Raw genomic sequence first — 57,671 nt, 5'->3', positions numbered from 1 at the left:
GTCGATGGTGAGGCCGAAAAGCTTGTCCCGGTGAGTTTTCAAAGCGGTCGGTAGTTGCAGGCGCTCCATGTCGTCTTCGGTCAGCGGGTAGTTGGCTGCCCGGATGCCGTACTGCATTGCCATATACAGGCAGGTCGGGGTTTTGCCACACCGGGAGACGCCGACCAGAATCAGGTCCGCTTTGTCGTAGTAATGGGTGCGGGCGCCGTCATCGTTATCCAGAGCGAAATTGACCGCGTCGATTCGCTCCATGTAGTTGGCGTTATGGCTGATCGAATGGGATTTGCCGACCGAATAGGAGGAACGTGACATCAGTTCATGTTCCAGCGGAGCAAGGAAAGACGAAAAGATGTCGATCATGAAGCCATTGGACTCGGCCAGGATGTCGCGAATTTCCTGGTTCACCAGCGTATCGAATATGATCGGGCGCGCGCCGTCGCTTTCCGCCGCTTTATTGATTTGCTGTACCATCAGCCGCGCTTTGTCGGCGGTATCTATGTACGGCCGAGTCAGCTTGGTGAAGCTGATGTTCTCGAACTGTGCCAGCAGGCTCTGGCCAAGTGTTTCGGCCGTAATGCCGGTACCGTCGGATATGAAGAATGCAGTTCGTTTCATTGCACCTGGGGCCTTAAGTCAAGAACGGTTCTCAGCTATAGTAGCCCCCTTCGCCGAGCCACAAGTGGCGGGCATTGTCACCCATTTTGCAGGGGCAGGCCACCGGATCGCGGATGGAGCCGACCGAGTTTCCAACACAATGTGGAGAGAGCACCTTGGTAGAGTACGTAGTTTCCCTCGATAAGCTCGGCAATCATGACGTTGAGCGTGTAGGGGGCAAGAACGCCTCCCTAGGCGAGATGATCAGCAACCTTGCTGGCGCGGGCGTTTCGGTACCTGGTGGTTTCGCCACTACGGCACAGGCCTATCGTGACTTCATGGAACTCAGCGGCCTGAACGAGCAGATCCATGCGCTCCTCGATGCGCTGGACGTAGACGACGTGAATGCACTGGCCAAGGCCGGTGCTCAGATTCGCGGCTGGGTCATGGAGGCTGAATTCCCTCAGCAGCTGGATGCCGATATCCGCGCAGCCTTCGCCGAGATGTCCGCGGGTAACGACAATCTGGCGGTAGCGGTGCGCTCTTCGGCAACTGCGGAAGACTTGCCCGATGCATCTTTCGCCGGTCAGCAGGAAACTTTCCTCAATATTCGTGGCGTGGATAACGTGATCCGCGCTGCCAAGGAAGTGTTCGCCTCCCTGTTCAATGACCGTGCCATTGCCTATCGCGTGCACCAGGGCTTCGACCACAAGCTGGTCGCCCTGTCCGCCGGCGTGCAGCGCATGGTGCGCTCCGAAACCGGTACTGCTGGCGTGATGTTCACGCTGGACACCGAGTCCGGCTTCCGCGATGTGGTGTTCATCACTGGCGCCTATGGCCTGGGCGAGACCGTCGTACAGGGCGCGGTAAACCCCGACGAATTCTACGTGCACAAGCACACCCTCGAAGCGGGCCGTCCGGCAATCTTGCGCCGTAATCTCGGTAGCAAGGCGATCAAGATGATCTACGGCGAAGAAGCCAGCGCCGGCAAGTCGGTCAAGACCGTCGATGTCGATCAGGCCGAACGCATGCGTTTCTGTCTCACAGACGAAGAAGTCAGCAACCTGGCCCGCCAGGCGATGATCATCGAGAAACACTACGGTCGCCCGATGGATATCGAGTGGGCCAAGGATGGTGATGATGGCCAGCTTTACATCGTCCAAGCGCGCCCCGAGACCGTGAAAAGCCGCACCAGCGCCAACGTCATGGAGCGTTACCTGCTCAAGGAAAAAGGCACTGTGCTGGTCGAAGGCCGCGCCATCGGCCAGCGCATCGGCGCAGGTCCGGTGAAGATCATTCGCGACGTCTCGGAAATGGACAAGGTTCAGCCGGGCGATGTTCTTGTATCGGACATGACCGATCCCGATTGGGAACCGGTGATGAAGCGCGCCAGTGCTATCGTCACTAACCGCGGCGGTCGTACCTGCCACGCGGCGATCATCGCGCGTGAGTTGGGCATCCCGGCTGTCGTGGGTTGCGGCAATGCCACCGAGCTGCTGAAGGACGGTCAGCGCGTCACCGTCACCTGCGCCGAAGGCGACACCGGCCTGATCTTCGAAGGCGAATTGGGCTTCGATATCCGTCAGAACTCCATCGACGCCATGCCGGAACTGCCGTTCAAGATCATGATGAACGTCGGCAACCCGGATCGCGCATTCGACTTCGCTCAGTTGCCGAACGAGGGCGTGGGCCTGGCCCGCCTGGAATTCATCATTAACCGCATGATCGGTGTGCACCCCAAAGCGCTGCTGAATTTCGACGGCCTGCCGAGCGATGTGAAAAACAGCGTCGAGAAGCGCATCGCCGGTTATGGCGACCCGGTCGACTTCTATGTCGAGAAGCTGGTCGAGGGCGTGAGTACGCTGGCTGCAGCGTTCTGGCCGAAGAAGGTCATCGTGCGGCTGTCAGACTTCAAGTCCAACGAATACGCCAACCTGATCGGCGGGAAACTGTACGAGCCGGAAGAAGAGAACCCAATGCTCGGCTTCCGTGGCGCCTCGCGTTATATCAGCGAATCCTTCCGCGACTGCTTCGAGCTCGAATGCCGGGCGATGAAGAAGGTCCGCGACGTCATGGGGCTGACCAACGTCGAGCTGATGGTGCCTTTCGTACGTACGCTTGGCGAGGCCTCGCAGGTCATCGACATTCTCGGCCAGTTCGGCCTCAAGCGCGGTGAGAATGGTCTGCGCATCATCATGATGTGCGAACTGCCTTCCAACGCGCTGTTGGCCGACGAGTTCCTGGAGTTCTTCGATGGTTTCTCCATCGGCTCCAATGACATGACCCAGCTCGCGCTCGGCCTTGATCGTGACTCCGGCATCATTGCTCATCTGTTCGACGAGCGTAATCCTGCCGTGAAGAAGTTGCTGGCCAGCGCCATCCAGGCGTGCAACAAGGCGGGCAAATACATCGGAATCTGCGGGCAGGGTCCATCGGATCATCCAGATCTAGCCAAGTGGCTGATGGAACAGGGCATCGAAAGCGTATCCCTGAATCCGGACTCCGTGCTAGACACCTGGTTCTTCCTGGCCGATGCCGAAATCGGCTGATAAGGGGCTGGAACGAAAGGGCGGATATTCCGCCCTTTTCTATGCGCAATATCTTATTTGGCGGCTTGTTGAATCGCGGTTTTGCTTGGTCCGCTTCGCTAGGTTCACGATGAGCGGAACGCCGACTAAACCAAGATGGTTTCAAAGGTGAGAGGAGATTCCCATGCAATATGTCACGCCTGATCTATGCGATGCCTACCCTGACTTGATTCAGGTGGTAGAGCCGATCTTCAGCAACTTTGGCGGTCGCGACTCCTTTGGTGGCCAGATCGTCACGGTCAAGTGCTTCGAGGACAACTCCGTGGTCAAGGAGCAGGTCGAGCTCGATGGCACCGGCAAGGTGATGGTGGTCGATGGTGGTGGCTCGCTGCGCTGCGCCTTGCTGGGCGACATGCTCGCCGAGAAGGCTGCACGTAACGGCTGGCACGGCTTGGTCATCTACGGGTGCATTCGCGACGTGGATATCGTTGCGCAAACCGATCTCGGCGTGCAGGCACTGGCCAGCCATCCGTTGAAGAGCAACAAGCGTGGTGTCGGTGAATTGAATATCCCGGTGACCTTCTGCGGCGTGACCTTTCGTCCTGGTGAATACCTCTATGCCGACAACAACGGCATTGTCGTCTCGCCTGAAGAGTTGAAGATGCCCGAGTGAACCGAACATCCGGTTATGCCGTAATGCTGTTTACGTTAATGGAGCGGCTTTACGGTTACCGGTTAACGTTACCGAGTCTTTGAAACGCGGCCGTCCAGGCTTTGCAGGCCTGGGCGGTTTTTGTACATCTCTCCGCAGCAACTCCTTTGCCGCAGTGATCGCTTCCCCGCTGACAAGGTTTTTTGAACAGATAGCAATTACTGCCGTTCTGGCTTGTACGAGTCAGGCTCAGCAGTCAATCCGCGTTCAGAAAATCACAGTCCTGTCAGGTGCGCCTCTATGTTCCCAAACTCACCACTCTTTGCAGATACCGTTTAACCGGGTCGGGGGTCTGCAATGCTCTGACTAAAGTACCCAGATCGGCGCGAATAGATTACCCAGGCCGGACCATCGCTGTTGGTAAGGCAAAAAAAATCCGATGCCAAAGCTTGGCATCGGATTTCGAGGAGACCCGGCATTGGCTAATGCGTAAGTGAGGCAGCATTTAGCCAGCGCGGGCTTTTTCCATCTTTACAGCGTCAGACAGCGACTACGTCGATCCTTGCCTTGGCCGCAGATTCGCGGAACTCGGCGATCTGATCGAAGCTCAGGTAGCGGTAGACGTCCGCTGCCATGGTGTCGATCTGAGCGGCGTAGACCAAGTATTCCTCAACAGTCGGCAGGCGGCCGAGAATCGAAGCGACCGCCGCCAGTTCGGCGGAAGCCAGGTATACGTTGGTCGCATCGCCCAGGCGGTTCGGGAAGTTACGGGTCGAAGTGGAGACCACGGTCGAGCCGGTTTCTACCCGTGCCTGGTTGCCCATGCATAGCGAGCAGCCCGGCATTTCCAGACGCGCACCGGCGCGACCGTAGATGCCGTAATAGCCTTCCTCGGTCAACTGATGCTGGTCCATCTTGGTCGGCGGCGACAGCCACAGACGAGTCGGCAGCGAGCCTTCGACCTTGTCCAGCAGTTTGCCGGCGGCACGGAAGTGACCGATGTTGGTCATGCAGGAGCCGATGAAGACTTCGTCGATCTTCTCGCCCTGTACGCTGGAAAGCAGACGGGCATCGTCCGGGTCGTTCGGAGCGCAGAGAACCGGCTCGGTGACTTCGGACAGATCGATTTCGATAACTTCAGCGTATTCGGCGTCGGCATCGGCAGCAAGCAGCTCCGGCTTGGCCAGCCAGGCTTCCATCGCCTGAGCGCGGCGCTCGAGGGTACGCGCATCTCCGTAACCTTCGCTGATCATCCAGCGCAGCAGGGTGATGTTCGACTGCAGGTACTCGGCAATTGCGCCTTCCGGCAGCTTGATGGTGCAGCCTGCAGCGGAGCGTTCGGCGGAGGCGTCAGATAGCTCGAACGCTTGCTCGACGGTCAGGTCGTTCAGACCTTCGATTTCGAGGATGCGGCCAGAGAAAATGTTCTTCTTGCCCTTCTTCTCGACGGTCAGCAGACCTTTCTGAATCGCGTAGTAGGGGATGGCATGAACCAGGTCACGCAGCGTGATGCCAGGCTGCATCTTGCCCTTGAAGCGAACCAGTACCGACTCCGGCATGTCCAGCGGCATGACACCAGTGGCGGCGGCGAACGCGACCAGACCGGAACCGGCCGGGAAGGAGATGCCCATCGGGAAGCGGGTGTGCGAGTCACCGCCGGTACCTACGGTGTCCGGCAGCAGCATGCGGTTCAGCCAGCTGTGGATGATGCCGTCACCCGGACGCAGGGAAACACCGCCGCGGGTCATGATGAAGTCCGGCAGGGTGTGATGCGTGGTAACGTCGATCGGCTTCGGATAAGCGGCAGTGTGGCAGAAGGACTGCATCACCAGGTCGGCCGAGAAGCCCAGGCAAGCCAGGTCCTTCAGCTCGTCGCGAGTCATCGGGCCGGTGGTGTCCTGAGAGCCGACGGTAGTCATCTTCGGTTCGCAGTAGGTGCCCGGACGGACGCCTTTGCCTTCCGGCAGACCGCAGGCGCGGCCAACCATCTTCTGCGCGAGGGTGAAACCCTTGCTGCTCTCGGCGGGGGCCTCCGGCTTCTTGAACAGATCCGATGGACCCATGCTCAGTTCGGCGCGGGCTTTTTCGGTCAGGCCGCGGCCGATGATCAGCGGAATACGGCCGCCGGCGCGCACTTCGTCGAGCAGAACGTCGGTCTTCAGTTCGAAGGTGGTAACCAGCTCATCGCTATCGTGGCGGCGAACTTCACCCTTGTACGGGTAAACGTCGATCACGTCGCCCATGGCCAGATCGGAGCAGTCGAACTCGATCGGCAGTGCACCGGCGTCTTCCATGGTGTTGTAGAAGATCGGGGCGATCTTGGTGCCGAAGCAGAAGCCACCTGCACGCTTGTTCGGTACGTTCGGGATGTCGTCGCCGAAGAACCACAGCACCGAGTTGGTAGCCGATTTACGCGAAGAACCAGTACCCACCACGTCGCCGACATAGGCGACCGGGAAGCCTTTGGTCTTCAGCTCTTCCATCTGCTTGAGCGGACCAACCGAGCCGGGAACGTCGGGGTTGATACCGTCGCGGGCCATTTTCAGCATGGCCAGGGCATGCAATGGGATGTCCGGACGCGACCAGGCGTCAGGCGCTGGCGACAAGTCATCGGTGTTGGTTTCGCCGGTCACCTTGAACACGGTCAGGGTGATTTTTTCGGCAACCGGGGCGCGGTTCTTGAACCACTCGCCCTCGGCCCAGGACTGCATTACGGCCTTGGCGTTGGCATTGCCGGCCTTGGCTTTCTCGGCCACGTCATGGAAGGCATCGAACATCAGCAGGGTGTGCTTCAGTTGCGCTGCGGTGGTATCGGACAGTTCAGGATCGTCCAGAAGGTCGACCAGCGTGACGATGTTGTAACCGCCTTGCATGGTTCCCAGCAGCTCGACGGCATGCTGCTTGCTGATCAGTGGTGAAGCGGCTTCGCCCTTGGCGATAGCGGCCAGGAAGCCAGCCTTGACGTAGGCTGCTTCGTCCACGCCCGCAGGGACGCGGTTGGTGATCAGATCGAGGAGAAATTGTTCTTCGCCGGCTGGCGGGTTTTTCAGAAGTTCGACCAGGCCTGCGGTCTGCTCGGCGTTCAGCGGCTGGGGCACGACGCCCTGGGCGGCACGCTCTTCTACGTGTTTGCGATAGGCTTCAAGCACAGTTATATACCCTCATCATTGGTCCCTTGGGTGTCTCGGGACGCGCATCCGGAAGCTGTTTTCAAAGTTTTACGCCGGCGGCGTGACAGGTGCGCAGGAGAGAGGGATCTGCGCACCCGACGGATGACCGGTTCAACTGTGCTCGTGACGCTTTGAAAACAGCTTCGTACGGATTGTGGCGCCGAAAACGGCGGAGCGATTCTACTGGAATGGGTCCGTAAAGTTAAGTGAAACGCCATGGCGCCCGAATATTGAGGGTTCTGTCGAGCGTTCGCGAAAGCCTGCTGGAGCGCCGGGCGGCGCGGGGTACACGGCCAGAAAAGAGGCGCTGCAGTGGATTCATTCGTGACCTGGCTTGGACAAAAGTCTAAGATGCGGCGCTGTTCATCGACTCACCCTCGCTATGTCCAACCAGCGCATCAAAACCCCTTGTGTGGGTCTCTGTTCCACTGTTTATGGTGATCTCGTCTGCCGTGGCTGCAAGCGCTTCCACCATGAGGTGGTGAGTTGGAATGCCTATGACGAGGAGAGCAAGCGCTCCGTCTGGCGGCGTTTGGAGCTGCTCCTGGCGCAAGTGATGGCCGCCAAGCTTGAGATCTTCGATGCCGATTTACTTCGCCGCCAGTTGGAAAGCCGGCAGATCCGCTTCGTCGCGGAGCAGTCGCCGTATTGCTGGGCTTATCAGCTTATCGCTCGAGGCGCACGGGTTATTCAGCAGCTCGATGCTTATGGAGTCGTGTTGCTGCCGGAGTTTCGCGAGTGGGCACTTCCCGAACTTCGCGACGCCATCGATCGGGAGTTTTTTCTGCTCTCCGAGGCGCATTACCAGCGCTATATCGCGCCTCGGTTTCTCAACGATACGGCTGAATGAGTTTCTGGCTTCACCGGAAGCGCGGCAGTATTCCGCCCGGGTGAATATGAATCAGCGATGGGCTACCAGCTCCTCGAGGTGGCCAATGATGTCTTCCGGTTTGAGAACCAGCACGTCGCTTTCCAGCGTATCGAGTACCACCTCGGCGGTATTGCCCATCAACGCGCCGGAAAAACCGGTGCGGGCAACCGTGCCGATGACCGTCACGACGGCCTGAATTTGATGGCAGACGCGTGGGATCAGCGCATCCGCAGGGCCTTCCTCGATATGCAGCTGCCCATCGGGGATGCCGTAGTCGGCCTGGAATTGCTTGCAAGCGCTGCGATAGCGTGCCTCGATAGTTTCTTTCAGTTGAAAAGCCGGATCGGCTGCCGACAGCATCGGCGAAGGATGGGCGCTGATGACATGCAAATTGCCTTCGGCAAGCGCGGCGATCTGGTAACCATGATTGATGATGCTCGAGTGCAACGTACGGTGTTCGATGTCGGCGTTACCGACGTCCACCGCGGCGAGAATATTGCCGCCGGTCCAGGGTGCCTCGGTTTTGACCATCAGCACGGGACAAGGGCAGTAGCGCAGCAGCTTCCAGTCATCGGGCGTCAGCAAGGCGCGCTTCAGTGGGTTGTCGGGCACGTGTTGCTTGATCACCAGACCGCAGCCTTCAGCTTGTTGCACCGTGACGATCGTGTGATGCAGGTTGTCATGCCAGGCTTGCTGCGTGGTAACGGTGTGCCCTTGCTCCTCCAGTTCTGTGCGGATTTTGGCGAGGTAGGCGTTGTGATCCTGCTTGGTATCGCAGACGAGCAGACGCAACTCCGATTGGCTGACGCTGGAAATGAGGCGCGCCCGCTTCAAAGCCAGGTTTTTAGGAAGTTTCGGGTCAATTATCACAAGGATACGGCGTATGGCTTGCATGATCGGCTCCGTTTCCAATATCGGTTGAACTCACTATAGACAACGCAAGCGCGCCGGCTACTGATCCATATCAAGCAGCTCTGGCTGTCTGGCGTTGGCTTCGTATAATGCGCCGCTGGCGGCAGCGCTGACGTCGATCGCCGCATCCATCACTTTTTTGCGAATACCAAGACCTCACCATGCTCCCCGAATTGAACGAATTTCTTGGCTGTGCCACTCCGACCGCCTGGGTCGAGTTTGCGCTGCAGAACCAGGACGTGATGCTCATCGATCACGGCAACTGCGAGAAGAAAGCTGCCGGGGCCGCTTTTCAGCTTATGTTCCGGTATGTCGACAAGCCTGATCTGCAAAACAAGATGTCGCGTTTGGCTAGAGAGGAACTGCGGCACTTCGAGCAGGTGCTTTCCATTATTCGCAAGCGCGACATTGGTCTGCGAAACATCGGCTCGTCACGCTATGCGGCGGGTCTGCGGGAGTTGGTGCGTAATCACGAGCCCTATCGACTGACCGATACGCTGGTGATCGGGGCGTTCATCGAGGCCCGCTCGTGCGAGCGTTTCGCGATGCTGGTGCCGCATCTGGACGAGGAGCTCGGCAAGTTCTATCACGGCCTGCTCAAGTCAGAAGCGCGGCATTTTCAGGATTATCTGAAGCTGGCTTATCTGTACGGTGACGCCGCCGATATCGACGCGACCATCGTCCGAGTGCGGGCGCGTGAGCGCGAATTGATTGAAAGCGTCGACACTGAGTTTCGCTTCCATAGCGGCGTTCCGGTCGCCGGCTGAGCGGCTCAGCTCAGTTCGAACGGCGCCTGATGAACGCCTGATTCATCGATCTGTAGCGCCCAACCTTGTCGGTCCCAGTCGCCCAGCACGATGCGCGTAGCGGGTTGACCGGCAACCTGTAGCCTGTGGTTTGCTGGGCGGTGAGTATGGCCATGGATCAAGGTCCGGACGCCGTGACGCTGCATGACATCAATGACCTCATCAGGCGTGACGTCGACGATGTCGCTGGCTTTCATGCGCGTCTCTTCCTTGCTGCTCGAACGCAGTTTCTGCGCCAGCTTCTGGCGTTTGGCGAGCGGCAAATGGTGAAGGATGAACAGGCTGGCGGGATTACGCAGCCACCGTCGTAGCCGCATATAGCCTTCATCGCGCGTACAGAGGGTATCGCCGTGCATCAGCAAGACCCGTTGGCCGCCGAGCTCGGCAACGTGCGTATCAGGTAGCAATGTGCAGCCCGCCTCGCGACAGAACGCCTTGCCCATCATGAAGTCGCGATTGCCGTGCATCAGATAGATGCGGGTTCCGCTTTCGCTCAGGACGCGGAGGGCAGCGGCGATCTCGTGCTGATAGGGTGTCATACCGTCGTCGCCGACCCAGACCTCGAAAAAGTCACCGAGGATATAGAGCGCCTCGGCCTGGATTGCTCGAGTTTCGAGAAAACGAAGAAACGCCCGGGTGATGTCCGGGCGTTCTTCTTCGAGATGCAGATCTGAAATCAGCAGAATCAACGAGGCTTACTCGACGATCTCGGCTTTCTCGATGACCACGTCGTCCACCGGAACGTCCTGATGGCCGGACTTCATGGTGGTGGAAACGCCCTTGATCTTCTCGACCACGTCCATGCCTTCGACCACTTCACCGAATACTGCATAGCCCCAGCCCTGAACGGTCGGTGCGGTGTGATCCAGGAAGTCGTTGTCCTTTACGTTGATGAAGAACTGCGCGGACGCCGAATGCGGCTCCATGGTGCGCGCCATGGCCAACGTGCCGACCTTGTTGGAGAGCCCGTTGTTGGCTTCGTTCTTGATCTGTGCGCGGGTAGCTTTCTGCTTCATGCCCGGCTCGAACCCGCCGCCCTGGATCATGAAATTGCTGATCACGCGATGGAAGATGGTGCCGTCGTAGTGACCGCTCTTCACGTATTCCTTGAAGTTGGCCGTGGTTTCTGGGGCTTTGTCTTCGTACAGCTTGACGGTGATGACGCCGTGGTTGGTGTGGAGCTTGATCATTGGGAGTCGTCCTTATGAAGGGAATAAACCGCGCCGCGATAACAGGGCGGCGCGGCAACGGAGAAGGACCGCTGCTGCAGAGCGATGCGGCCGGGCGCTTTGCTCTGTCAGGGGGTTGACGGGTCCGCTATGATAAGCGCTTTGATTTGGCCGGCCTACCCTGAGCCGCGCACTCGCAGATCGTTAAGGACACCATGAGCAAGCCTGAGACTACCGCCGCCACCAATTTTCTCCGCCCGATCGTCCAGGCCGACCTGGATTCTGGCAAGCACGCCAGCATCGTCACGCGCTTTCCGCCCGAGCCCAACGGCTATTTGCACATTGGCCATGCCAAGTCGATCTGCCTGAACTTCGGTCTGGCTCAGGAATTCGGTGGCGTCTGCAACCTGCGTTTCGACGACACTAACCCGGCCAAGGAAGACCAGGAATATATCGACGCGATCAAGAGCGACGTGCAGTGGCTGGGCTTTCAATGGGCCGGCGAGGAGCATTATGCCTCTGATTACTTCGACCAGTTGCATGCATGGGCCGTCCATTTGATCGAGAGCGGCAAGGCTTATGTCTGCGATTTGACGTCCGAGCAGGCACGCGAATACCGCGGCAGCCTGACCGAACCGGGTAAGAACAGCCCGTTCCGTGAGCGCAGCGTCGAAGAGAACCTCGATCTGTTCGCACGCATGAAGGCCGGCGAATTCCCCGACGGCGCCCGTGCGCTGCGGGCGAGGATCGACATGGCCTCGCCGAACATGAACCTGCGCGACCCGATTCTCTACCGCATCCGCCACGCCCATCATCACCAGACCGGCGACAAGTGGTGTATCTACCCTAGCTATGACTTTACCCATGGCCAGTCGGACGCCATCGAGGGCATCACTCACTCGATCTGTACCTTGGAGTTCGAGGACCATCGTCCGCTCTACGAGTGGTTCCTGGAACAACTGCCGGTGCCGGCACAGCCGCGTCAGTACGAATTTGCCCGTCTTAACCTGAACTACACCATCACTAGCAAGCGCAAGCTCAAGCAACTGGTCGACGAGAAGCACGTGAGTGGCTGGGACGATCCACGCATGTCGACGCTGTCCGGCTTCCGTCGCCGTGGCTATACGCCGGCTTCGATCCGCAACTTCTGCGACATGATCGGCGTGAATCGCGCCGGTGGTGTGGTGGATATCGGCATGCTGGAGTTCGCCATCCGCGAAGACCTCGATGCCAACGCGGCGCGGGCCATGTGCGTGCTCAAGCCGTTGAAGGTAGTGATCACTAACTATCCCGAAGGCCAGGTCGAGAACCTCGAACTGCCGCGCCATCCCAAGCAAGACATGGGCGTGCGCATGCTGCCGTTCAGTCGCGAGATCTATATCGATGCCAGCGATTTCGAAGAAGTCCCACCGGCCGGCTTCAAGCGTCTGGTTCCCGGTGGCGAAGTGCGCCTACGCGGCAGTTACGTGATCCGCGCCGATGAGGCGATCAAGGATGCCGAGGGCAACGTTATCGAGCTGCGCTGTTCCTATGACGAGAACACCCTGGGCAAGAACCCCGAAGGCCGCAAGGTCAAGGGCGTGATCCACTGGGTACCGGCTGCGGAAAGCGTCGAGTGCGAGGTGCGACTGTACGACCGCCTGTTCCGCTCCGCCAATCCGGAGAAGTCCGTTGAAGGCGAAGGGCAGGGCGGCAGCTTCCTCGACAACATCAATCCCGAGTCGCTGGTGGTACTTGCAGGCTGCCGCGCCGAGCCGTCCTTGGCCAACGCGCAACCCGAGGAGCGCTTCCAATTCGAGCGCGAAGGCTACTTTGTCGCTGATCTCAAGGATTCGCAGCCCGGCAAGCCGGTGTTCAACCGGACTGTCACCCTGCGTGATTCCTGGGGGCAATAATGGCGCTGTCGATCTACAATACCCTGACCAAGGCCAAGGAACCGCTCAAGCCGCTGATCGATAACCAGGTACGCATGTACGTCTGTGGCATGACGGTCTATGACTTCTGCCACATCGGTCATGCGCGTGTGATGGTGGCCTTCGACGTGGTCTCGCGTTGGTTACGCCAGCGCGGGTACGAGCTGACCTACGTGCGTAACATCACCGATATCGACGACAAGATCATCCGTCGCGCTCAGGAAAACGGTGAAAGCTTCGAGGCGCTGACCGGTCGTATGGTCGCCGCGATGCATGAGGACGAGGCTCGGCTCAATGTGCTGCGCCCCGACCTCGAGCCGCGTGCCACCGAGCACATCGTCGGTATGCACGGCATGATCCAGACCCTGATTGACAAGGGCTTCGCCTACGCGCCGGGTAATGGCGATGTTTATTATCGGGTCGGTAAATTCGTCGGTTACGGCAAGCTCTCGCGGCGCAAGATCGAGGATTTGAAGATCGGTGCCCGTATCGAGGTCGACGAAGCCAAGGAAGATCCGCTGGATTTCGTGCTCTGGAAAGCAGCCAAGCCTGGCGAGCCGAGCTGGGATTCGCCTTGGGGCAAAGGCCGCCCGGGCTGGCACATCGAGTGCTCCGTTATGTCCACCTGCTGCCTGGGCGAGACCTTCGACATTCATGGCGGCGGCCCGGACCTGGTCTTCCCGCACCACGAAAACGAAATCGCCCAGAGCGAGGCGGCGACCGGCAAGCTCTACGCCAACGCCTGGATGCACGCTGGTGCGGTACGGGTGGACGGCGAGAAAATGTCCAAGTCCCTGGGCAACTTCTTCACCATTCGCGAAGTGTTGGAAAAGTATCAGCCGGAAGTGGTGCGCTATCTGCTGGTTTCTAGCCATTACCGCAGCCCGATTAACTATTCCGAAGACAGCCTTAAGGAAGCCAAGGGCGCGCTGGAACGTTTCTATAACGGCCTGAAAGGCTTGCCCGAAGCGGCGCCCGCAGGTGGTGAGGAGTTCGCCGAGCGCTTCAGCGCCGCGATGGACGATGACTTCAACTCGCCGGAAGCCTGCTCTGTGCTGTTCGAGATGATCCGAGAGGTCAACCGCCTGCGTGACACGGATTTGCAACCCGCTGCCGCTCTGGCTGCGCGCCTGAAAGAGCTGGCCTCCGTACTCGGCGTGCTGCAACTCGAGCCCGGAGCCTTCCTGCAGGCCGGCGCCGCAAGCAAAGTGGATGCGGCTGAAGTTGAAGCTTTGATCGCTGCGCGCCTGCAGGCTCGCGCCGAAAAGAACTGGCCCGAATCCGACCGCATTCGCGATCAGCTGACGGCCATGGACGTGGTGCTGGAAGACGGCAAGGGCGGAACGACCTGGCGTCTAAGTGAATAAGTTGCACACTCCATCGAGGCCGCCGCATGCGGCCTCTTTTGTTTCCGGTAAGCGAACAGAAGCTTTCGTCAGGTGCGGATAAACAGGGCTGGATTACCGATCCCTGTCGACCGGTAGGGCCAAGCGGCGTCCGCTTCAGCCTCGCGAACCGTCAGCCCTCCACAATCGATCAGGTACTTCCGGTGGGCTGAAGCCCACCCTACGTCGCTGAACTCGAAGCGGACAGGCAGCCGGGGCGGGGATTCGAGCGCCGGTGTTCTTGTCTGGACGGGGCGATCCCGCCAGGGTTCGCCTGAACGAGGTAGAAGTAGGACGGGCCGGGCGGCGTTCCGCTTCAGCCCACCGCAGCGAGGACGGAGCCTTGGAACATTGGTGGGCTAAAGCCCACCCTACGTCGGGCCGTACCGACTCAGGTCGTTGTAACGCACTATGCAGCGAACTTAACCTGGATAAAGACCCTCGGCGCGTAAGCGCTTGTAGAGAGTGTTGCGGCTGACGCCTAAATGCCGGGCGAGGTGCGAAACGTTGCCACGACAGGCTTCGAACTGTGAGCGCAGCGGCTGGTTCGTGGGTAACGAAAGCGAAGGCGCCATGCCGATAGAGTGGGTTGGCTCTGTTCTTCCGTTACTTTCGGCGCTTTCAATATCCACGAAGAAGTCGTCAGGCAAATGCTCCGGGCGGATTGGCTGATCGTCGGCCAGTACCAGGGCAACCTGAATGACGCTGCTCAGTTGGCGGATATTCCCCGGCCAAGGGTGACGTTCGAACAAGCGCTGCACTTCGGCGCTCAGTCCGGCCCATTGCCGAGGTTCTCGATGTTGTTCCCAGACGCGCTGGAAAAGCGCGAGCTTGTCGTGACGAGCACGCAAGGGCGGCAACTCCACGCTGAGGCCGCTGACGCGGTAAAACAGATCCTGGCGAAAGCGACCGCTATCGACGTCCTGGCGTAGCGAGCGGTTCGTGGCGCAGATCAGGCGAAAGTCGACCGGGAATGGTTCTCCGCCGCCGAGCGGTTGCACGCTACGGTCCTGCAGTACGCGCAACAGACGCGCCTGCAGGCTCATCGGCATGTCGCCGATCTCGTCGAGAAACAGCACGCCGCGATCCGCCTTGCGAATCAGGCCGAGACTGCCTTTCTGGTGGGCGCCGGTGAAGGCGCCTTTCTCGTAGCCGAAGAGTTCGGCTTCGATCAGCTCGTTGGGGATCGCGGCGCAGTTCACCGCGATCAAGGGCGCATCCGCTCGCGAGCTGGCTGCATGCAGTGCCTTGACCAGGACTTCCTTACCGACACCCGTTTCCCCCTGTACCAGAATCGGAACGTCCTTTTCGAGCATGAGCTGTGCCTGGCGGATCACCTTATGCACCTGCGGATCGCCTTGATCGATGCTGGTCAGATCGATCAACCGTTCCCGCCCCGACGTCGTACGGAAGTCCCGCGGCTGGATGCATGGTTTCTGTGGGCGCCGAACGATGCCATGGAAGCGGTGGCGACCCATGGCCCGCAGCAGCAGGGGCTGATCTTCCGGTTGATTGATCAGTTGCAACAGCGGCACGTCGAACAGCCTATCGATGCGGGGCCGCGTCAGCTCCATGCCGAGCAGGTTGTCGGCGCGCCGGTTGGCCGACACGATGAGCCCGGATTCATCGAATATCAGCAGCCCGGCCCACTGGCTGTCGAGATTGTCCTGTCCGGTATTGAAAGTCAGCTGAAAGTAGTCATCGTGGAACAGGTTGAGAATCAGCCGATTCTCAACCGACTGGCTCATCATCTTCACCATGCCGAGCGTGTGCGATGGCGGAAGGTAGCTGTCGCTGGACACATCGAGCACGGCGATCAGCTGGCGTTGCGCATCGAAGATCGGCGAAGCCGCACCGGACAGGTAGCGGTTGGCCTTGAGGAAGTGCTCGTCGCGTTGGATATGCACGGCCTGCCCACTGGCCAGCGCGGTGCCGATCGCGTTGGTCCCCGTGTCGCGCTCCATCCAGCTGGCGCCCGGCTTGAATCCGCGTTGCTGGGTTGGCTCGACGAAGCGCCGATCACCCCACGATTCAAGCAATTGGCCACCGCTGTCCGCCAGCAAAATCAGACAGCTCGAATTCGAAAGAATGTTTTCGTAGTAGGGCAGTACTTCACGTTGGGTGGTTTGTACCAGACTGCGTTGGCGCTCCAACAGGGCGTTCACTTCCTGCGTGGCCGGCTGACCGAAGCTTGGCGTGCTGAGCGGATTCAGCCCGTAGCGCTCGCAGCGGCTCCAGGAATCTTCGATCAGCGTCTGGTGTGCGATGGACTGGGCTGGGTCGGCCATGTTGCCCTCTGAAGATGCAAATTCTTGTTGTTATTCGCTACTGCCGTAGCGCGCATCTTGAACAGTTTTGTTCATTTCTACGCGCTGTCAATGTTCAAAAATGTTCAGTTTGAACACTTGAGAAAACAGCACTTTCACCTCAGACCCGGCCTAGAGCCACATGCAGCATTGGCACGGATATCGCTTCCTATCCTTCACAACAATTAGAAGGATGCAGCATGTCCCTCACGCTGGAACACGTCAGCAAGACCGTCGATGGCCACGTGCACATCGCTGACGCTTGCCTAAACTTCGAACCAGGCTCGTTCAACGTGCTGATCGGGCGAACGCTGTCGGGCAAGACCTCGCTGATGCGGCTCATGGCGGGGCTCGACAAACCGAGCAGCGGACGCATCCTGATGAACGGCGCCGACGTTACCGGCGTGCCGGTCCGCAAGCGGAACGTGTCGATGGTTTACCAGCAGTTCATCAACTACCCCACGCTGAGCGTGTTCGAAAACATCGCCTCTCCGTTGCGGCAGGCGGGTGCTGGCAAGGCAGAGATCGAGCGAAAGGTTCGTGAAACCGCCGAGATGCTGCACATCGAAAACTTTCTGCAGCGATACCCGTTGGAGCTTTCCGGGGGCCAGCAGCAGCGCACCGCCATGGCCCGGGCGCTAGTCAAGGACGCGGATCTGATCTTGTTCGATGAGCCGCTGGTCAATCTCGACTACAAGTTGCGCGAAGAGCTGCGGCAGGAAATGCGCGAGCTGTTCAAGACGCGCCGCAGCATTGCCGTTTATGCGACCACCGAGCCCAACGAGGCGCTGGCGCTGGGCGGAACGGCGACAGTCCTGCATGAAGGGCGCGTCATCCAGAGCGGTCCCACGTCGGAGGTCTATCACCGGCCAAGCCGGATGCTCAGCGCCGAACTGTTCTCGGAACCGCCGATCAACTTGCTGCCGGGGCGTATCGCCGCCAACGAGGTCAGCTTTCAGGACTGCATGCACTTTCCGCTCAATGCGGACCTGCGAACCCTGAGCGAGGGCGATTACCGCTTCGGCATACGGCCCAGCCATATCGGCCTGGTGCCGTCCAACGACGACGACCTGGAAGTCTCCGGCACGGTCGAGCTGGCTGAAATCAGCGGTTCGGAAAGCTTCCTTCATGTGCGCAATGAGCACCTCAGCCTGGTTCTGCACCTGCAGGGGGTACATGACTACCCGGTGGATTCGCCGATTCGCGTGTACATCCCAACCCACAAGTTGTTCGTGTTCGATGCTGCCGGCGAGCTGGCTCAGGCACCGGTCCGACGCGTCTGAAGGAGCACACCATGTCGGAGATTCGATTGCAGAACCTTGCCCACAGCTATAGCTCGCAGCCGCAAGGTGCGGCGGACTATGCGATTCGCGAGATGGACCATGTGTGGGAGCAGGGCGGTGCCTACGCGTTACTGGGGCCGTCCGGCTGCGGCAAGTCGACGTTGCTCAACATCATCTCCGGCTTGCTCAGTCCATCCGAGGGACAGGTGCTGTTCGACGCACGCGAGGTGAACAGAATGACACCCGAGCAGCGCAACATCGCCCAGGTTTTCCAGTTTCCGGTCGTCTACGACACCATGACCGTTTTCGACAACCTGGCCTTTCCGCTGCGCAATCAGGGCGTTTCGGAGGCGCGCGTGACCAGCAAGGTGCACGAGATCGCCGAGGTGCTCGACCTGCATCCGCTGCTCAAGCGCAAGGCCCGCAATCTCACTGCGGACGAGAAACAGAAGGTGTCCATGGGGCGCGGCCTGGTGCGCGATGACGTATCGGCGATTCTCTTCGACGAGCCGCTGACGGTCATCGACCCGCACCTGAAATGGAAGCTGCGTCGCAAGCTTAAGCAGATCCATGAGCAGTTCAATATCACCATGATCTACGTCACCCACGATCAGTTGGAGGCCTCGACCTTTGCCGACAAGATTGCCGTGATGCATGGCGGGCAGATCGTTCAGTTCGGTACGCCGAGAGAGTTGTTCGAGCGGCCACAGCACACTTTCGTCGGATTCTTCGTCGGCAGTCCGGGAATGAATCTGATCGAGGTGCGTGCCGAGGAGGGCGGTATTGGTTTCGGTGATTTGCATCTGCCGCTTTCCAGCGGATTGGCGGCGCGTTTGCCCGAGCTGGCGATGAGTCGACTGCAACTCGGTATTCGTCCGGAGTTCGTACAGGTTGGTGAGGAAACGGCTTCCGGCGGCATGCGGGCCGAGGTGGTGCGGGTGGAAGATCTGGGCACCTATAAAATTCTTACGCTTCGTCTGCAGGGACATCTGCTGAAGGCGCGTTTGCCGGAAGATCACCCCATCCCGAAAGGGCAGGCTTGGGTGAGCTTTCCCGCTCAGTGGCTGATGCTCTATGCCGACGACCGGCTGGTGGAGGCCAGGCCATGATCAAAATTCAGGATAACCGTGCCTGGTGGCTGGTGTTGCCAGTCTTTCTGCTGGTGGCTTTCAGCGCCATTCTGCCAATGATGACTGTGGTGAATTATTCGGTTCAGGACATCTTCGATTCCTCGACCCGGTTCTTCGTCGGTGCGGACTGGTATCGCCAAATCCTTCACGATCCTCGTCTGCATGACTCGCTGCTGCGGCAGTTCATCTTTTCCGGCTGTGTGCTGCTGATCGAAATTCCGCTGGGCATCGCGGTTGCGCTGACCATGCCGACTCGTGGTCGCTGGGCCTCGCTGTGCCTGATTCTGATGGCGATTCCGTTGTTGATCCCATGGAACGTGGTGGGCACGATCTGGCAGATTTTCGGCCGTGCGGACATCGGCCTGCTGGGCTACGGCCTTCGTGAGTTGGGCATCGACTACAACTATGCATCCAACACCCGCGATGCCTGGGTGACGGTGCTGGTCATGGATGTCTGGCACTGGACCTCGTTGGTCGCGCTGCTCTGCTATTCGGGCTTGCGGGCCATACCGGATGCCTATTACCAAGCGGCGCGCATCGACCGCGCCTCGGCCTGGGCCGTGTTCCGCTACATCCAGCTGCCCAAGCTCAAGAGCGTGCTGCTGATCGCCGTGATGCTGCGCTTCATGGACAGCTTCATGATCTATACCGAGCCCTTCGTACTCACCGGTGGCGGGCCGGGCAATGCCACAACCTTTCTCAGTCAGACGCTCACCAAGATGGCGGTGGGGCAGTTCGACCTTGGGCCGGCGGCGGCGTTCTCGCTGATCTACTTCCTGATCATCCTGTTGGTGTCCTGGCTGTTCTATACCGCCATGACCCACGGCGACCAGAAATGACGAGGGTCTGCTGAATGCATCTGCGCAAACGAATGGTATTGATCCTCTACATCGTTTTTCTGATGGTGCCGATCTACTGGCTGATCAACATGTCGTTCAAGAGCAACACCGAGATCCTGGGCGGCCTGACGCTTTGGCCTCGGGCTTTCACGCTGGACAACTACCGAGTGATCTTCACTGACCGTAGCTGGTACAGCGGCTACATCAATTCGCTGTACTACGTCTGCCTGAACACGGTCATTTCACTCACCGTGGCACTGCCGGCGGCCTATGCTTTTTCCCGCTTTCGCTTCCTCGGCGACAAACACCTGTTCTTCTGGCTGCTGACCAATCGCATGGCGCCGCCGGCGGTCTTTCTGCTGCCGTTCTTTCAGCTGTATTCGTCGATCGGGTTGTTCGATACGCATATCGCGGTAGCCCTGGCGCATTGCCTGTTCAACGTGCCGCTCGCGGTGTGGATTCTCGAGGGGTTCATGTCGGGTGTACCCAAGGAGATAGACGAAACCGCCTACATCGATGGCTACAGCTTTCCCAAATTCTTCGTGAAGATTTTCGTCCCGCTGATTGGCCCCGGCATTGGTGTAACGGCGTTCTTCTGCTTCATGTTTTCCTGGGTCGAACTGCTGCTGGCCCGCACGCTGACCTCGGTGGATGCCAAACCCATTGTCTCGGTGATGACGCGCACCGTCTCGGCTTCCGGGATCGACTGGGGCGTGCTGGCGGCCGCCGGGGTGCTGACGATCCTGCCGGGGATGCTGGTGATCTGGTTCGTCCGCAATCACGTCGCCAAGGGCTTCGCCCTCGGCCGGGTATAGGAGAATCACGTATGAACTGGATGGCCTGGACCACGCCGACCGCCGTATTTTTTGCCGTGATCGGCCTGACCCTTACATTGATGAGCGTCTGGGAACTGAAACGGCCTTGCGTTGCGCGCAAAGGTTTCCTGCCCATCGTCACCACGCGGGGCGATCGGTTGTTCATCGGACTTCTGGGCAGCGCCTATTGGCATCTTCTGCTGATAGGGCTGACCGACTGGAGCATCTGGATAGCGTCCGCGCTATCTCTCGTCTGGTTGTTTGCAGTGATGCGCTGGGGTTGAGCCGCGCGGCCCATCCCTCCGAAAAACCCAAAGGAGGTGTGTATGTTCGAGAATAAAAACAACACCCGACATTGCATGGCGCTCGCGGCCCTGCTGACGTTGTCCGGTACTGCAGGTACGGCATGGGGCGATGCCCAGGAGGAGGCGGCGAAGAAATGGATCGAGTCGGAATTCAATCCCTCGACCCTGTCGCCGGAACAACAGATGGAAGAGCTGCGATGGTTCATCAAGGCTGCCGAGCCGTTCCGCGGAATGGAGATCAACGTCGCGTCAGAGACCATTACCACACACGAATACGAGTCCAAGACCCTGGCGAAGGCGTTCAGCGAGATTACCGGGATCCGCCTGCGGCACGACTTGATGCAGGAAGGCGATGTCGTAGAGAAGCTGCAGACGCAAATGCAGTCCGGCAAGAACATCTACGACGGCTATATCAACGATTCCGACCTGATCGGCACGCATTTCCGCTATGGAAAAGCAGTCGCCATCAGCGACATGATCGAAGGCGAAGCCAAGGATTACACCTCGCCGACCCTTGATCTCGACGACTTCATCGGCATTTCGTTCACCACCGGCCCGGATGGCAAGATCTACCAGCTGCCCGTTCAGCAATTTGCCAACCTCTACTGGTTCCGTGCCGACTGGTTCGAGCGGGACGATCTGAAACAACAATTCAAGGAGCGCTATGGTTACGAGCTCGGCGTGCCGGTGAACTGGTCAGCTTATGAGGACATTGCTGAATTCTTCAGTAAGCACGTCAAGGAGATCGACGGCCAGCGCGTCTACGGCCACATGGATTACGGCAAGAAGGATCCGTCGCTGGGCTGGCGCTTCACCGATGCCTGGTTCTCCATGGCGGGCGCCGGTGATAAAGGGCTGCCGAACGGCTTGCCGGTGGACGAGTGGGGCATTCGCGTCGAAGATTGCCATCCGGTCGGCTCGAGCGTCGCTCGCGGCGGCGCCACCAACGGGCCGGCTGCGGTCTACGCGACGCAGAAATATGTCGACTGGATGCGCGAATACGCACCGCCGGAAGCTCAGGGCATGACCTTCTCCGAGTCCGGACCGGTACCGGCACAAGGCAACATTGCGCAGCAGATATTCTGGTACACCGCCTTCACCGCGGACATGACCAAGCCCGGCCTGCCGGTGGTCAACGAAGATGGCACGCCGAAATGGCGGATGGCGCCATCGCCGAAGGGGCCTTACTGGGAAGAGGGGATGAAGCTCGGGTATCAGGATGCTGGCGCCTGGACCTTCCTTGAATCGACACCCGAAAAGCGTCGTTTGGCGGCCTGGCTGTACGCGCAGTTCACCGTGTCGAAAACCGTGTCGCTGAAAAAAACCTTGGTCGGGCTAACGCCGATCCGGGAATCCGACATCAACTCCGATGCCATGACCGAAGCGGCGCCCAAGCTGGGCGGCCTGGTGGAGTTCTATCGTAGCCCGGCGCGCGTGCAGTGGACGCCAACCGGAACCAACGTACCGGATTACCCGCGTCTGGCTCAGCTCTGGTGGCAATACATCGCCGAAGCTGCCAGCGGTGACAAGACGCCTCAGGAAGCGCTGGATGGCCTTGCTGAGGCACAGGACACCATGATGGCGCGGCTGGAGCGTGCCAACGTACAGCCGAAGTGCGGGCCTAAGATGAACGAACCGCGCGACCCCGAATACTGGCTTAGCCAGCCTGGCTCGCCGAAACCCAAACTGGAAAACGAGAAGCCCCAGGGGCAGACCGTCAGTTACGAAGAGCTGATCAAATCCTGGAACCAGTAACGTTAAACCACGGGTAGCGGTTGGAAGCGACAATCAAACGGCACCCTAGGGTGCCGTTTGATTTGAGACGCCGAAGATATTTACACCATCTGGAGATCTCGCCGAACCTCTGAAGGATACGGCTCCTCTGATGGCCGGCGTGATCAGTCGTGCAGATGCTCCGCGGCATGCAGCGTGTTTTCCAAGAGGCAAGCGCGCGTCATGGGGCCAACTCCGCCGGGCACGGGTGTAATCCAGCTGGCGCGCTGCACCGCCACGTCGAACTCGACATCGCCGACCAGTTTGCCATCGGCCTGTCGGTTGATGCCGACATCGATGACGATGGCGCCTTCCTTGATCCATTCACCTTTCACCAGCCCAGTGATCCCCGTCGCGACCACGATCAGATCGGCGCGTTTGACGTGCTCGGCCAGGTCATGGGTGAAGCGGTGGGTGACGGTGGTCGTGCAGCCTGCCAGCAGCAACTCCAGTGCCATGGGACGACCGACGATATTGGACGCGCCTACAACCACCGCGTTGAGGCCGTGCAGGTCGACACCGGTGCTCTCCAGCAACGCCATGATGCCTTTCGGTGTGCATGGGCGGAGCAGGGGCATGCGCTGCGCGAGGCGGCCGATGTTATAGGGGTGGAAGCCATCCACATCCTTGTCGGGTCGAATGCGCTCGAGCAGTTGTGAGGCGTCCAGGTGCTTGGGCAACGGCAACTGCACGAGAATCCCGTCGATAAGCGGATCGTCATTGAGCTGATCGATGAGCTCCAGAAGTTCGCCCTGGCTGGTCGTCGCCGGCAGATCATGGGCAGTGGACTTGAATCCCACTTCCTCGCAGTCCTTGCGCTTGTGCGCGACATATACTTGCGAGGCCGGGTCCGAACCCACGAGGATCACTGCCAGCCCCGGAACCCTTAAGCCCTGCCGGGAGCGCTCGGCCACACGGCCGGCGATCTGCAGGCGGATATTGGCAGCAATCTGTTTACCGTCGATCAGTTTTGCGGTCATGACGCTTAATTAACCATCGAGAGGATTGAAAAAGGAGGCGCATTCTCGCACGGCGACACCGTCCGGCAAAGGCGATGCGGTGTCCTCTATCCGTAACTCCTTTACCTGCCTGAAATTTTTTCGGTTTAGCTGTTGACGGCCTGCGGACAGGCCATTAAGATTCGCCCCGCTTGTCGAGCACAGCTTGCTGCTGGGTAAGACAGCTTTTGAAGGGCAACCTTCATCGGCTGGAGCTTGAAGTCTGCGCTCAGATAGGATGCAGATAAAAGCGCCCGTAGCTCAGCTGGATAGAGCATCCGCCTTCTAAGCGGATGGTCGCAGGTTCGAGTCCTGCCGGGTGCGCCATTCCGGTCTCGGCACAAGCAATGCAATATGGTGGGCGTAGCTCAGTTGGTAGAGCACAGGATTGTGGCTCCTGCGGTCGTGGGTTCGAACCCCATCGTCCACCCCATATTCCGAAACGCCAGGCACAGCCTGGCGTTTTCGTTTGCAAGACTGCGGACGTGGTGAAATTGGTAGACACACCAGATTTAGGTTCTGGCGCCGCAAGGTGTGAGAGTTCGAGTCTCTCCGTCCGCACCATCTACAACGCTGAAAGCCCCGTAATTCGGGGCTTTCGCGTATCTGAGGCAGCGTAAAAGGGCGTTATTTGTTCCTCGCGCGTTCCCATGGAAAGAGAGACGGCAGACCAAAAAAACCAAGCCGGGTAAAACCGCGATTTGGTTGCGCGTTAGTGCCTCATTTCTCAGCGTATCACTAGAGTTTGTTCACCTCGAGTGCATTATTCCAGCTACCAGCAACTTCGATAGGCGCTTGCGTCAAGGCTGGGCCTATTGCTTGAGCTCGGAGGAAAAACTTACGTCGTCACGGCGCGCTGGCGTTGGTCCAGCACGCCGGCCCATGATCGAGCCGATACGAGCCTTGGTTGCAGCACTAGCTGTTAATCGGCTCGCCGAAACGACTTACTGACCCTGGGTCACGAAGGCCGAATTTCCAGTACCGTTTTGCATGATGAGCGCCGTTTCCTGAGTGACGCTGCTGGAGTTTCCGATTTGCACCAGCGATGCATAGTTCTCGGTGCCTGTCTGCTGGATGTCGCCGACACCGTAGTAACCCGTCTGGTCAACGTCGATGTCGTTGCGAGTACCGTTCTGGGCGATGGTCAGGCTGCTGCCGTCGAAGTCCTGACGAATGTCTACACGGTTGAAGTCGCCGGTGGAGGTCCCTTCTACCGTGGTCGAGCGACCGCCGTGCTGGGCGGTCAGCTCATTTCCCGTTCCGTCCTGGGTGAAGCTGAAGCTGCCGAAGCCGCTGCTTTCCGATACGTCGGCGATATTGCCCGTGCCGATCTGTACCAGGCGCACGTCGCCTGCGCTGTATCGACTGGCTTGCTGTGAGAGGTTGACCTCGTTACCGGTACCGTTCTGACTGATTGAGGAAAAAGCGCCGGAAAATGCGCCGTCCTGATGAAAGTTGATGGCGTTGGCAGTCCCGGTCTGGCTTATATAGGCAGTCGTGTTCCCGAACTGCTCGACCAGAGCGGTGTTGCCGTCGCCGGTCTGCTCCGCGTCGAGATGGTTGGCCGTCATTTGTTGAGTCACGTCGATAGAGTTGCCTTCACCGTTCTGGTAAATGTCCGAGACGCTGGCGGCCCCATCTATTTGCTCGACGTAGGCAAGATTCTGACTACCGATCTGCGAAAGGGTCACCGTATGGCCTACTTCCTCGTTAGTCTCCTGATAAACCGTGGCGAGGTTATAGTTGCCGTCCTGCGAAACGTTCGCTTGGCTGTTCATCCCATTCTGCTCGATCGTCGAGATGTTGCCTGCGCCGCGTTGCTCGCTAGAGGCTGACAATAGCGTCCCGCTCTGCAGTGTGTAGGAGACATTGGCGTCGCCATCCTGGAGTTGGGTGCTGTAATTGTCCGAACCGATCTGCTGCACCACATCGGCATAGTTATCGGTGCCGGTCTGGTCCTGTTGCGCGTCGTTGAGGGCTGCGGCCTGATTCGCAATCAGCAACGAGATGGCGCCTGCCAGTAAAGTTTTTGTTTTAAGCATTTCAGATTCCTTTTGAATGGGCGGGAGCCCGGCTTTTAACTGGCGCGTTCCCCGCTGGGAATAAGCCTCACGGGCTATACAGGCTGAACGGCGAATTAATCCCAAAACGAATCGTGCTGAAAGGTCTAGAAGCCGTGCTCGACCGAAAAAAAGGCCAGCGTTGTGCTTTGTATTTTGTTGGAATAAAAAGGCTGATCGTTCAGTTGTTAAGAAATGATGCGGAGAACCGCTCGAACTTTCCGCCTATGCACGGACCATAGCCATCGATACCACCGCGCGCTTCTACGAGCGCGCCACACGGAAAAAGAGGAAAAGCATGAACAGCAAGGTCGTATTCATCACCGGTGCCACATCAGGTTTTGGTCGCGCTACGGCTCGCCGTTTTGCTGAAGCAGGCTGGTCGCTGGTACTGACCGGTCGACGCTCGGAGCGACTAGAAGCACTGAAAAAAGAGTTGGCCAACAAGGTTCCGGTGCATGTTGCAACGCTTGATGTGCGCAAGAGCGAGGCGGTCAAGGACGTCGTCGCCGAACTGCCCGATGCCTTCCGTGCCGTGACTTGCCTGGTCAATAACGCAGGCTTGGCACTGGCTCCGGAACCTTCGCAGAAGACCGATCTGAACGATTGGCACACCATGATCGACACCAATATCACCGGCCTCGTAAACGTAACCCATGCGTTGCTGCCAACGTTGATCGAGACAGGAAAGGGCGCCAGCATCGTCAATATCGGATCCGTGGCAGGCCAATGGCCCTATCCCGGAAGTCATGTCTACGGTGCCAGCAAGGCATTCGTCCAGCAGTTCAGCTACAACCTGCGCTGTGACCTGATCGCCACGGGCGTGCGGGTCACCGACATCGCGCCTGGTATGGCCGAGACCGAGTTCACGCTGGTGCGGACCAAGGGCAATCAAGCGGCGTCCGACGCGCTTTACAGCACCACCACGCCATTGTCCGCTGAAGACATCGCTGACCAGATCTTCTATGTCGCTACGCTACCGGCGCATATCAATATCAACCGGTTGGAGATCATGCCGTCGCGGCAGGCCTGGGCGGGCTTTGCGATCGACCGCGACAAGTGAGTCGCAGCGACAAATAGAGTTGGCATGGCTGGGGCGAGCCTAGGCAGCGGACAAAGCCCACGCTTCGTTCCGGTTATGCCCGAGAGCAAATTTAGCGAGGAGTGGAGCGGGGTGCGCGACCGAGCGGTCAACGCCAGGACAGGCGCTGCGTCCGTAAGGACGTCAGCGACCCGGTATCCGACATACGGATGGATTAGTTCACCGCATCCTTCAGCGACTTGCCTGGCTTGAAGCCTGGCAGCTTGGCTGCGGAGATCTTGATCGTTGCGCCGGTCTGCGGATTGCGGCCGTCACGAGCGGCGCGCTCCTTGACAGCAAAGGTACCGAAGCCAACCAGCGTCACGCTGTCGCCGTTCTGCAGGGTATTGGTCACGCTTTCGGTAAAGGCGTCCAGTACGCGAGTGGCGGTGCTCTTAGGGACATCGGCGGAGGCTGCGATCGCTTCAATCAACTCGGCTTTATTCACGGGTGTGGCTCCAGATTGGATGGGGGGACAGTATAAGCAGCGTCTCGCTCTGTCGCCTGCGGCAAATTTCCTCTTTTTTAAAAATATCCCGCGCGGGCCGACAAATCCGCATGCTGCGGCTGATTCGAACGCTTCTGTCTGGACAGCGGCTTTTCGGCTTCGGTTCATTCATCTGCAGCCCGGCTATCGGCAGCGCCGATGACTTGCGGCTGTTGCAGAAGTGTGACTGGGTAGACGTCCGACCAGCGCGTTCAGGTAGATGTGTGGGGTATCGAGAGCTATTGCCGCAGTGCTTTCATCGCTCTTGCCAGGCTGGCGCGTGACAGCTCGCCTAGATGGCTGCCGACTTGCCGACCGTCTGCGTCGTAGAACAGCGTGGTCGGCAATGCTTGCGAGCCGACGTGCTGTCCAAGGCGACCACCGCTGTCGATCAGCACGTTGCGTAATCCAAAGTCGTGACTCTGCAGAAATTGCCTGATTTCGCCTTCACCTTCGCCCTGGTTGACGAACAGGAAGACCAGCTCATGGTTGTTCGTCTGTGCTTCTGCGAGTACCGGCATTTCACGGCGGCACGGCGGACACCAGGTGGCCCAAAGATTGATGACCATCGGCTTACCGCTGTAGTCGGCCAAGCTGACCGACCTGCCGTCTATGTCGTGCAGGGCTATCTCAGGCAGACGCGTCCCTCGTTCGAAGGCGTGCCAGCCAAAGCTGGCGAAGGTCCAGCTGGCGAGTCCTACCACCAAGGCGAGGCCCAATGGTTTGCGCAGTTCTCGGTCACGCCATATCAGCCAACCACCGGCCAGTAATGCGGCTCCGATACCCGGCCAGGCGATGAAGCCGCCGTCGCGGATATCCAGTACTCGCCACCAGGCGCCCGAAAAATCGTCGATGTAGACCGCTACGAAGGACAGGCGCGCGACCAGCACAGCCAGCAGCATAAGCCGGAATATCTGTCGCTCGGGGTTCCGCCCGTGCGGTCGGCCCGTCCACCAGCCGGTCAGCGTCGCCAGTAACAAACAGCCGACCAATATCAGATGTTGTATGCCGATCGTCAGCGGGCCCAGGCTCAGGGTAAGCATCTGTCTCGATCCTTTGCGTTGGTTGGTTTCGAATAGGGTCGCACTTTACCTGTCATGTCAGGCGGCTCTGTGTTCGACAGGTCGCCGGATGTTGCAGAAAGACGTATTCAGTCGGCGTGGCTCTGTGGGCGTAGCGATGCCATGCTAGAGGCCCGGCACTACCGTCCCGAGCCTGCATGAACAAGACCGATCTCCAAGCACTTATCATCGAAAAGCTGCAAGCCGATCTGACAATTGCCAAGGACGCGCTTAAGGCCTCTCACGAGGCGGCAACGCATGCCGAGAGCAAGGCGGAAAACAAGTACGACACTCGCGGGCTCGAGGCTGCTTATCTTGCTGACGGGCAGCGTCGCCGTGTGCATGAGATCGAGACGGCGCTGAGCCGCTATCGCAATCTTCCGGTGCGCTCGCAGGTCGATGAGCCGATCACGCTCGGCGCGCTGGTTTCGCTGGAGCAGGCCGGTATCGGGCGCTGGGTTTTCCTCGGCCCGGATGCCGCTGGGTTGAGAGTGGTTGTTGCAGAAGCAGAGGTACAGGTGATATCGCCGCGATCGCCGTTGGGCCACGCGTTGCTCGGGCGCTGCGATGGTGATGAGGTTGAAGTGCTCGTGGATGGGCGCCGCCAGCAATACGAAATCGTCGAGGTTCGTTAGTAGACTTTTGCCTGTCTCTCTTATGCTGGTTTTGTTACATAAATCAACTTGTTAAGCGCAATAGCTAAAGTACTTTCAATGGTTATAGTCATCACGTCATGGCCGTATAAGCCGGTGACTGATACCCCCTCTCGCTCCACCCCCTTCTTAAACCAGCCGCAACCGCCTTAGACCTAACCGCCAGCAAACCGTCTCTGCGTCCCGCGAACAGAAATAATTTGACGCATCTGTCACCGATGACTATCGTTGCCGCCGGCAAATGATAATCAATCACATTATTGTTATGTGGAGGTGGTGGTGAACGCATTGACTCGCGTCGCCTACGACGGACCAGGCGTGGGATACAAGTTCCCGCCGTCGTATCGATTTTATTCACCGGCAGGCGGTATCGAAGCCAGCGGTTGTTTCAAGGCGATAGACACGCCAGCCGAAGGCGCCGGGCCGGGCCTAGAGCATGACGTTCAGTGGGCCTTCGCCGAAGCGCAGGCAGCCGGTTTGAAGGATCCCGTGCTGGTTGGCGTGATTCCCTTCGACAAGCAGCAATCCTCCAGTCTGTTCATCCCGCGACACGTTTCCCATCTTCCTCCCGCATCACCTCCGACGGCAATTTGCGGGTTCGCCTGCGGCGCGGCGCGTCAGTGCACCGAACAGCCCGATCAGGTTGGCTTTCAAAAAGCCGTTACCCGCGCGCTGGATGCGCTGCGCAGCGGTCGGCTGGATAAAGCGGTGCTGTCACGCCTGCTGCAGCTCGAGTTCGACGCACCACCCTGTGCCGCGACAATCTTCCAGGGGCTACGCCAGCAGAATCCCGAAGCGTTTCATTTCTTTACCGATCTGCCGGATGGCGGCGTTCTGATCGGCGCCAGCCCTGAGTTGCTGCTGCGCAAAACCGGTAAACGCCTGGAGACCAATCCGTTGGCCGGTTCCGCCAGGCGCTACGCCGATCCGGCAGCGGACGAACAGTCGGCGCGAAGCCTGCTCGATTCGGGCAAGGATCGGCACGAGCATCGCCTGGTGATTCGAGATATCGAACGCCAGCTGCGTCCGCTATGCCGCGACCTGCAGATACCGGCGGCGCCTTCGCTTATGAGTACCGCCAAGCTCTGGCACCTGTCGACGCGGATCGAGGGCGAGCTGGCCGCGCCGGTGTCGGCGCTGAGCCTGGCGTGCCAGCTGCACCCGACGCCAGCGCTCTGCGGCTTCCCCACGACTGCGGCCAAACAGCTGATCGCCGAGCTGGAGCCGTTCGACCGTGGTGTGTTCGGCGGCATCGTCGGTTGGTGCGATGCGGCCGGCAACGGCGAATGGGCCGTGGTGATCCGCTGTGGTGTGATCGATGAACGCAAGGTCCGGTTGTTCGCAGGCGCCGGGCTGGTCTCGGCGTCGTGCCCCGAATCCGAGTGGCGCGAGACGGGAACCAAACTCGGCACCATGCTCGCCGCGTTCGGCCTCGATCAGGAGGCGGTATGAACGGTATGAACCTAGTTCCGTTCACCCGCTGGCCCGAAGCTTTTGCTGAGCGTTACCGACGCGCCGGATATTGGCGTGGCGAGCCGCTGAGCCAGATGCTCACCGAGCAGGCCAGCCTCCAGCCGGACGCCATCGCGGTGGTTTCCGGTAGTCGAGCGTTCAGCTACGCCGAACTGGACGAGATGTCGACTCACCTAGCCCAACGCCTGGCCAACCGTGATTTGGGGCACGGCGACTGCGCACTGGTACAGCTTGGTAACCATGCCGAGCTGTACATCGTGTTCTTCGCGTTGATGAAAGCAGGCATCGCTCCGGTCAATGCACTGTTCAGCCACAATCGTGTCGAGCTGGTCGCCTATGCCGCGCAGATTCATCCGCGCCTTCTGGTTGCCAGTCGCGAGCATGCGTTGTTTGCCAGCAATGCATTCCTCGATGAACTGACCGAGCTGGTCCCTGAACTCGATACCGTCCTGCTGCACGACGACCCGCAGCCGGAACTGCGTCTGCAAAGTTGGCTCGAACCGGCAGCGAAAGAGCGTCCATTCACTCCGACGCCGGCCAGCGAAGTGGCTTTCTTCCAGCTATCGGGCGGCAGCACCGGCACGCCGAAACTGATCCCGCGCACCCACGACGACTACCTCTACAGCGTCCGCCGCAGCATCGAAATCTGTGAGTTCGACCGCAACACCCGCTACCTCTGCGCATTGCCTGCGGCGCACAATTTTCCGCTGAGTTCGCCTGGCGCGCTGGGTGTCTTTCTCGCCGGCGGACGGGTGGTGCTCAGCGCCGATCCAGGCCCGGCAAGCTGCTTTCCGCTGATCGCGCACCATCAGGTCAACGTGGCCGCCCTGGTGCCGTCGGCCTTGTCGCTGTGGTTGCAGGCCGCGCCCGCACACCGGGATGAACTCGCTTCGCTGGAACTGTTGCAGGTCGGTGGCGCCAAGCTGCCGGAGTTGCTCGCTCGCCGTGTCCCGCAGGATCTCGGTTGTCACTTGCAGCAGGTCTTCGGCATGGCCGAAGGGCTGGTCAACTACACCCGGCTGGACGACAGCGACGAGCGTGTCTACCTGACCCAGGGTCAGCCAATGAGCCCGGACGACGAGGTAAAAGTCGTCGACCGCGACGGCAATCCGGTGCCGACGGGCGAGGTGGGGGCTTTGATGACCCGTGGCCCCTACACCATCCGCGGCTATTTCCAGAGCCCGGCATACAACGCCAGCGCATTCGATGCAGAGGGTTTCTACCGCTCCGGCGATCTGGTCCGGCAGCGCGAGGACGGCTATCTGATCGTTGTCGGGCGGATCAAGGATCAGATCAACCGTGGTGGCGAAAAGATCGCTGCCGAGGAAGTGGAAAGCCTGCTGATGGCGCATCCCGCCGTTACCCAGGCGGCGCTGGTATCAATGCCGGACGCGGCCATGGGTGAGAAGAGTTGCGCCTTTATCGTCAGCCCCGACGCCGCTCTCAAGGGCATTGTCCTGCGCAAGTTTCTGCGCAGCCTCGGTCTAGCCGATTACAAGCTGCCGGACCGATTCGAACACCTCGACGCGCTTCCCATGACGGCCGTAGGCAAGGTGGACAAGAACCGCCTGCGTCGCCGTCTCGCTGAACAACTGACCGTTACCGAATAAGGATTCGCTTCATGGCTATTCCCACTTTGACGCCCTACAGCCTGCCCAGCGAATGGGCCGCGAACAAAGTCCAGTGGTCGGTCGATCCTGATCGCGCGGTGCTGTTAATCCATGACATGCAAGGCTATTTCTGCGACTTCTGGGGTGAAGACAGCGCCTTCATCGCCGCGCTGGTGGCACGCCTGGCGCAGGTTCGCGAATGCTGTAAAGCCCTGGGCATTCCGGTCGTCTACACCGCGCAACCAGTCGAGCAGGCCGCTGCGGATCGGGCGCTGCTCACCGACATGTGGGGCCCTGGCATCACCCAACATCCCGAGCGCCAGGCCATCGTTGCCGGGCTGTCGCCGGCGGCCGACGACACCGTGCTGACCAAGTGGCGCTACAGCGCTTTTCAGCGCTCACCGCTGCAACACATGATGACTGAGCTCGGCCGCGATCAGTTGATCATCGGCGGAATCTACGGGCATATAGGCTGCTTGATGACGGCCTGCGATGCCTTCATGCGGGACATTCAGCCTTTCATGCTGGCGGACGGCGTTGCGGATTTCAGCCAGGCTGAACACCTGATGGCGCTGAACTACGTGGCAACGCGCTGCGGGCGGGTGATCCGCTGCCGTGACGTGCTCGACCTCGGCCAGCCGCAGGCATCGCTGCCGACCCGAGAAGCACTCGAGGCGCGGTTGCTGGCGATGCTCGATGAGATGGACGAGCCGTTCGATCCCGACGAGAACCTGCTCGATTACGGTCTGGATTCGATCCAGATCATGTCGCTGCTCAGCGAATGGCGCGAGCAGGGCCTCGAACTCAGCTTCACCGATCTGGCGAGGACGCCGACGCTCAACGGTTGGTGGACGCTCATTCGCGAACACGGGGGTGCGCTATGAGGCCGCTGGGTATCGCTCAGCAGGGGCTCTGGTACGCCTATCTGCTCAACGAAGACCGCGCCATGTTCAACACCGCCGAGTGCATCGCCTTCGCCGGCAAGATCGAGGAAGTGGCGTTGATCCGTGCGGTACAGGAGGCGGTGCGTGAATGCGAGGCGCTGTCCGGTCTGTTTGTTGCCGATGAAGAAACGGTGCTTTTCAAACCCTGTGAATTGCCGGTCGAGGTGCGGCGAGTCCAGGTGCCGGCGGGCGAAGAGGCAGAGCGTTGGGTGCGCGATTGGGCCATGCGTGACATTCGCGTCGCGCTGGATCTCGAGCGCGAGCTGCCGTGCCGCTTCGTGTTGCTGCGGGGTGGAGAGGGCGATTTTCTCTACAGCTGCGTGCATCACATCGCCCTCGACGGTTATGGCACCAATCTGCTGTACCAGCGCATCGCCGAACTCTATGGTGCCGCGCTGAAAGGAGAAACCACGCCGCCTAGCGGGTTTGGCCGTTACGACGACGTGCTGCAGGAAGACGCCGAACGGGACGCCCAAGGCCGTACCGCCGCCGCGCGCGGCTACTGGCTGGAAGCATTGTCACGCATGCCGGAGCCAGTGAGCTTCAGCGAGCGCAGCGCGCCCATTTCAGCCACCTTCATTCGTCACGGTGCGGCGTTTCCTGCGCCGCTGTGGCAAGCCTTGAACGAGGTTGCCGATGCCCATGGCATCGGCTGGCCGGACTTGCTTTTGGCGGGCGTCTCGGCCCAGTTGCGGCAGGTCAGCGGCAGCCGGGCGCAGGTTCTTGGATTGATGGTGATGAACCGCATCGGCTCGGCGGCGTTCAACGTGCCCTGCATGCAGATGAATATCGCGCCCCTGTGCCTGGACTTGCCGGACGACGCCGATCTCATCGGCTGTGCGAAAGCCATCGGCAAGCTGCGCCGCAGCAGCCGCAAGCACCAGCATTACCGCTACGAATCGCTGAGGCGCGACCTCGGTCGGGTTGGCGGCGAACAGCGCCTGTTCGGCCCGTTGATCAACATCATGCCGTTCGACCGTCCGCTGGCGTATGGCGATTGTCCGGCCCGCACGCTGAACCTCAGCGCCGGTCCGGTGGAAGACCTGACCCTGGAAGTGCAGGTCGGCGCGGACGGCACCCCGGTGCTCGACTATGACGCCAACCCGGCCTGTTACAGCCTGGAGCAGGTGCGTGGGCTGCAGGAAGAATTGTTCGACCTGCTCGAATGCTGGCTGGCCGCGCCCCAGCAACCACGCGACGTGTTGCTCGATGAACTCTATGCGGTCCGTCGCGCCTGGCAAAGGCTCACCGCGCCGGCTGGCGCCACTCTCGGGCAGGCGGACAACGTGCTGGATGCAATACGCCAGCAAGCGGACGCCCAGCCGGAACGTATCGCGCTGATCCAGCATGAACAGGCGCTGAGCTACGGCGAGCTGCAAGCGCGTGCCGAAATGGTTGCCGCAGCATTGGTGGAGCAGGGCATTCAGCCGGGCGAGCGGATCGGAATGATGCTGAGCCGGTCGCCGCTAGCGATTCTGGCGCAGCTGGGAGTTCTGCTGGCTGGAGCGGTATACGTACCGCTCGATCCGGAGCAACCAGCGGATCGCCAACGGCTGATCTGCGCGAGCGCCGACCTTGCGTTGGTGATTACCGAGGCGGTCTACCGCCACAGGCTTGCCGATATCCATCGCGGCCCGATCCAGCTGATCGGCCTGCTGACCTCGGCCAATCGCGAGTACCGCCCACGCGATGGCGATGCGGCCAGCTACCTGATGTTCACGTCCGGCTCCACCGGCACGCCGAAAGCTGTGGAAGTCAGTCATCGAGCACTGGAGCACTTCGCCGTGGCGGCGCAACAGCGCTACGGGATCACTCCGACTGACCGGGTGTTGCAGTTCGCGCCGTTCAACTTCGATGCCAGCATCGAGGAGGTCTTCGTCAGCCTGTCTGCCGGCGCCACGCTGGTGTTGCGCACCGACGCGATGCTTCAGTCGATGACCGCTTTCGTGGAAAGCCTGGAGCAGCAGGCAATTACCGTCGTCGATTTGCCCACGGCGTTCTGGAACGAATGGGTCGTCGCACTGCGCAGTGACCAGGCGCGGATTCCCGCGCCGCTCAAGACGGTGATCATCGGTGGCGAAGCGGTGTACCCGGAGCAGCTGGCCGCCTGGCAAGGCATGGACCGGCCGGATGTGCGCCTGATCAATACCTATGGGCCGACCGAAACCACCGTGGTCGCCACCACTTGCGATCTGCAGCGCATCGACCCCAACCGCGAGCAGTTGCCCATCGGCCGGCCGCTGGCCGGCGTCGAGGCGCTGATTCTCGATCGCGGCAATCGCCCAGCATTGGAAGGCGAGCTGGTGTTGTTCGGCGCTCAATTGGCCAACGGCTATCTCAACAGCGATTCGCCGGCATTTGCCCATCTGCGTATCGGCGATGAGACGGCACGGATCTACCGCACCGGTGACCGAGTGCGACTGGTGGACGGGGAACTGGTGTACCTCGGTCGGCTGGACAACGAATTCAAGATCAGCGGCTATCGCATCCAGCCGGGCGAAGTCGAGGCCAGGCTGCTGGCACTCGATGGCGTCGACGAGGCCTGCGTGCTGGGCTTGGAACTGGGCGCCGGCGTGCGCCGGTTGGTGGCTTTCGTCGCTGGTCCGCGCGACGACATTCGCAGCATCAAGCGCGAACTGAGCGAAGTGTTGCCCGCCGCGATGGTGCCCACCGATTACCGTCACTTTTCCGCCTTACCGCGTACCGGCAGCAACAAGCTCGACCGCAAACGTCTGCACCAGGAATACCTGGGTGGCGCTCCGGAGCGCGCCTTGAGCGACGAGACCCAGCGCCGGGTCAGCGCCATCTGGCAGCAGATTCTCGGCGTCAGCGGCATTCAGCCTGAAGACAACTTCTTCGAACTCGGCGGCCAATCGTTGCAGACCATCCAGATCGTCAATCGTCTGGGCGCCGAATTCGGCGCTGCGGTGAAGGTTTCGGATGTCTTCGATCATCCGCAATTGGCGGACTTCTGCAGCTTCCTCGACAGCCGCATACAGCAGCGGGAAGAGCAGGTGGAAATGGTTTGGTAAGGGGCAGGCAGATGAACGATCAGATGGATTTCAGCGGTAGAAGCGTCTGGGTCACCGGCGCCGGGCAGGGCATCGGCCGCGCGGTTGCCGAGGGATTCGTGCGGCTGGGCGCACAGGTCACCGGTTTCGACCGAGCCTTTCCGGAACGGGATTACGGCTTCACCCCTTATGTGCTCGATGTCGGCGATGCCCACGCCGTGCAACAGGCCTGTAGCGAGCTGCTCGGCGCGCAGCAGACGGTGGATGTGTTCGCCAGTGTCGCCGGAATCTTGCGGCTGGCGCCCATTGAGGAGTTGAGTTCGGCCGATTGGGACGCGTCGATGCGGGTAAATGTCTCCGGTCCCTTTTATCTGCTGCGCGAGTTGATACCGCGCTTCAAGGCGCAGGGGCACGGCGCGGTCGTCGCCGTGAGCAGCAACGCGACCCACGTCCCGCGCATGCAGATGGCCGCATACAGCGCGTCCAAAGCGGCGCTCTCCAGCTTGATTCGTACCGCCGGCCTGGAGCTGGCGGAGCACGGCGTGCGCTGCAATTTGGTTTCGCCAGGTTCCACCGATACCGCCATGCAGCGCGGTATGTGGCACAGCGAAGATGCCCGCGAACGCACCATTGCCGGCTTCCCGGAGCAATACAAACTGGGCATTCCGCTACGCAAGATCGCCACGCCCGAGGAGGTTGCTCGCACGGTGCTGTTCCTTGCATCCGACCTGGCCAGCCACATCACCCTGCAGGACATCGTCGTCGATGGCGGCGCCACCCTGGCAGCCTGAAAAACTTGTTCAACGTCTCGCGAGCTAGAGGCCTGCAAGGCGAAAACAGGCGAGGGCGCGCAGTTTACGAGCGGTAAATGAGCACCCGACTGGGCTCGCATCCGAGCCTGTTTTCAACGCAGCAGGCCCGACGCGCAGCAGACGTTGAATAGATTTTGAGAGGTTAAGCAGATGCACAAGAACATCATCGGCCTGCTGAAGCACCTGGCTCAGCAGGGGGTGCAGCTTGCACTCAACGAACAGGGACAACTGGTTTCCCAATCGAGCAAGGACGCCGTCACGCCCGCCCTCGGCCAGCAGATTCGCGATAACCGCGACGCCATCATCGAATGTCTGCGCGCGCGACAGTCCTTCGAGGCGCCGATCGCACCGCGGCACAGCAGCGTCGGGCCGCTGTCCTCGTCGCAGAGCGGGCTGTGGTTCATCGAGCAGTACGAGCAGGACTCGCACCTGTACAACATGCCGGTCTTCTTCCGGCTCACTGGCGAGCTGGACGTCGCGGCGTTGGAGTTCGCCTTCGATGCGCTGGTCGCCCGCCACGCCAGTCTGCGCACACGCTTTCAACGCAGCGCCGAAGGACGTGGCGAGCAGGAGATTCTGCCGCACAGCGGGTTTCAGCTGGTGCGCGAGGATCTGAGCCTTCTCGAGCCGCAGGTGCGCGAGGAGCGCGTGGCGCAGCGGGTGCGCGAGGAAATCCAACGCCCGTTCGACATCACCAGCGGCAAGCTGACGCGGGTCAACCTGCTGGAGCTGGGCGAGCGCGAGCATCTGTTGATGATCAACCAGCACCACATCATCTCGGATGGCTGGTCGGTGAAGAACATGTTTGCCGATCTCAAAACCGCGTTTCTTGCCTACCAGAATCGCCAGCCATTGAACTGGGATCAACCGGCGCTGACCCACATCGACTACGCGCACTGGTTCAACTCGCCGTTGTTCCGTGATTACCACGAGCAGTTCAAACCTTTCTGGGTCGAACGCCTGGCTGGCATTCCCGAGGTGCACAGCCTGCCGCTGGACAAGCCACGGCCGGCCCAACCGGCCAGCGGCGGCGAAGTGGTGTTCTCGACGATCGACAACAGATTTTGGGAGCGCTTCAAGCAGCTCTGCCAGCACCACAACACCTCGCCCTTCATCGGCCTGCATGCATTGTTCGCGCTGTTGCTGGCACGGCACTCCGGCGAGCGCGACATCGTAGTCGGCACACCGCTGGCTTATCGGGAGCGGCCTGACATCGAGCCGCTGGTGGGCTTTTTCGTCAATACGCTGGTGCTGCGCACGCAACTGCCCGAGCAACAGTCTTTCGTCGACTATTTGCGCCAGTGCCGCGCGGACGATCTGCAGGCCTTCGATCACCAGCTCTATCGCTTCGAGGCCTTGAGCGAAGCGTTGGGCATGGACCGCCACACAGCGATCAATCCGATTTTCCAGATCATGCTGGTGTACCAGGCGCGGGTGGATTTCAACGACCTGATTCCAGGTTGCGACGCGGTGGAAGAGACCTCGCCGGTGCTGCCGGCCAAGACCGATATCTCGGTCAAGGTCACCGAGCTGATGGATTCGGTACGGGTCGATTGGCTCTACGCCACCGCGTTGTTCGAGCGCAGCAGCGTCGAGGGTTATGCCAGCCGGTTGCTGCTCCTGCTCGAAGCGGTGGTGGCCAACCCGCAACAGGATATCTGGCGGCTACCGATGCTCGATGAAGCGCTGCTGACGCAGACTGCCCAGCGCCTGAGCGAGCTGCCAGCCGCTTATCCCGACGGAGTGACGGCCCTGTCGCTATTCGAGGACATGGCCAGAGCGCATCCGCATCGACCCGCGTTGCGGCAGGGCGAGGGCAGCGTCAGTTATGCAGAACTGGATGCTCGCGCCAACCGCCTGGCCCATTGGTTACGGGCTCAGGGCTGCGCGGCGGGTGAGCTGATCGGCGTGCTCGCCCGTCGTGAAAATGCCTTTGTCGTCGCGCTGCTCGCCAGCTGGAAGCTCGGCGCCGCCTATGTCCCGCTGGATCCCGATTATCCGCAGGAACGGCTCTCGCACATCATGCGTGACGCCAATGTCCGAACCATTGTTGGTCAGGGCGCGGCGCCCTTTGCGCTGGAGGCGGACCAACGTTGGGTAGACCTCGGCAGTACCGAGATTCAAGCCCAGCTGGATGCGCAGTCCCCCAATGCGCTGTTGAGCGAGCAGGACCCACAGCGACTCGCGCAGGTGATCTACACCTCAGGCTCGACCGGCGTGCCGAAAGGCGTGATGGTCGAGCACGGATCGCTGGCGAACCTGCTGCTGGACCACGGCCGCCGGCTGAATGTCGCGCCGGGCGATCGCATGCTGGACTGCATGTCGCTGTCGTTCGATGCCGGCAACATGTGCGCGCTGGTCCCGCTCGTCCACGGCGCCTGCCTGCTCTGGGCCGACCCCGGCGAGGGCTTGCTGGATGAGATCGAGCGAACCGAAACCACCCATATGATCTTTGCCACGGCGCTGTTGGCGACGCTGCCGGAGCGCCCGTTGCCAGCGATGAAATCCGTGGGCTTCGGCGGCGAGGCTTGTCCACCGGCGATTCCGCAACGCTGGGCCAGTCAGTTCCGCCTGATCGACATGTACGGCCCCACCGAGGCCACCGTGACCGCGCTGACCAAGACGCTCGTGCCAGGCGAGCGCCTGACCATCGGTGCGCCCATCGATGGCATGCAGGCGGTGGTGCTGGACCGGCACGGCGCACTCTGCCCGGTCGGCGTGCCCGGCGAGCTCTGCCTGGCGGGCCTGGGCCTGGCGCGCGGTTATCTCAACCAGCCGGAGCGCACCGCCGAGGCCTTTCGTGATCATTGCGTGGCCGGCGTGCAGGTGCGCCTGTATCACACCGGCGACCGCGCGCGCCTATTGGCCACCGGTGAATACGAATATCTGGGCCGCCTCGATGCGCAGATAAAGCTACGCGGCTACCGCATCGAGCCGGGCGAGATCGAAGCCCAGCTGCACGCCAGCTGCCCGAGCTTGCAGGAGATCAAGGTGATCGTCGCCAGCCAGGCTGCGCGCCAAGCGCTGGTGGCCTACGCCACCGTCAAACCCGGCGAGCCCATTCCCGAGCCGGATGCCGTGTTGCAGGCCGTGGCGCGCCGACTGCCCGAATACATGGTGCCGCTGAGGTTGATGCTGCTCGACAAGATGCCGCTGACCGCCAATGGCAAGCTGGATCAGAAGCGCCTGCCGCCGGTGGAACTGACTGCGACAGAACAGCAGGTGGCACCCGTCGGGGAGCTGGAGCGCCAGGTGCTGGATATCTGGCAAGGCGTGTTGGAGCAACCGCTTGGCGTGGAAAGCGATTTCTTCCGGCTGGGCGGCGACTCCATCCTCAGCATTCAATTGGCAACACGTCTTCGCGACGCGGGTTACCTCTGCAGCGTCAAGGAAGTGTTCGAGGCCAAGACCGTGCGCCGACTCTGCCGAGTGCTGGCCGGCCCGCGCGAGGCGCAGGCGGTCCGCGCCGAGCATGGTCTTCTGGCCGGCGACTTTGCCCTGCAACCGATCCAACAATGGTTCTTCGAGCAGCCGTTTGCCCGCCCGCAGCATTGGAATCAGGGCGTGGTGCTGCGCCTGCCCGGCGAAGTAGGGACGACGCAGCTGATGGATTACATGCGTCAGCTGTTGCAACAGCACGACGCGCTGCGCCTGGTCGCCATCCCAACCGGTCAGTGCTATCAGCAATACCTGCCGTTGACCGAGCCTGCCCGGTTGAATGCGGCCGAACTGGGCGCAGCCGGGCTGCAGCAGGCACTGACCGAACTGCAGGCGCACCTGGACCCGGCCAGTGCACGTACCTTGGCCTGGGCGGTGATCGATGGTTTGCCGAACGGCGCACGTGGGCTGTTCATCGCCTTCCATCACCTGGTTATCGATGCCGTGTCCTGGCGCATCCTGGTGGAAGACCTGCAGCGGTTGGCGCGCGGTGAAACCTTGCCCGACAAAACCAGCAGCTACCGACAATGGGGCGAAGGGCTGGCGGCCTATGCCCAGCGTGCGGAGGCGCAGCTGCCGTACTGGCGCGAGCAGATCGCCGGGATGAACTACCGCATCGCCGCCGATTGGTCGTCGTCACAGCCGACCGAGCCGCAGCTGTTACAGCTGGATGCAGCCACTACCAGCCAGCTGACTCAGTCCGCCACCCGGCATTTCGCGGCGGATGTCCGGGAGTTGCTATTAGCGGCACTGACGCGCGCGCTAGTGCAACTTGGGCTCGGTGACCAGCACTGGATCATGCTTGAAGGGCACGGGCGCGAGGCGATCGATCCCGCGCTGGACGTCAGCCGCACGGTAGGTTGGTTCACCAGCATGTTCCCGGTCGCGGTGCAGAATCAGGCGGACTGGCCTGCGCTGGTGCGACACGCCGCCGAGCAGCTGCGTCAGGTTCCGGACAAGGGCGTCGGTTATTTACCGCTGCGCAGCAACCCGGCCCACCGCGACAGCTTGCCGTTACCGCCGGTCGCGCTGAATTATCTGGGCGTCTATCAGAGCGGGGCAGGCGACTGGCAAGCCTTGCCGCTGCCGCCGGGTAATCCGAGCGATGCCGGCAACCTGTCTGCCGAGCTGATCAGCCTGCACGGCGGCATCTTCGACGGCCTGCTGACGCTGCGCCAGATCGGCAGCCTGCGTGAGGACCTGTGCGCACGTCTGCTGTCGTCCATGCACGACAACCTGCGGACGTTGGCAGCGCTGGCTGAGGGTGATGAGCGATGAACACGATCAACGCGCATTTCGCCGACGTGTTTGCCCGCCACGCCGCGCGGCCCGCTCTGGGTTGCCTCGGCGCCAGCTTCAGCTATGGCGAATTGAACGCGCGGGTTGCGGCCATCGTGCTGCAACTGCGTGAACACGGGCTGGTTGCGGGCAACCGCGTAGGGCTGCATCTGGCGCGCGGTCCCGACCTGATCGCCACGGTCCTGGCCTGCCTGCATGAGGGGTTGTGCTTCGTGCCGCTGGAGCCAGACTTTCCTTTGGAACGGTTGCAGGGCATCGCAGACGATGCGCAGGTGCGCTGGATCATTCAGGACGAGCAGGCGCCGCGGGCGCTGACACCGTCCTTGCGCTTGCAGCCCGGGCTGGCGCAGATGCCCGAGCCGCCGCGGCTGGATGAGCGCGTACCGGCTTATATGATGTTCACCTCCGGCTCCACCGGAAAGCCCAAGGGGGTGATCATCGAGCGCGCCGCACTGAGCAATTTTCTGAACGCCGCAACCCGGCGTATCGGCGTCAGTACGGCCACGCGCTGGCTGTTCACCACCACGCCGGCATTCGATATCGCTCTGCTGGAGATGCTCGGCCCGCTGTGGTCAGGCGGTTATGTGGAAGTGGTCTGCGCGCCAGCGCACAAAGACCCGGTGGCGTTGCTGCAACTGCTCGAGAGCCGCCCGGACCTGAACACCCTGCAAGCGACCCCGGCATTCTGGCGGATGCTGCTCAAGGCCGGCTGGCAGGGCCGCGCCAAATTGGTTGCGCTATGCGGCGGGGAAGCTTTGGATGTGGACCTGGCGATGCGCCTGGGCGGTATGGTGGGCCAGCTCTGGAACTGCTACGGCCCCACCGAGGCGACCGTCTGGTCGATGATGTCGAGCGTCGAGCTGCCGCTCGGCGAGCAAGGCGTGCGGCTCAGGCAGTCGCTGGATGGCTATCGGCACCTGGTGCTGGATGAGCAAGGCATCGACGTTGCGCCGGGCGACGAGGGCGAGTTGTGCATCGAAGGGCCGTCGCTGGCGCAGGGCTACTGGCAGCGTAGCGACCTGACCGAGCAGGCCTTCATTGCATGGCAGGGCCGGCGCCTCTACCGGACCGGCGACCGGGTGCGGCGTATCGGCGAGGATGAGTTCCAGTATCGCGGCCGTCGCGATGATCAGATCAAACTGCGCGGTTTTCGCATCGAACTGGGTGAAATCGAAGCGAGCCTACGTCGCATCGATGGTGTGCTGGAGGCTGCGGTGCGGCTGCTGGGGGAGGGCGATGAAGCCTGTCTGGTGGGCTATGTGGAACTGCGCAACGCTGGCCCGACTCGGTTGGAGATTCGCCGGCAGCTGCAGCGCGGTCTGCCGCATTACATGATCCCGAGCCGTATCGTGCGGCTCGATTCGCTGCCCAAAACCGCCAGCGGAAAGATCGACCGCAAGCGTTTACCCGAGCCGGTGTGAACATTGTTTCAGCGACCCCACGGGGTCGCTGAATGCGATCAATCCTTCGCGACCGGCTCGGCATCGGCCTTGCCAACGATCCCCTCGATGTCCTCGATCACCTGCATGGCCGCCATCGGGCCGCCGACCGAGGTCCATAGCGAACCGTCGACCGCGCCGAAGCGCTTGGTCTGGATGGCCGAGAGCTGACGGAACGCAGCGGTTTCCTCGGCCTGACGCATGGCTTCGACCGCTTTACCACTGGTCGCCAAAGTGCCGATCACCAGCCAGTCGGCGTCCAGCAGCTCCAGCGATTCCAGGCTCAGCGCCATCGAATGCGTATGGCCGGCGTCCTGCTGATGCGCCGGACGCACCAGGCCGACATCCTTGGCAACGGTGCTGGCGAAGGAATCCTTGAACATGTACGACGGACCCTTCGGGTTCCAGCGCACGATGCTGAAGGTTTCGCCCTGATGATCGCTCAGCCGCTCGCGAGCCTCGGCGGTACGGGCTTCGTAACGCTGGAGAAATGCCTGGGCTTCGGATTCCTTGTTCAATATTTGAGCCGTGCGCCGCATGCTTTGCTGCCATGGCTGCCCCCAGTTGAAGGTGACCGCGGTCGGCGCGATCTCGTTGAGGATGGCCAGCTGCTCCGGCTTTACCGGGCCGGTCAGGATCAAGTCGGGTTGCAACTCCAGCAGCGTCTCCAGGTTGGGGTTGTCGAGATCGCCGACCACCTTGATACCGGACGGCAGCTTGCCTTCCAGATAGCGCGGCGGTACCGCCTGGCCACGCCCGTTGACGGTGCCGACAGGTGTCACACCGAGGGTCAGCGCGGTATCCAGGTCGATCTCGCTGAGGGTAACGACGCGCTCGGGCGTAGCCGGGACGGTCACGCGGTTGCCAAGGGCATCTTCGATCTGGCGGTTTTCGGCATGAGCGTTGAGAGTCAGCACGGCGGTGAACAGCGCTGCGGTTAAGCGCCAGGGGTTTCGTTTGATCATGGGGTCGTGTCCTGTTGAGCGAGTTCATGCACCGCAGGGGTGCGAGTAGCCGATGGGGTGGAAGCGGAAAGCGAACGGCGGCGCGGCACGATCACCGGTGCGCCGTCGCCGGGCGCGGGGAGGATGTCCACTTCTGTCTGGTAGAGGCGGTCCACCAATGCTTTGGTCATCACCTGGCGAGCCGGGCCCATGGCTTGGATATGGCCGTCGGCGAGCGCAATCAACTCGTCGCAATAGCGGGCGGCGATGCCCAGGTCATGGATGACGATCAGCACGGTGCGGCCCTCGGCAGCGATCCGGTGCACGGCTTCCATGACTTCAGCCTGGTGACCGATGTCCAGCGCGCTGGTGGGTTCGTCGAGCAGAATCAGGTCGGTGTTCTGCGCCAGGATCATGCCCAGCCACGCGCGTTGCGCCTGTCCGCCGGAGAGTGACGAGGCCTGGCGATGCCAGATGGCGTCGAGTTGCATCGCCGCGCGCGCACGGGCGACCTGGCGGGCGTCTTCCTCGCTCCACTGGTTGAACCAGCCCTGGTGCGGATGGCGACCATACTGCACCAACTGTTCGACGCGAATCCCCTCGGCCATCACCGGTCGCTGCGGCAGAAAAGCCAGTTGGCGGGCCAGGCTCTTCATCGAATGGCGGAGCAGAGGCTGGCCGTGAATCTCGATCTCTCCCCGCTGCAACGGCAGCTGGTGAGCCAGCAATTTGAGCAAGGTGGATTTGCCGCTGCCGTTGGGCCCGACGATGCCGATCAGCCGACCTTTGGGAAGGGAAAAGGACAGGTCGTCCAGAATCACCTTGTCCTGATAGGCGAAATGCAGGTTGCGTACGCTCAGTACCGTCATCAATCGGCCCCTCGTCTGTCCTTCAATAGCAGGCCAAGCAGCAGGATGCCGCCAAGCAGGCGCGTCATGATCCCGGTGGGGATTTCTTCCGGCTGCGCCAATACGCGTACCAGGGTGTCGCTGCCCAGCAATAGCACCGCACCGCAAATAGCAGACAGCCAGAGCGGGGCGAGGTTGTCGCGTGCCAGCCACGACGCGAGGACCGGTGCGGCCATGGCGATAAACACCACCGGCCCGCCGATCGCCGTGCCCAGTGACGCCACGAGAATCGCCAGACCGAGTACGCCGAGTTGCACCAGCGGCACCCGTATGCCGAGGTTTTGTGCCGTGGCATCGCCGAATCGCAGCAGCGCCAGCGGTCGGTTGAGCAGCGCCATCAATGGGCACAACAGCAGCAGTATCAGTGCGATGGGGCTGACCGTTTGGTAGCTGATGCCAGCGAAGTGTCCCATGGTCCAAAGGTAAATGCTGCCCAGGTGCACCAGCGGTTGGGTGGACATGGCGAAGTCGCCCAGCGCGCCGAACAGTTCAGACAGCGCAATGCCGATGACGATGAACAGATAACCTTGCTCGCCGGGGCGACAGCACAGGGTAAACAGCGCAGCTGCGGCCAGCATTGCGCCCAACGGTGAAGCCCACCAAGGCCAGCTGCCGAGCGTGAGATAAAGGGAAAAGCCCACCACCGCCAACGAGGCGCCTTCGTTCACGCCGATCATGTCCGGCGTGGCCAGGCGATTACGCACCAGCGTCTGGATCAGGCACCCGGCCATGCCCATGGCGAAGCCCGCGACGATGGCTGCGGCAACCCGTGGCATACGGATCTTGAACACCATGATTTCGTTCAGCTTGCTACCGTGACCGAGTAAGGTCGCAAGCACGTCGCGCGTGCCCATCTGGCCCGAACCGAGGCTGATCGCAAGAACCGCCAGTGTTGCCAACACCAAGATGAGCAGGCCGCACATCAGCCAGTTGCGACGATGCAACAACAGACTCATGCCGGCCAGGCGCAGCGTCCAGACGCCGCTGGGAGTGATTGACGTCATGCTTACCTCACCGTCAGCAGAGAACGGAAACCGCCGCGCAGCACGATGGCGATCAGCGCCGGCGCGCCCAGTGCGGCCAACAAGGTGCCGACTGGCAGCTCGAAAGGTTGCAGCAGCCAACGCGCGAGCACGTCGGCCGCCAGCAGAAAAAGCATGCCGAACAGCGTCGAGAACAGCAGTTGACGCAGCAGCGCGACCGGTTCGATCAACCTTGCGCAGTAAGCCGCGAGAAAGCCGACGAAGCCGACCGGGCCGGCCAGGGATATGGCGCAGGCAGTGAGCAATGTCGAGGCAACCAGCACGCCCAGACGCACCCAGGTGGTATGGATGCCCAGCGCCCGCGCCTGGCTGTCGCCCATTTGCATCAGCGTCAATTGCCGACAGAGCAGGGCGGCCAGGATCAGCCCGATCAAGGCGACCGGGGCCACGGTACTCACGGCATCCAGGCTGGATGCCGACAATGATCCCAGGTTCCAAAAACGAAACTGCTCCAGCGCCACGCGGGTCTGGAGCAGCATGAAGTTGGAAAGCCCGCCGAAGATCGCGCCCAGCGCAACGCCGGCGAGGATCAGTTTCAGCGGGCTGGCTTGGCCCAGCATCAGGCCAACGCCCAGCACCGCGAGATTCCCCAACAGCGCGCCGGCACCGGACCACAGCAAATAACCGCGAGTGGATTCGACGCCGAAGAAGATCAGGCCGATCACCAGCCCCAGCACCGCACCGGCATTGACACCGAGCAGACCGGGCTCGGCCAGCGGATTGCGCGTCGCGCTTTGCAGCAGCGAGGCGGCAATCGCAAGACTGCCGCCGACCACCAGAGCCGCCAGGGTGCGCGGCAGGCGCAGGGTTTCGACCACCAACGCGAGCTTGTCGTCCGCCACGGCGAGCGGATCACCCATCAGGTAGTGCAGCACTTCGATTGCGCCGTAGACGCCTGCACCCGTGCTCATCGACAGGATCAACAAGCCCAGCAGCAGGCCGCTGCCCCCGAGGAGCACCGCTTGCTGATAGTTGGGGAATACCGCCTCGGTTCTGATCATCGTCGCGCTGTGGTTCTCCAATAGTCCGGCGACGGGAGCCGCCGGGGTGGGTGGGTTAGATGTCGTAGCTGAAGCCGACGAAAACCGTGCGTCCCATGAGGATGTGATCCACGGATTGGGCGACTTCGTCGCGCTTTTCGTTAGTGAGGTTGTTCATCCCAGCGTTGAACGTCAGCTCGTTGGTTGCATGGAACCGAGCTCCCACTCCCAAGGTGTGGAAGGCATCGGAACGCTGGCTGTCGGCAAGAGCCGGAACGTACACCATCTGGCTACCGGTGTACTGATAATCCAGATTCAGGTCGAGTTGGGGCAGCGCGCGCCAGTCGAGCCCTATATTGCCGACGTGCTTTGGCGTGTAATCCAGCTCATCGCCGGTGTCGCGGTCCTCGCTGTCGGAGTAGGTGTAGTTGGCGCGCATCGACAACGCATCGCTGAGGGCGTAGCGGCCCTGCAACTCGTATCCCTTTATGCGCGCCTGGGACAGGTTGTAATAGCTCAGTTCGGAACGCAGCGGGACGGGGCGGCCCAAGGTTGGGTCGAATACCAGGCGGGTGGTCTCGGTGATGATCAGGTCTTCGATGTCGTTGTGGAAGAACATCACACCGGCTTCGAGCCGTTCGTCCTGATACTGGGTGCCGAACTCATAGCTGGTGGACGTTTCAGGCTTGAGATTCGGATTGCCATACACCGTGCACAGACCACGGCAGGCCAACACGCCGTAGCTTGGGTCGGACTGGGAGATGCTCGGCGCCTTGAATGCCTTGCCGACGCCGCCCTTGATGACCCAGCTGTCGCTCAGGTTGTAGACGCCGTAGGCACGCGGGCTGAACTCGCTGCCGAAGGTTTCATGGTGATCCCAGCGTCCGCCGAGTGTGATATCCAGATCACCGAGCGAGAACTCGTCTTGTAAATAGATAGCTTTCTGGTCTACCTCAGTGTCAGCTCCGAGGTTCTGATTGTGGGTAAGCTCGGTGCGGCGGAATTCGCTGCCAAGCGTCAGCAACTGATTACCAAGAAACGCGCTGACCTGGCCATCGACGGTGTGGTTGGTCTGGTTAACGTCGCCTTCGACGCCACGCATATTGGTCATCAACTCAGAATCGTCCATGAGCTCGACGTCTTCGTAGTAATAGCGCAGGCGTGTGTTGAACCCGTCCCATTGCCCGTTATGCGTCAGGCCCAGCGTCCAGCGATCCATTTCCTGCACATTGGTTGTAAGGGGCTGCGGCGCGCCGGCGTTGTTCCAGCGCGCCTTGCGGTCATCTTCCCGATAACTCATATCCAAATCCACGGTCTGACGCTCGTCCAGAATCCAGCTCAATGTCCCCATCGCGCTGACGTTCTGGCGCTTTTCGGCGGCGTCGCTGCCCTCAAGTCGCAGTTGGTCCGATTGCCAGGCGGCCTGATCGGTCGTATCCAGGATCAGGTTGCCGAGCAGCTTGTCCTCCACGAGAGCGCCGCTCACATATCCGCTGGCCTTGTGGCTGTCGCCCGAGTTCCCCTCGGTCGGGTGTTCATAGCTGTAGGCGACGCCGGCCTCGGTCTGGTTGGTCGGTTGCCGCAGGATGACGTTGATCACGCCGCCCATGGCATCGGCGCCGTAGAGAGAGGTCATCGGGCCGCGGATTACCTCGATGCGCTCGACGGCGGCTACAGGAATAGCGGAAAGGTCGAAGTCGTTGGCGTAGTTGGAGGTCAGCGCGTCGCGTGAATTGATACGACGGCCATTGACCAGCAGCAGGGTGTAGTCTGAATCCAGCCCACGAATCTTGATTTCCTGGCGACCATAAGTGGACGACGGATTGAGATGCACTCCCGGCAGGTATTTCACCGCATCGGCCAGGTTGTAGACCGGCCTTTTTTCCAGCTCTTCGCGGGTCACGACCGACACGCTGGCCGGGGCGCTGAGCTCACTGTGCGCAGTTTGTGTGGCGGTGATGACTTGCTGCTCCAGTGCCACGGGCTCGTTCGCCAGTGCGGCGAAAGGCAGAAGGCTGGCCAAGACGGTAAGGGATAGGTGACGAGGGCGGCTGATGCCCCGGTTGCTTACGATAGTCATTGCATGCTCCGTTGCTGCTCGGTGTTTCGAAATGGACTCATCACGTATCCCTCGGCGGGTTCATCCCGCCTGTTGTTCTGCTGTTGCTGTCGGGTTTGCGTCGCGCTGTTTGATGCCATGGATCAGGTACAGCACGCCCAGACCGGCCACGATGCCCAGCACTGCGTAGAGCGCTGCCAGCTCTTCGAAGCCGAGTAGTTGATGCTGTGACCCTTCGGTTAGATAGCGCGCTGAAAGCAGGCTGCCGAAGCCGGCTGCGATATTCGAAACTGTCCCCTGAAACGCCATGAACGCGGCACGCTGGTGCGCCGGCGGAATTCCTGCGGCGATGGTCATGGTGCTGTTGCTGCGCACGGCGCTCAGCGCCATGAACAGGGTGAAAACGACGTAGAGCGAAATGCCCAGCGGCGCAGCGAAACCCAGCAGGGTCACCAGTGCTAGGCTGCCGCTGCTGACCAGCGCGACCGTCACGGTACTGCCGCGATCAATCCAGGCGCCGCCAATGCGCATCGCCGCGATGCTCGCCAAGCCACCAAATAGATAGAGCAGGCCCAGGTTTTCGCGGGGGAAATCCACGTTGAACTGGAAGTAGGTGGCGAAGTGCGGCACCAGGAGGAAATGCCCGAACATCTGCAACGTGGTGATAGCCAGCGCCGCCAAACACAGGCGCGAGGCAAGCAACGGCCTGATCGAACCCGAAGGACGATGCGATGAAGCCGGTGCGGGAAAGAACAGCTGGCAAAGCAGCGCCAGAAACAAACCGGTGCAGCCGAGCAGCACGAAGGGCGTCGTCCAATTCCAGCGCATCGAGCATTCCAGCGCCAGAGGAATGACCAGAATCGCTGCCAGGGAAAACCCCATTCCGATGTAGGCAAGTTTTCGGCCGCGTTCGGCTGGCGGAATCAGATCCAGCATCGTGGCCATCAGGATCGCGCCCATGGGCCCGGCGACCAGCCCGGAAAGTACGAACAGCGCGATCAATTGGGTCGGGTCGGCCGCCAGCGCGCAGCTGAACAGCAAAGCAAAACGCAGCACCAGCAAGATGATCAGTGCGCGTTTTCGGTCGAAGCGATCCAGCCATGGGGCTGCGATAAGTGCACTCAGGGCGGCGGCGAGGGTGGCGCCGCCACTGATATAGCCGACGTGGCTAGCCTCCATTCCAAGGTGACGCACCAGATCCGGACCAAGCGGCATGACCATCATCAGGCTGCCCAGCGACAGCATGTTGATCAGCATCGCAAGGTGGACGGCGATCCTCGACTTGTCGGCAACATTCATAAGGTGCGGCACGCTCTGTTGGCAGGCGGGCAGCATCCTAAGGCATCGCAAACGCCATATCAAACACAAATCGTTCGCATTTATATTTTTACTAGGACAGGACGGTTCTCAGGCATATCGGCCTGGGGCATCTTCGCCAGCGAAGTGCAGGCGTGCTCAAACAAAAGGCCTGACACACAGGGTGTGCCAGGCCTCGGCGGACGTAGCGAAGCGGAAATTACATTGGTTCGCCAATGGCCGCGCAGTTATTCGGTGTTGCGGCGTGCTTTCTCAGGATCGGCAGCTGCGGTTGCTCGGCGCCTCCCGATACGTCCAGCGCGAGGATGTACTTTCCCCACCATGGGCCGGCGGCCCAGTAAGTGATAGGTACGCAATTGTCACGCAGGTAGCCCAGCAGGTTATCCATCGCGACGATGGCATCGGGCGCATAGTTCGGGACGCCCATCTCGCCGATGAAGCCGCGCAGGTTGTTGGTTCGCAGCCAATCCACGAATGGCTTGGCGCGATTGATGCCCAGATCCGGTGCGAAGGTTTCGGTCTTGTCGACGTACATCCCCGAGGTATCGCGATCGAGGTACATGTGTGCTTCGAAGATCAGGTTGTTCTGTGGATCGCGCATCCAGGGATCGGCGATGAGCTGAGTGTTGGATTGCGGCCAGTGCCATGCGCTGGAGAATCGGTCGCCGGCGACATAGATCCAGTTGGTCTTGTCCACGGTGCGGATATCTTTAGCGGCGGCCAGGGCTGCTTCAGGCCAGAGCCCTTTGGTGTTCGGCTCGTTCATCAGGCCATAACCGCTCAATGCCGGATGGTTGCCGACTTTCAGTGCGATTCGCTTCCAAGTATTGGCGAACGACTTGATCGGCACGTTTTCGGAGCCGATCGGCTGCTTGTAGTAGCGGTAATAGTTGTGCATGTCGAGCACGACCTTGACGCCGTGCTTCTGCGCGAAATCGAGCGATTGGGTGAGCAGAGCCAGTTGCGCGGCGTCCAGCTCGGTATCCAGTTGCGGCTGTATACGCTCCCAGAGGAACGGCAAACGAACCAGCTTCAACCCTTGCTCGGCGTATTTCTTGTAATACGACTCGGCCGGATAGATGTAGTTGGTGCCGTGCTTGCCGGGCAGAACCGAAGGTCCGAAAGCGGCACCGGAAAGGGCAACGCCCACCAGTTGCACGGGCTCGGTCGTCGAGGGCGTCGTCTCGGGAATCGGATCTGGAGACAGGGCTGGCCGGGACGCCGGAGGTGCGACCAGGCTGAGCTTGTTCGGGTAGCCAATGATGTTGCCGTCGAGCACGGGACCGTCCATGAATACGGTCAGCGCGCCGCTTGCAGGCTTGATCGAGGTGACGGTGCGTACCTGGCCGTCCGCCGTGCGTACCGATGCGCCGACGACAAAGGCTGCGCTGTTCTGCGCGGTAGCAGCGACCGAAACACCGGCTGATGCTCGCCAGGAGCCGTTCAGCCAATAGCTGTTGGTGAATTTGTTGATCAGCGCAGCGTGGGTCGGCGCTGCGACCGGCGCGCTATCCGGTACGGTGACGTCCGGCTTCGGGCTTGCCATGTTGCTGACGCTGAGCCGGTTGGGATAACCGATCACGCTGCCGTCCAGCACTGGCCCCGTCAGGAAGACCGTCAACGCACCGCTGGCGGGTTTGACCGAAGTGACGGTGCGTATCTGGCCATCAGCTGTTCGTACCGAGGTGCCGACACGAAAAGCGGCGAGGTTCTGCTCTGTGGCAGCGACCGAAACGCCAGCCGATGCGCGCCAGGAACCGTTCTGCCAATAACTGTTGGTGAACTTGTTGATCAGCGCCGAGTAGGAGATCCCTGACGTGCTGGTGCTGCCAGCGGCTGCCGCGCTGACATTGCTGTTAGGGAAAAAGCTCAGCAATGCGGCCAGGGCGATTGCAGACATGAGGCCTTTACGGGCGCTCGGAAAAACTGTGACGGACATTTCGGCTCACCGTGACTATGAACGTCCAAACGCGATACACGGGACGTAGTGACAGGGAGGTTGATCAATAAGAGGGCTGCCCAAGGAGGCGAATTTCCACAAAGACCGAACCAGAGGCGAGACGGGACCCAGGGGACTCTTCGTCTCGCTGGCGCTTTTATAATTTGTTTTTCTAATGATTTAAACAGTTGAAGACAGAATATCGGCGCCAATAACTTGTCGTTTTAAACGAATGGTAACGTTTGTCATCCGTCGATAGGCAGTTCCGTAAGCCAACACCGCATGGACGGCGCCTCTTGGAGTTTGCGGCGCCATTTTTTTGAACGACACGCCGTGACGATTCGTTTAGGTTTCCGATAAATGGTAGGAACTATTCGAGTCGGCACACCGTGTCTGTTTCGCTACCGATTTTCTCATCGAAACTACGAAGGGTTATCGAATAGAGCCGGGCTTTGTAACGCTTGTAATGCATTCCGGCTTCGGGCAGGGTCGATGCCAGCTCTCTTGCTGCGGAGTGAACCCATGTCAGACCTTTTTTCTCGTGTCGATCCCGATGGATTGATTGAATATTCGGTCGTGTACACCGACCGTTCGCTAAACCATATGTCCCGGTCGTTCCAGACCGTCATGAACGATATCTCCACCACACTCAAATCCGTCTACAACGCCCACGCGGTCGCTGTGGTGCCGGGCAGCGGTACGTTCGGTATGGAGGCGGTGGCGCGTCAGTTGGCGCATGGCCGCAAATGTCTGGTGATTCGAAATGGCTGGTTTAGTTACCGCTGGACGCAGATTTTCGACATGGGTGGAATTCCCGCATCGTCCACCGTGCTCAAGGCGCGGCCGCAGAGCCAGGCTTCCCAGGCTGCATTTATCCCGCCACCCATAGATGAGGTGATCGCAACCATCGCCGCGCAGAAGCCTGATCTGGTGTTTGCGCCTCATGTGGAAACTTCGTCAGGGATGATCCTGCCGGACGACTATCTACGTGCGGTGGCAGATGCCGTGCATGCGGTTGGCGGGTTGTTCGTTCTTGATTGCATCGCCTCCGGCGCACTCTGGGTAGACATGCAGGCAAGCGGCGTCGATGTGCTGATCAGCGCGCCGCAGAAAGGTTGGAGCGCTTCGCCTTGCTGTGCGCTGGTGATGCTCAGCCAGGCTGCGCAGTCTCGTGTCGAAGCGACCCAGAGCAGCAGCTTCGCCTGCGACCTCAAGAAATGGCTGCAGATCATGCAGGCTTACGAGAAGGGCGGGCATGCCTATCACGCGACCTTGCCGAGTGATTCCTTGATGCGTTTTCGCGACGTCATGCTGGAAACACGGGACTACGGCTTCGACGTCCTTCGTGCCGACCAGCTGGAGCTGGGGCGGCGGGTGAGGGCGCTGCTGGCTGAAAAAGGATTCAGAAGCGTTGCGGCCGATGGCTTCGAGGCGCCGGGCGTGGTGGTCTGCTACACCACTGACAGCGAAATCAGGAGCGGCAGCAAGTTCGCTGCGCAAGGTTTGCAGATTGCCGCTGGCGTCCCCCTGCAATGCGACGAGCCAACCGACTTTCAAACCTTCCGCATCGGCCTGTTCGGATTGGAAAAGCTGAGAAACCTGGACCGCACCGTCGAGATTCTCCGGCGCGCGCTGGACAAGATTCTCGGAGCGGATCGTTGATCCACTGACATCAAACGTCGCCGCGTGTCGCCATGGCTGGATGTGACGTCACGATGACGGCACTGCTGATCGATCCGTTGGCGTTAACGGAACTCTCGGAAAAAATCGCTGTAACCGGCGTGCTAGACACATTAATGACACAAAAATATGGTTGCGCATGCGCGCAGGGTAGCTACGCTGAAGCTTGTACAAGGCGATTAAAACAACAAAGAGGGGCTCAGTATGATCAACAACCAGAATGCTCAGGTCGTTGCACTCGAATTGTGGCGCTTCTGTGCACATTGCATGGCCATACTCGTCGTCGTTGGAGCTGTATTGATCGGGTTCCTTGGATCCTGGGACCTCGCGCTCAAGGTGGGCGTGCTGCCACTACTGGCCCTTGTGGCCGCCGACGCGCTGGCCAAGCGCAAAGAACAGGAAATTCTGCTTCGAAACTTCTGATCCCATGATCACCCTGCGCAAACCGACACGGGGCTTGCGCAGGGTCAACGAGTCCGAATACATGCCCAGCCGGGGCATAGGCGCAAACAGTGATTTTCATCCTGCGCCAATCCCGATCTCCAAAAGCCCAATACTGATTAGTCAGCCTTGCATACCGCCACGGCATCAGGCGTCAACGCTGTCCGCCAGATAATCGGTGTAGTAATCCAGAGCAGCAAGATTCTTGTCCTTGGCCTCGAACATCATGTCGAAGCGGTCCAGGAATTCGCGGGCGTACAGGTTGGTCCAGTGATTCCACATGCGCTTGCTGTGGCTGTAGAGATCGCGCTTGCTGACGTGTTGGAGGAGGGTCGGCATCTCCAGCTTCTGTTTCGGTGAAAAGCCACGTTCAATCAGGCTTTCGGGTGGCTGCGAGTAGTGCATGGCTGGGCGCACACCACGCCAACTGTCGATGATTCGGGCAACGCGTAGGTCATGCGGGTCGATATAGCGTTCCTCATTGATCCAGCAATGATGGATGTCCAGCACCACCGGCGCGAGGTCTGAGAGTTGCAAGCAGTCGTCGACCCCGTAGGTCTTTTCTTCATTTTCGAAGGTGATGCAGTTTCGCGCTTCCTGCGACAGGCGCGGCCAGACCGTGCGAATCCCATCGACGCCCAGCCGCCCGGCGATATGTACGTTGCACTTGAAGTCCTGAAACTGCCGGCCAAAGCCCATCATGCGGATCATATCGGCGTGATATTCGAATTCCGCCAAGCTGTTTTCCACCACCTGCGGCTTGTCCGAGCCGAGCACGCAGTACTGCCCTGGATGTAACGAGAGGCGGATGCCCAGCGCCCGAGCGCGGTCGCCGATCTGCGCAAAGCCCTTCTCGATCACATCCCGCACCTCGGTCTGGCGATAGAAATCGGATGCTTCTGGATGGCTATAGAAGGGCAGCAGATCGCTGCTCAGCCGTAGCATGTGCAGCTCATTCGGCAGCGTCCCGACGTATTCGAGTAGCCGCAGCTGCGCAGCCAGGTTGTGTTCGATGATGCCGTTCAGCTTTTCGCGAGCCGCCTCCTGAGACACGCTGTTGAGCCAGCGCAATGTGGTCGAACGCGGGTTGAAAGCACGCTCAATGACCTCCAACTCCTTCAGCGATTCACTGTGGCCGGGATGGCGATACATGCAGGCGAAACCGATTCTGTGCATAGAAACCTGAGCAACCGCTTATATGGATGAGATTCCCTTTAGTGACCCGCACACGCGTAGAGGTGCGGAACAACCGACGAACGCATCGCGTCAATTTGCGTTGGGAAGCCAGACGTCAACGAAAAACCCTTACCATATCAGCCACTTGTTCATGTCTGGTTGATCGTCATGTTGTCTGCCGTCAAACGCTACAAGCGCCTGGTTTCGGGAGCATTGGCGCGTTGCTTTCCACGCACCTCGGCCTATTTGCAATCGGAAGAAGAGTTGATCCTGCACCGTTGGCCCGGCTCCGCTCCCAAACAGGCCGGCAAGCGAGTCGCCAAACACACCGGCAAGCCGCCCACCGCAGTCGGTCGCAAGGTCAAGCAAGCAGATGCAACCGCCAAACCCAGAGCGAAACCCCGCAAGCCTGCCAGCGAAGGTATCTACGGGCCGGCGAAACTGTCGGTCGAAGATCAGCAGATCCAGGCGATGCGCCTGCGGGTTGGCCGTGCTGTCGACGCCGGGGTGATCTGCGCGCCGTCCGAGGAACAATGGGCGATGATCCTCAGCGACAGCCCGGTAACACGGATCTTCGCCGGTGCCGGCTCGGGCAAATCCACCACGCTGGTGCTGCGCGTGGTGTTCATGCTCTGTCACTTGGAGATCCCACCGGAGCGGCTGACGGTAATTTCCTTCACCAATGCCTCCTGCACACAGCTGCGCGAGCAGTTGGTGCGAGTGCTTGGCTTCTGGAACTTCGCGTTCGACCCCGCTAGCGCGCGCCAATGCGTACGGACCTTTCACTCGGCGATGGCGGTGCTGGCCAAGGAGGTGCTGGGCAAACCGGTCTGGTTCGAACAGCTGGACGAAAAGGGCGCCTCGCCCACGGAGCTGGATAATCCGCTGGCCGCCTCGCGTTTGCGACCGGCGCAGCAGCGGCTGCTGAAGCAGGCCTACCAGAGCTGTTATGCCGAAGAGGAAGGCTTCCGAACATTGGTGCACCAGTTACTCGACCTGCCATCGCCGGTTGCCGATCAGCGCAAAACGCCAAAAGCGCCGCTGGATACGTTCAAGCTGGCGGGTGAATTCGTCGCTGTCCCGCTGTTCGAGGCGTTCTATGCGCAGGCGGGTTTCATCGAGAGCATTGGCATCCGCATCGAACAGATGCAGACCAGTCGGATGACCTGCTCGGAACGTGAACGCTGGTTCATCGATGCCCTGGTCCTGTTCTGGAAGCATTTCCAGGCAGCACTGCAGGCGCAGGGGCTGATGACCTTCAACGGCGCGTTTCAGCAGCTTACGCAGTGTCTGGCGGCGGGCGGGAAGGGCATGTCCGGCGATGCCTTGGCACCGTTCAGCCATCTGCTAATCGATGAGTTTCAGGATATCTCGCCGCAGATCGTCCAGTGGTTGCAGGCGACGCATCGGTCGTTGGCCGGTCTGGGCGAGCCGATCAGTCTCATGGCTATCGGCGACGACTGGCAGTCGATTTACGGCTGGCGCGGTAGCTCGCCAGAGCTGTTCATGGATTTCGACAAGTATTTTCCTGGCAAAGGCGCGTCGAAGAAAAGCTTGGTGCTGATGCTGGAAACCAACTATCGCTCCATCGAACCGATCATCCACGATGGTGAGGCGGTGCTGGCCGGCGTCGAGTTCAAGCAGGACAAAACCAGCAAGGCAGGCAAGGCCACCCAGCCAGGCGATCACGGCGTGAAGCTGGTGTCAGGCTTCGACGTGAAGGCGCGCTTGCCCGAGCTGATCCGAGAGATCAAGGCGCAGTGCGAGCACGTCGCGACTCGGCCGAATGCGGATCGTAATTCCGTATTGGTGCTCAGCCGACGCAACGAACCATTGCGCGCCATCCAGGCCGAGCTGGACAAGAAGTTGCCGGTCAAGGCTTACACCATTCACCGAGCCAAGGGATTGCAGGCGGAGGTCGCGATCATCGTCGATGACTGCTCACCGCCAGAAAAGCACCCGCTGCGCAACGCGCTGTACGCCTATTCAGGTTTTTTCCGAAACAGCTATGACCAGGCCATGGCCGACGAGAGTCTGCGCCTGGCCTATGTGGCGATCACCCGGGGCGTCAGCCGGGTGCTGTGGTTCACCCAGAAGGCGCAAGGCGCAACGCGTTTGCTCAAGGCGCGAAGAAAAGCCCTCTGAGCGGCTTGAACGTTGCGGGCGACATAAAATGCGCTAGGGTTTGGCCCCGGCGATGAACGCCGAACCGACGGAGGACGATTGCATGTTGAAGCTATGGGGCCGAATCAATTCGACCAACGTGAGGAAGGCGCTCTGGTGCCTCGAAGAGCTTGGCGTCCCTTACACCCGCGTCGATGCGGGAGGCGCATTTGGCGTGGTGGGAGAAGCCGAGTACATCGCAAA

At 60.6% G+C, this 57,671-nt stretch carries 43 protein-coding genes and 3 tRNA genes (2 of these 46 cut by a window edge); 28 read left to right on the top strand and 18 right to left on the bottom strand.

The window, feature by feature from the left end:
* On the bottom strand, positions 1 to 615 hold the 5' portion of the coding sequence (locus E0D86_RS05385) for a pyruvate, water dikinase regulatory protein (RefSeq protein ID WP_131648912.1). The gene continues 204 nt to the left of window position 1, outside the view; the window shows 615 of its 819 coding nt (coding positions 1–615); the start codon lies at positions 613 to 615; the stop codon falls past the left edge of the window.
* Positions 616 to 770: 155 nt separating this feature from the next.
* Here E0D86_RS05385 and ppsA point away from each other — a divergent pair, with 155 nt between their 5' ends.
* Together ppsA and rraA are read left to right on the top strand one after the other, a co-directional pair.
* Positions 771 to 3,143: a phosphoenolpyruvate synthase gene (gene ppsA / locus E0D86_RS05380; RefSeq protein ID WP_131648911.1), complete on the top strand. Its 2,373-nt coding sequence runs from the start codon at positions 771 to 773 to the stop codon at positions 3,141 to 3,143.
* A gap of 163 nt (positions 3,144 to 3,306) precedes the next feature.
* Entirely contained in the window at positions 3,307 to 3,795 is a 489-nt protein-coding gene (gene rraA / locus E0D86_RS05375; RefSeq protein ID WP_131648910.1) for a ribonuclease E activity regulator RraA, read from the top strand.
* A 518-nt stretch (positions 3,796 to 4,313) separates the two neighbouring features.
* Here the strand turns inward: rraA and acnB are convergent.
* Positions 4,314 to 6,923: a bifunctional aconitate hydratase 2/2-methylisocitrate dehydratase gene (gene acnB / locus E0D86_RS05370; RefSeq protein WP_131648909.1), complete on the bottom strand. Its 2,610-nt coding sequence runs from the start codon at positions 6,921 to 6,923 to the stop codon at positions 4,314 to 4,316.
* 403 nt (positions 6,924 to 7,326) lie between these two features.
* Here acnB and E0D86_RS05365 point away from each other — a divergent pair, with 403 nt between their 5' ends.
* Complete coding sequence (locus tag E0D86_RS05365) at positions 7,327 to 7,794, top strand: DUF1289 domain-containing protein (protein WP_131648908.1); 468 nt, start codon at positions 7,327 to 7,329, stop codon at positions 7,792 to 7,794.
* 51 nt (positions 7,795 to 7,845) lie between these two features.
* On the opposite strand, the gene E0D86_RS05360 is transcribed toward E0D86_RS05365, so the two are convergent.
* Entirely contained in the window at positions 7,846 to 8,709 is an 864-nt protein-coding gene (locus E0D86_RS05360; protein WP_131648907.1) for a universal stress protein, read from the bottom strand.
* Between the two features lie 179 nt (positions 8,710 to 8,888).
* On the opposite strand from E0D86_RS05360, the gene E0D86_RS05355 reads away from it, so the two are divergent.
* A complete protein-coding gene (locus tag E0D86_RS05355) occupies positions 8,889 to 9,494 on the top strand; it encodes a tRNA-(ms[2]io[6]A)-hydroxylase (RefSeq protein ID WP_131648906.1) in 606 nt (201 codons plus the stop codon).
* Between the two features lie 5 nt (positions 9,495 to 9,499).
* On the opposite strand, the gene lpxH is transcribed toward E0D86_RS05355, so the two are convergent.
* On the bottom strand, positions 9,500 to 10,222 hold the full coding sequence (gene lpxH / locus E0D86_RS05350; RefSeq protein ID WP_131648905.1) for a UDP-2,3-diacylglucosamine diphosphatase: 723 nt from the start codon (positions 10,220 to 10,222) through the stop codon (positions 9,500 to 9,502).
* A gap of 6 nt (positions 10,223 to 10,228) precedes the next feature.
* Positions 10,229 to 10,723 (bottom strand): peptidylprolyl isomerase, encoded by a 495-nt coding sequence (locus E0D86_RS05345; protein ID WP_131648904.1) that lies wholly within the window; start codon positions 10,721 to 10,723, stop codon positions 10,229 to 10,231.
* Positions 10,724 to 10,917: 194 nt separating this feature from the next.
* Here E0D86_RS05345 and E0D86_RS05340 point away from each other — a divergent pair, with 194 nt between their 5' ends.
* Positions 10,918 to 12,597 carry a glutamine--tRNA ligase/YqeY domain fusion protein gene (locus E0D86_RS05340; RefSeq protein ID WP_131648903.1) on the top strand — a complete coding sequence of 560 codons (1,680 nt, stop codon included), beginning with the start codon at positions 10,918 to 10,920 and terminating at the stop codon, positions 12,595 to 12,597.
* Positions 12,597 to 13,982 (top strand): cysteine--tRNA ligase, encoded by a 1,386-nt coding sequence (gene cysS, locus E0D86_RS05335; RefSeq protein ID WP_131648902.1) that lies wholly within the window; start codon positions 12,597 to 12,599, stop codon positions 13,980 to 13,982. The genes E0D86_RS05340 and cysS overlap by 1 nt, the downstream gene beginning before the upstream one ends.
* A gap of 440 nt (positions 13,983 to 14,422) precedes the next feature.
* Here the strand turns inward: cysS and E0D86_RS05330 are convergent, their stop codons facing one another.
* Positions 14,423 to 16,288: a sigma-54-dependent Fis family transcriptional regulator gene (locus E0D86_RS05330; protein ID WP_131648901.1), complete on the bottom strand. Its 1,866-nt coding sequence runs from the start codon at positions 16,286 to 16,288 to the stop codon at positions 14,423 to 14,425.
* A gap of 218 nt (positions 16,289 to 16,506) precedes the next feature.
* Between E0D86_RS05330 and E0D86_RS05325 the strand changes: the two genes are divergently transcribed.
* The 6 genes from E0D86_RS05325 to E0D86_RS05300 are packed head-to-tail and all read left to right on the top strand — an operon-like array spanning position 16,507 to position 22,433.
* Positions 16,507 to 17,589, top strand: a complete 1,083-nt coding sequence (locus E0D86_RS05325; protein WP_131648900.1) for an ABC transporter ATP-binding protein — start codon at positions 16,507 to 16,509, stop codon at positions 17,587 to 17,589.
* Between the two features lie 11 nt (positions 17,590 to 17,600).
* Positions 17,601 to 18,698, top strand: coding sequence for an ABC transporter ATP-binding protein (locus tag E0D86_RS05320; protein WP_131648899.1), 1,098 nt, complete (start codon positions 17,601 to 17,603; stop codon positions 18,696 to 18,698).
* On the top strand, positions 18,695 to 19,558 hold the full coding sequence (locus tag E0D86_RS05315) for a carbohydrate ABC transporter permease (protein ID WP_131648898.1): 864 nt from the start codon (positions 18,695 to 18,697) through the stop codon (positions 19,556 to 19,558). The genes E0D86_RS05320 and E0D86_RS05315 overlap by 4 nt, the downstream gene beginning before the upstream one ends.
* A gap of 14 nt (positions 19,559 to 19,572) precedes the next feature.
* Positions 19,573 to 20,373 carry a carbohydrate ABC transporter permease gene (locus tag E0D86_RS05310; protein ID WP_131648897.1) on the top strand — a complete coding sequence of 267 codons (801 nt, stop codon included), beginning with the start codon at positions 19,573 to 19,575 and terminating at the stop codon, positions 20,371 to 20,373.
* Between the two features lie 11 nt (positions 20,374 to 20,384).
* Entirely contained in the window at positions 20,385 to 20,657 is a 273-nt protein-coding gene (locus tag E0D86_RS05305) for a DUF2160 domain-containing protein (protein ID WP_131648896.1), read from the top strand.
* A gap of 42 nt (positions 20,658 to 20,699) precedes the next feature.
* On the top strand, positions 20,700 to 22,433 hold the full coding sequence (locus E0D86_RS05300) for an ABC transporter substrate-binding protein (protein WP_131648895.1): 1,734 nt from the start codon (positions 20,700 to 20,702) through the stop codon (positions 22,431 to 22,433).
* Positions 22,434 to 22,576: 143 nt separating this feature from the next.
* Here the strand turns inward: E0D86_RS05300 and folD are convergent, their stop codons facing one another.
* Positions 22,577 to 23,431, bottom strand: coding sequence for a bifunctional methylenetetrahydrofolate dehydrogenase/methenyltetrahydrofolate cyclohydrolase FolD (gene folD / locus E0D86_RS05295; protein WP_131648894.1), 855 nt, complete (start codon positions 23,429 to 23,431; stop codon positions 22,577 to 22,579).
* 268 nt (positions 23,432 to 23,699) lie between these two features.
* Here folD and E0D86_RS05290 point away from each other — a divergent pair.
* The 3 genes from E0D86_RS05290 to E0D86_RS05280 all read left to right on the top strand — a co-directional run bounded on the left by E0D86_RS05290 (position 23,700) and on the right by E0D86_RS05280 (position 24,013).
* Positions 23,700 to 23,776, top strand: a tRNA-Arg gene (locus E0D86_RS05290).
* Between the two features lie 30 nt (positions 23,777 to 23,806).
* A tRNA-His gene (locus E0D86_RS05285) sits at positions 23,807 to 23,882 on the top strand.
* Positions 23,883 to 23,928: 46 nt separating this feature from the next.
* Positions 23,929 to 24,013, top strand: a tRNA-Leu gene (locus tag E0D86_RS05280).
* 380 nt (positions 24,014 to 24,393) lie between these two features.
* Here E0D86_RS05280 and E0D86_RS05275 read toward each other — a convergent pair.
* Positions 24,394 to 25,596, bottom strand: a complete 1,203-nt coding sequence (locus E0D86_RS05275) for a hypothetical protein (RefSeq protein WP_131648893.1) — start codon at positions 25,594 to 25,596, stop codon at positions 24,394 to 24,396.
* A 211-nt stretch (positions 25,597 to 25,807) separates the two neighbouring features.
* On the opposite strand from E0D86_RS05275, the gene E0D86_RS05270 reads away from it, so the two are divergent.
* On the top strand, positions 25,808 to 26,572 hold the full coding sequence (locus E0D86_RS05270) for an SDR family NAD(P)-dependent oxidoreductase (RefSeq protein ID WP_131648892.1): 765 nt from the start codon (positions 25,808 to 25,810) through the stop codon (positions 26,570 to 26,572).
* Between the two features lie 193 nt (positions 26,573 to 26,765).
* Here E0D86_RS05270 and E0D86_RS05265 read toward each other — a convergent pair whose 3' ends face one another.
* Together E0D86_RS05265 and E0D86_RS05260 are read right to left on the bottom strand one after the other, a co-directional pair.
* Positions 26,766 to 27,206 carry an HU family DNA-binding protein gene (locus E0D86_RS05265; RefSeq protein WP_231752173.1) on the bottom strand — a complete coding sequence of 147 codons (441 nt, stop codon included), beginning with the start codon at positions 27,204 to 27,206 and terminating at the stop codon, positions 26,766 to 26,768.
* Between the two features lie 110 nt (positions 27,207 to 27,316).
* Positions 27,317 to 28,120: a TlpA disulfide reductase family protein gene (locus E0D86_RS05260; protein ID WP_131648891.1), complete on the bottom strand. Its 804-nt coding sequence runs from the start codon at positions 28,118 to 28,120 to the stop codon at positions 27,317 to 27,319.
* 176 nt (positions 28,121 to 28,296) lie between these two features.
* Between E0D86_RS05260 and E0D86_RS05255 the strand changes: the two genes are divergently transcribed.
* The 8 genes from E0D86_RS05255 (at position 28,297) to E0D86_RS05220 (ending at position 42,799) form a co-directional block, all read left to right on the top strand.
* Positions 28,297 to 28,773: a GreA/GreB family elongation factor gene (locus E0D86_RS05255; protein WP_131648890.1), complete on the top strand. Its 477-nt coding sequence runs from the start codon at positions 28,297 to 28,299 to the stop codon at positions 28,771 to 28,773.
* A 297-nt stretch (positions 28,774 to 29,070) separates the two neighbouring features.
* Complete coding sequence (locus E0D86_RS05250; RefSeq protein ID WP_131648889.1) at positions 29,071 to 30,243, top strand: isochorismate synthase MenF; 1,173 nt, start codon at positions 29,071 to 29,073, stop codon at positions 30,241 to 30,243.
* A 5-nt stretch (positions 30,244 to 30,248) separates the two neighbouring features.
* The gene (locus E0D86_RS05245; protein ID WP_131648995.1) at positions 30,249 to 31,874 is read left to right on the top strand and encodes a (2,3-dihydroxybenzoyl)adenylate synthase; all 1,626 of its coding nucleotides are present in this window, start codon (positions 30,249 to 30,251) and stop codon (positions 31,872 to 31,874) included.
* Positions 31,875 to 31,885: 11 nt separating this feature from the next.
* A complete protein-coding gene (locus E0D86_RS05240) occupies positions 31,886 to 32,758 on the top strand; it encodes an isochorismatase family protein (protein WP_131648888.1) in 873 nt (290 codons plus the stop codon).
* Positions 32,755 to 35,850 carry a non-ribosomal peptide synthetase gene (locus E0D86_RS05235; protein WP_131648887.1) on the top strand — a complete coding sequence of 1,032 codons (3,096 nt, stop codon included), beginning with the start codon at positions 32,755 to 32,757 and terminating at the stop codon, positions 35,848 to 35,850. Before E0D86_RS05240 ends, E0D86_RS05235 begins: the two co-directional genes overlap by 4 nt.
* Before the next feature lie 11 nt (positions 35,851 to 35,861).
* Positions 35,862 to 36,620 (top strand): 2,3-dihydro-2,3-dihydroxybenzoate dehydrogenase, encoded by a 759-nt coding sequence (gene dhbA / locus E0D86_RS05230; protein WP_131648886.1) that lies wholly within the window; start codon positions 35,862 to 35,864, stop codon positions 36,618 to 36,620.
* Positions 36,621 to 36,791: 171 nt separating this feature from the next.
* Positions 36,792 to 41,357, top strand: coding sequence for a non-ribosomal peptide synthetase (locus tag E0D86_RS05225; RefSeq protein WP_131648885.1), 4,566 nt, complete (start codon positions 36,792 to 36,794; stop codon positions 41,355 to 41,357).
* Positions 41,354 to 42,799, top strand: a complete 1,446-nt coding sequence (locus E0D86_RS05220) for an amino acid adenylation domain-containing protein (protein WP_131648884.1) — start codon at positions 41,354 to 41,356, stop codon at positions 42,797 to 42,799. The genes E0D86_RS05225 and E0D86_RS05220 overlap by 4 nt, the downstream gene beginning before the upstream one ends.
* Positions 42,800 to 42,837: 38 nt before the next feature.
* On the opposite strand, the gene E0D86_RS05215 is transcribed toward E0D86_RS05220, so the two are convergent.
* The 7 genes from E0D86_RS05215 to E0D86_RS05185 form a co-directional block, all read right to left on the bottom strand.
* Positions 42,838 to 43,782: an iron-siderophore ABC transporter substrate-binding protein gene (locus tag E0D86_RS05215; RefSeq protein ID WP_131648883.1), complete on the bottom strand. Its 945-nt coding sequence runs from the start codon at positions 43,780 to 43,782 to the stop codon at positions 42,838 to 42,840.
* Positions 43,779 to 44,630 carry an ABC transporter ATP-binding protein gene (locus tag E0D86_RS05210; protein WP_131648882.1) on the bottom strand — a complete coding sequence of 284 codons (852 nt, stop codon included), beginning with the start codon at positions 44,628 to 44,630 and terminating at the stop codon, positions 43,779 to 43,781. The genes E0D86_RS05215 and E0D86_RS05210 overlap by 4 nt, the downstream gene beginning before the upstream one ends.
* A complete protein-coding gene (locus tag E0D86_RS05205; protein WP_131648881.1) occupies positions 44,630 to 45,673 on the bottom strand; it encodes an iron chelate uptake ABC transporter family permease subunit in 1,044 nt (347 codons plus the stop codon). The genes E0D86_RS05210 and E0D86_RS05205 overlap by 1 nt, the downstream gene beginning before the upstream one ends.
* Positions 45,674 to 45,675: 2 nt before the next feature.
* Complete coding sequence (locus E0D86_RS05200) at positions 45,676 to 46,713, bottom strand: iron ABC transporter permease (protein WP_131648880.1); 1,038 nt, start codon at positions 46,711 to 46,713, stop codon at positions 45,676 to 45,678.
* Positions 46,714 to 46,768: 55 nt separating this feature from the next.
* Positions 46,769 to 48,772 (bottom strand): TonB-dependent receptor domain-containing protein, encoded by a 2,004-nt coding sequence (locus E0D86_RS05195; RefSeq protein ID WP_131648879.1) that lies wholly within the window; start codon positions 48,770 to 48,772, stop codon positions 46,769 to 46,771.
* A 60-nt stretch (positions 48,773 to 48,832) separates the two neighbouring features.
* On the bottom strand, positions 48,833 to 50,050 hold the full coding sequence (locus E0D86_RS05190) for an MFS transporter (RefSeq protein ID WP_165914202.1): 1,218 nt from the start codon (positions 50,048 to 50,050) through the stop codon (positions 48,833 to 48,835).
* 217 nt (positions 50,051 to 50,267) lie between these two features.
* Positions 50,268 to 52,007 carry a glycoside hydrolase family 5 protein gene (locus tag E0D86_RS05185; protein ID WP_256681131.1) on the bottom strand — a complete coding sequence of 580 codons (1,740 nt, stop codon included), beginning with the start codon at positions 52,005 to 52,007 and terminating at the stop codon, positions 50,268 to 50,270.
* Between the two features lie 522 nt (positions 52,008 to 52,529).
* On the opposite strand from E0D86_RS05185, the gene E0D86_RS05180 reads away from it, so the two are divergent.
* Together E0D86_RS05180 and E0D86_RS05175 are read left to right on the top strand one after the other, a co-directional pair.
* Positions 52,530 to 53,669, top strand: coding sequence for an aminotransferase class V-fold PLP-dependent enzyme (locus E0D86_RS05180; protein WP_131648878.1), 1,140 nt, complete (start codon positions 52,530 to 52,532; stop codon positions 53,667 to 53,669).
* 222 nt (positions 53,670 to 53,891) lie between these two features.
* The gene (locus E0D86_RS05175; RefSeq protein WP_177493025.1) at positions 53,892 to 54,110 is read left to right on the top strand and encodes a hypothetical protein; all 219 of its coding nucleotides are present in this window, start codon (positions 53,892 to 53,894) and stop codon (positions 54,108 to 54,110) included.
* 165 nt (positions 54,111 to 54,275) lie between these two features.
* Here the strand turns inward: E0D86_RS05175 and uvsE are convergent, their stop codons facing one another.
* Positions 54,276 to 55,304 carry a UV DNA damage repair endonuclease UvsE gene (uvsE, locus tag E0D86_RS05170; RefSeq protein WP_131648877.1) on the bottom strand — a complete coding sequence of 343 codons (1,029 nt, stop codon included), beginning with the start codon at positions 55,302 to 55,304 and terminating at the stop codon, positions 54,276 to 54,278.
* Between the two features lie 168 nt (positions 55,305 to 55,472).
* Here uvsE and E0D86_RS05165 point away from each other — a divergent pair, with 168 nt between their 5' ends.
* Together E0D86_RS05165 and E0D86_RS05160 are read left to right on the top strand one after the other, a co-directional pair.
* Positions 55,473 to 57,449 (top strand): DEAD/DEAH box helicase, encoded by a 1,977-nt coding sequence (locus tag E0D86_RS05165; RefSeq protein WP_131648876.1) that lies wholly within the window; start codon positions 55,473 to 55,475, stop codon positions 57,447 to 57,449.
* An 82-nt stretch (positions 57,450 to 57,531) separates the two neighbouring features.
* Positions 57,532 to 57,671, top strand: the start of a protein-coding gene (locus E0D86_RS05160; RefSeq protein ID WP_131648875.1) for a glutathione S-transferase. It continues 481 nt past the right edge of the window; the window shows 140 of its 621 coding nt (coding positions 1–140); it begins with the start codon at positions 57,532 to 57,534; its stop codon lies beyond the right edge, outside the window.

The organism is Pseudomonas sp. IC_126 (assembly GCF_004331835.1).
Lineage (GTDB): Bacteria > Pseudomonadota > Gammaproteobacteria > Pseudomonadales > Pseudomonadaceae > Stutzerimonas.
This window is presented reverse-complemented; position numbering and strand designations above follow the sequence as displayed.

Coding starts and splice junctions, on each gene's coding strand:
- rraA (WP_131648910.1), top strand. CDS start 3,307: ATGCAATATGTCACGCCTGATCTATGCGATGCCTACCCTGACTTGATT.
- E0D86_RS05365 (WP_131648908.1), top strand. CDS start 7,327: ATGTCCAACCAGCGCATCAAAACCCCTTGTGTGGGTCTCTGTTCCACT.
- E0D86_RS05360 (WP_131648907.1), bottom strand. CDS start 8,709: ATGCAAGCCATACGCCGTATCCTTGTGATAATTGACCCGAAACTTCCT.
- E0D86_RS05355 (WP_131648906.1), top strand. CDS start 8,889: ATGCTCCCCGAATTGAACGAATTTCTTGGCTGTGCCACTCCGACCGCC.
- E0D86_RS05345 (WP_131648904.1), bottom strand. CDS start 10,723: ATGATCAAGCTCCACACCAACCACGGCGTCATCACCGTCAAGCTGTAC.
- E0D86_RS05340 (WP_131648903.1), top strand. CDS start 10,918: ATGAGCAAGCCTGAGACTACCGCCGCCACCAATTTTCTCCGCCCGATC.
- cysS (WP_131648902.1), top strand. CDS start 12,597: ATGGCGCTGTCGATCTACAATACCCTGACCAAGGCCAAGGAACCGCTC.
- E0D86_RS05330 (WP_131648901.1), bottom strand. CDS start 16,288: ATGGCCGACCCAGCCCAGTCCATCGCACACCAGACGCTGATCGAAGAT.
- E0D86_RS05325 (WP_131648900.1), top strand. CDS start 16,507: ATGTCCCTCACGCTGGAACACGTCAGCAAGACCGTCGATGGCCACGTG.
- E0D86_RS05320 (WP_131648899.1), top strand. CDS start 17,601: ATGTCGGAGATTCGATTGCAGAACCTTGCCCACAGCTATAGCTCGCAG.
- E0D86_RS05315 (WP_131648898.1), top strand. CDS start 18,695: ATGATCAAAATTCAGGATAACCGTGCCTGGTGGCTGGTGTTGCCAGTC.
- E0D86_RS05310 (WP_131648897.1), top strand. CDS start 19,573: ATGCATCTGCGCAAACGAATGGTATTGATCCTCTACATCGTTTTTCTG.
- E0D86_RS05305 (WP_131648896.1), top strand. CDS start 20,385: ATGAACTGGATGGCCTGGACCACGCCGACCGCCGTATTTTTTGCCGTG.
- E0D86_RS05300 (WP_131648895.1), top strand. CDS start 20,700: ATGTTCGAGAATAAAAACAACACCCGACATTGCATGGCGCTCGCGGCC.
- folD (WP_131648894.1), bottom strand. CDS start 23,431: ATGACCGCAAAACTGATCGACGGTAAACAGATTGCTGCCAATATCCGC.
- E0D86_RS05270 (WP_131648892.1), top strand. CDS start 25,808: ATGAACAGCAAGGTCGTATTCATCACCGGTGCCACATCAGGTTTTGGT.
- E0D86_RS05265 (WP_231752173.1), bottom strand. CDS start 27,206: ATGAACCGAAGCCGAAAAGCCGCTGTCCAGACAGAAGCGTTCGAATCA.
- E0D86_RS05260 (WP_131648891.1), bottom strand. CDS start 28,120: ATGCTTACCCTGAGCCTGGGCCCGCTGACGATCGGCATACAACATCTG.
- E0D86_RS05255 (WP_131648890.1), top strand. CDS start 28,297: ATGAACAAGACCGATCTCCAAGCACTTATCATCGAAAAGCTGCAAGCC.
- E0D86_RS05245 (WP_131648995.1), top strand. CDS start 30,249: ATGAACCTAGTTCCGTTCACCCGCTGGCCCGAAGCTTTTGCTGAGCGT.
- E0D86_RS05240 (WP_131648888.1), top strand. CDS start 31,886: ATGGCTATTCCCACTTTGACGCCCTACAGCCTGCCCAGCGAATGGGCC.
- E0D86_RS05235 (WP_131648887.1), top strand. CDS start 32,755: ATGAGGCCGCTGGGTATCGCTCAGCAGGGGCTCTGGTACGCCTATCTG.
- dhbA (WP_131648886.1), top strand. CDS start 35,862: ATGAACGATCAGATGGATTTCAGCGGTAGAAGCGTCTGGGTCACCGGC.
- E0D86_RS05225 (WP_131648885.1), top strand. CDS start 36,792: ATGCACAAGAACATCATCGGCCTGCTGAAGCACCTGGCTCAGCAGGGG.
- E0D86_RS05220 (WP_131648884.1), top strand. CDS start 41,354: ATGAACACGATCAACGCGCATTTCGCCGACGTGTTTGCCCGCCACGCC.
- E0D86_RS05215 (WP_131648883.1), bottom strand. CDS start 43,782: ATGATCAAACGAAACCCCTGGCGCTTAACCGCAGCGCTGTTCACCGCC.
- E0D86_RS05210 (WP_131648882.1), bottom strand. CDS start 44,630: ATGACGGTACTGAGCGTACGCAACCTGCATTTCGCCTATCAGGACAAG.
- E0D86_RS05205 (WP_131648881.1), bottom strand. CDS start 45,673: ATGACGTCAATCACTCCCAGCGGCGTCTGGACGCTGCGCCTGGCCGGC.
- E0D86_RS05200 (WP_131648880.1), bottom strand. CDS start 46,713: ATGATCAGAACCGAGGCGGTATTCCCCAACTATCAGCAAGCGGTGCTC.
- E0D86_RS05195 (WP_131648879.1), bottom strand. CDS start 48,772: ATGACTATCGTAAGCAACCGGGGCATCAGCCGCCCTCGTCACCTATCC.
- E0D86_RS05190 (WP_165914202.1), bottom strand. CDS start 50,050: ATGAATGTTGCCGACAAGTCGAGGATCGCCGTCCACCTTGCGATGCTG.
- E0D86_RS05185 (WP_256681131.1), bottom strand. CDS start 52,007: ATGTCCGTCACAGTTTTTCCGAGCGCCCGTAAAGGCCTCATGTCTGCA.
- E0D86_RS05180 (WP_131648878.1), top strand. CDS start 52,530: ATGTCAGACCTTTTTTCTCGTGTCGATCCCGATGGATTGATTGAATAT.
- E0D86_RS05175 (WP_177493025.1), top strand. CDS start 53,892: ATGATCAACAACCAGAATGCTCAGGTCGTTGCACTCGAATTGTGGCGC.
- uvsE (WP_131648877.1), bottom strand. CDS start 55,304: ATGCACAGAATCGGTTTCGCCTGCATGTATCGCCATCCCGGCCACAGT.
- E0D86_RS05165 (WP_131648876.1), top strand. CDS start 55,473: ATGTTGTCTGCCGTCAAACGCTACAAGCGCCTGGTTTCGGGAGCATTG.